Raw genomic sequence first — 53,989 nt, forward strand, 5'->3', positions numbered from 1 at the left:
GCGGGATCATCCACAGCAACAGCAGCGCCGGCACGCAGGATACCGACAGCGCGCCGGTGCTGGCCGGCCTCGTCATGCGCTGCGTGGCGGCGGCAATGCCGTCGAAGGCGGTCGACACCGCCGGCAGCAATTCGGCGCCGTGCGGCGTCAGCTTCACCCGCTGGCCGGCACGCTCGAACAGCTTGACGCCCAACGATTGCTCGAGCGCCTTGATCTGATGGCTGATGGCACCGTGGGTGACGTTGAGCTCGGCCGCCGCCTTGGTCAGCGAGGCATGGCGCGCCGTCGCCTCGAAGGCGCGCAGCGGGTTGAGCGGTGGCAAACGCTTGGCCATTTGGAACCTAAGCTCTGTGAGATTTTCTCACAGCGAACACCCTAACAATATCAATTGATTTTTCAATGCAGCTACAGGACACTTTGCCCAAGCATTGCATCAAGACGTGAAATCTGCAGGCAGCCAACGGCTGCGGCTATCGAGGCCGCCGTCCGCGCTGCACCAGCCATGGAGGACCGACATGGGTTATGACCGCGGCAAGCTCGAAGCGCTGCGCCGCAAATACGGCGAGAGCCATGGCGGCGAAATGTTCGACCCGAAATTCCAGCGTGTCGCCGACAAGATCTTCTCCAAGACCGGCACGCGGCTGGCGCCCTATTCCGGCATCCCGACCTTCCTCGCGGCGCCCTATCGTGAAATCGCCGCCGACAATCCGGATTTCGGCGATCTTCAGGTGGCGATGATCGGTGTGCCGATGGATCTGGGCGTCACCAACCGGCCGGGCGCCCGTTTCGGGCCAAGGGCGCTGCGCGCCATCGAGCGCATCGGCCCCTACAATCATGTGCTGGAATGCGCACCGACGCATGAGCTGAAAGTCGCCGACATTGGCGACGTGCCGTTCCAGAGCCGCTACCGGCTGGAGACCAGCCATGACGACATCGAACGCCGCACCAACCAGATCGTCGACGCCGGCGTCCTGCCCTTGTCTGTCGGCGGCGATCATTCGATCAGCCACCCGATCCTGAAAGCTGTCGGCAAGAAGGCGCCGGTGGGCATGATCCATATCGACGCCCATTGCGACACCAGCGGCCTGTTCGACATGACCAAGTTCCACCATGGCGGGCCGTTCCGCAACGCGGTGCTGGACGGCGTGCTCGACCCGAGCCGCACCATCCAGATCGGCATTCGCGGCTCGGCCGAGTACCTTTGGGAGTTCACCTACGAGTCCGGTATGACCGTGGTGCATGTCGAAGAGGTGACCGGCCTCGGCATCCCCGCCATTATCGAGAAGGCGCGCAGGATAGTCGGCGACGGCCCGACCTATGTCTCCTTCGATATCGACAGCATCGATCCCGCCTTCGCGCCGGGCACCGGCACGCCGGAGGTCGGCGGGCTGACGACGCGCGAAGTGCTCGAGCTGCTGCGCGGCCTGAAGGGCCTCAATATCGTCGGCGGCGACGTCGTCGAGGTGGCGCCGCAATATGACGCGACCACCAACACGGCGCATGCCGGCGCGCAGGTGCTGTTCGAGATCCTCAGCCTGATGGTCTTCAGCCCGGCAATCACCAGCAAGGCGGGCTGACACGCTCGACCATGATCCCGAAAAGTGGGAACCGGTTTTCGGAGACGATCATGGTCCACTAGAAAATCCCAAAGGCGACCGCCGCGCTGGAGCCGGCGGTTGCACTCACATAAACAAGCTTCCAGCAGGGGAACGACAATGACATTTCACATGAAACTCAAATCATCCATCGCCGCCGTGCTGATGCTCGGCGCAACCGGCTTTGGTTTCACGACCCAGGCCGCCAATGCCGACGCTATCGACGACATCACCAAGGCCGGCGCCATCAATGTCGGTATCTTTTCCGATTTCCCACCCTTCTCCTCGGCCAGCGCCGACATGAGCATCAAGGGCTACGACATCGACGTGGCGCAATCCATCGCCGAGCAGCTCAAGGTCAAGCTCAATCTGGTCAGCGTGACCGGCCAGAACCGCATCCCATATCTTACCGACAAGCGCGTCGACCTGCTGATGAGCGTCGGCTATTCCAAGGAGCGTGAGCAGGTGATCGATTTCGCCGCCGCCTACGCGCCTTACTACATCGCCGTCATCGGCCCGGCAGCACTTTCGGTCAAAGGCAAGGAAGACCTTGCCGACAAGTCGATCGCCGTCAATCGCGGCACGCTGGAGGACACCTCGCTGACCGAGGCAGCACCCGCCTCGGCCGACATCCGCCGCTTCGACAACTATAATTCCGTCATCCAGGCCTTCATCTCGGGTCAGACCCAGCTGATGGTGGTCGGCAACGATGTCGGCGCCCAGGTGCTCGCCCGTCAGGAGGCGCTGAAGCCGGAGCAAAAGTTCCAGCTTCTCACCTCGCCCTCGCATATCGGCCTCAACAAGAAGGAAGACCGCCTCAAGCAAGCGGTCAACGATGCAGTTGCCAAGATGCTGGCCGACGGGAGACTGGACGAAAGCTCGAAGGCCTGGCTGAAGACACCGCTCGATCCCGCCAATCTCAAGGATTGACGGCCGGTGACCTATAGCCTCGACTTCGGCTGGCTTGCCGGGGCGACAGGGGCGATCGCGCGCGGCGCGGCCACGACGATCCTGTTGATCGCCGTGACCACGCTGGCGGGAACGTTGCTCAGCATCCTCGGCGCGGCAGGGCGGCGAAACGGCCCGCTGCTGCTCAAGCGGGCGATCGGCGTCTATGTCGAGGTGATCCGCAACACGCCGTTCCTGGTGCAGCTGTTCTTCATCTTCTTCGGGCTGCCAAGCATCGGCGTGAGGCTCGATCCCGTGCTGGCAGCCATGCTGGCGATGACGCTCAACATGGCGGCCTACACGATCGAGATCGTTGGCGCCGGACTCGACGCGGTGCCGCCCGGGCAGACGGAAGCGGCAATGGCGCTTGGGCTCAGGCCGCGCCAGGTCTTCATCAAAATCGTGCTGCCGCAGGCGCTCAAGGTGATCTATCCGGCGCTGACCAGCCAGATCGTCATCATGATGCTGGAATCCGCCGTGGTGTCGCAGATCGCGGTGCGCGAGCTGACCTATGAAGCCGACATGCTGCAGGCGCGCACGTTCCGGGCTTTCGAGACCTATTTCGTGGTGACGATGGTCTATCTCATCCTGTCGATTGGGCTGCGCCGGCTGCTGGTCGGCGGCGGTCGCCGGCTTCTTGGAGCCGGCGTGTCATGATCGAATTCACCTTCTGGGACATTCTGCGCAACCTGCTGCTGGCGGCGCGCTGGACGGTGCTGTTGTCGTTGGCTGCCTTTGTCGGCGGCGCCGTGGTCGGCATGATCGTGCTGTTCTTCCGGATCGCCAAGAATAAATGGGCGCGCCGGTTTGCCTCCGGCTACATCGCGCTTTTCCAGGGCACGCCGCTGCTGATGCAGCTCTTCCTGATGTTCTTCGGCTTGCCGATGCTGGGCCTGCGCATCGAGCCGTGGACCGCGGCGGTGCTTGGCCTGACCTTCTTTGCCAGCGCCTATCTCGCCGAGATCTGGCGCGGCGGCGTCGATGCATTGCCACGCGGCCAGTGGGACGCCGGCGCCAGCCTCGGCCTGCACTATCTGCAGGAACTCCGGCTGATCATCCTGCCGCAGGCGTTTTCGATCACCCGCGCGCCGACCGTCGGCTTCCTGGTGCAGCTGATCAAGTCGACCGCGCTGACCTCGATCATCGGTTTCGAGGAGCTGGTGAGGACATCCAACGCAATCAACAATGCGACCTTCGAACCGTTCAAAGTCTACGGGCTGGTAGCGCTGATCTTCTTCGTCATGTGCTTTCCGCTGACGCAATATGCGCGCTCGCTGGAACAGCGGGCGGCGGCCCGCTGAGCGGGCGACCAGCAATTCAACGCCCGAACACCAGCGGCGGCGCGATCCTGTCCCGCCGCAGCCAGCGTCCCAGCAGGAGTGCAGCAACCACCGCCAGTCCCGACGATAGGCCGATCCAGATGCCGACGCCGTTGAAACCGAAATGGAAGGCGAGCAGCACGCCGAGCGGCAGGCCGATGCCCCAATAGCCGATCGCGGCATAGATCATCGGCACCTTGGTGTCGTGCAGGCCGCGCAGCATGCCGCTGGCTACCGCCTGCGCACCGTCAAAAACCTGGAACAGCGCGGCAAAAGCGAGGAACGACACGGCCAGCGCGACCACCTCGGCATTAGCCGGATTGCCCAGATCGATGAAGGCCCCGATCAAGAGGTGCGGCCACAGGATCATCACCAGCCCCATCAGCGCCATGAAGGAGACACCGACGACATAGGCGGTCCAGCCAGCCCGGCTGACACCTTCCGGATTGCCGGCGCCGTGGGCAAGTCCGACGCGCACCGTCACCGCCTGGTTGAGGCCGAGCGGCACCATGAAGGTGATCGAGGCGATCTGGATGGCGATCGCATGGGCGGCAAGCGAAGCCGCATCGATCAGGCCCATGAGAAAGGCCGCCGCGTTGAAAATCGTCACCTCAAACGCCAGCAGGCCGGCGATCGGCAGGCCGAGCCGCAGCAGGCCCTTGAAGCGCGGCCAATCGGCCCGCCAGAAGCGTCCGAACAGACGATAGCGCCGGAATTTCTTCTCAAGCATCACCACCGCCGCCATGCCGGCGAACATTAACGTGCTGGACAGCGTGGTGGCGAGGCCGGAGCCGGCGATGCCCATCGATTGGATGCCGAGATTGCCGAACATGAACAGCCAGTTGAAAAAGGCGTTGCAGGCGACGGCAACGAAAACGATGATCAGTGCCCAGCCCGGCCGCTCCCAGCGCCGAAATAAACGAGCGCAGGACGATGTAGCCGAAAAAGGGCAGCACCGCCCATTCGAGCCAGCGCAGATAGATGCCGGCCTGATGCGCCAGTGCCGGTTCCTGACCCATGGCCAGCAACACGGCCTCGCCGTGCCAGAGAAAGACCCAGATCGGAATGCAAATGAGGATCGCCAGCCACAGACCCTGGCGCACGGTGCGGCGCAGGTCGCGCACCGAGTGGCGGCGACGGCCGAGCTCGGTCGCCATCATCGGCGAGGTCGCCAGCATCAGGCCAAGTCCAAAGATCAGCGGCATGAAGTAAAGGTTGGCACCAAGCGCACCGCTGGCCAGCGTGTCCGGCCCCAGCCGCCCCATCATCATGACGTCGGTAGCGGTCATCGCGGTCTGACCGAGATTGGTCAGCACCATCGGCCAGGCGAGCGCCAGCATCGCCCTGATTTCCCGACGCCAAAGGTTTTCCGGCGCGCGAGCGTCGGCTTCGATCGCAGACATTTTTTCCGCCTATCCGATTGCGGCACGTCGGCAAGAGCCGGAAGCCGCGTCTCAGCGCGGAAAATGGCCAAGATCGGCCGGATTCCGCATTACGACGGGTTTGTCTATGAAATGGGCACCGGTGGCAAGAGGCTGACTTGCGGAAGGGTTAAGCCAGTCGGCTCAATGCAGGCTATTGGAGAGGCCATGGAAGCCGCTATGGTCACGGTGGATTCCTTTGAAAGGCAGCCTGATGAGCGCGTTTCCCGAAATCTATCTGGTTCGGCATGGCGAGACGGAATGGAGTGCGTCCGGAAAACATACCGGCCGGACCGACATACCGCTGACGCCGGCCGGCGAGGATGGGGCAAGGCGGGTCACTGAGCGGCTAAAGGGTCTATCCTTCTCGGCGGTGTGGTCGAGCCCGTCGCAGCGCGCCCTCAACACCTGTGCGCTGGCCGGCTTCGGCTCGTCAGGCGTGAAGAAGGACGATCTGGCGGAGTGGGATTATGGTGCCTATGAGGGATTGACCACCAAGCAAATCCTCGCCGAGCGTCCCGGTTGGCGGCTCTTTCGCGACGGCTGCCCGCGCGGCGAGTCCGCCACGGATGTAGGCTCGAGGGCGGACCGGATCGTCAGCCAGTTGCTCGAGGCCAGCGGCAATGTCCTGGTCTTCTCAAGTTCGCATTTCCTGAGGGTGCTAGCCGCACGCTGGCTCGGCCTGCCACCGCAAGACGGCGCGCTTTTCGTGCTGGATACCGCCAGCGTAAGCGTGATCGGTTATGAGCACGGCCTTGACGAACCGGTCGTCCGGCGCTGGAACCAGAGATAGCCGCCGATCCCGATCTATCGGATCGCGTCCAGCGCCTGCCTTTGCCGATGCATCTCGAGAAACACGCGGTAGTCGCGATCGAACCGGCCGGCGGCAGCCGGATTGGGCTCGCGCGTCCTGCCGCCTTGCTGCATGGCGACGCAAGCGGCGTTCAAATCGGGAAAAAGCCTGGCAGCGGTGGCGGCAATCATGCCGGTGCCGAGCAGCACCGCCTCGTCCGCCAGCGGCTCGACCACCGTGCATCCGGTGGCGTCGGCATAGAGCTCCATCAGCAAGGGGTTCTTGGTGTGGCCGCCGGTGACGTGCAGCGTGTCGATCAGATAGCCGTTCTCGTTCAGCGCCTCCAGCACATGGCGGACGCCAAGCGCGATGCTGACGGCGGTGCGCCAATAGAGCTTGCACAGACTGTCGAAGGACGAATCCAGCGTCAGCCCGCTGATGACGCCTACGGCATGCGGGTCGGCGAGCGGCGAGCGGTTACCGTGAAAATCGGGCAGCACATGCAGCCTGGCGGCGAGGTTGTCTCCTTCAGCGGCGCGCAGCTCGGCGACGCGGCGGGCGATCCTGGCATGCATGGCGGCATCCGGCTCGCCGCCGGCGCCATGCCAGCGGATGATGTGATCGAGCAGCGCGCCGGTGGCTGACTGGCCACCTTCCGACAGCCACAGGCCGGGAAGGGCGGCGCCATAGTAAGGACCCCAAACACCGGCGAAAGGCTGCGGATCGGGCGACATCGCCATGACGCAACTCGACGTCCCGGCGATCAGGGCCAGATGGCGGCCGATATCCTTCGCGTTGCCGGCGAAGCCTCCGAGCACGCCAAGCGCGCCGGCATACGCATCGATGACGCCTGCACCGACCCGGCATTTTTCGGTGAGGCCAAGCTCCGCCGCGGCTTGCGCGTTAAGCGCACCGATATCGGCACCGACCGGGCTTGCCTTTTCCGGCAGATTGCCGTGCTCGAAAAGGTCGCCGAGCCCGACGGCTTCGAAGAAGTCGCGCCGCCAGCCGGTCGCTTCATGGGCAAGATAGGTCCATTTGGCGGTCAGCGTGCATTGTGAACGGGCGAGCGAGCCGGTTGCCTTCCAGGTCAGGAAGTCGGTGAGGTCGAATAGGTAGCCGGCTTCGTTCCATGTTCCGGGCAGGTTGCGCTTCAGCCACATCAGCTTCGGCGTCTCCATTTCCGGCGACATGACGCCGCCGATATAGTCGAGCACGGCATGGCCGCTTTCGGTGCATTCGTCGGCCTCGGCAATGGCGCGATGATCGAGCCATACGATGGTGTCCCAGCGTCTTTCGCCTGATACCGACACGCTGAGCTGGCCGCCATGCCGGTCTCGCACCACCAGCGAGCAGGTGGCGTCAAAGGAGATGCCGACGATATCCTCAGCCTTCACGCGCGCCTTTTCGCGGGCAGCGCGGACGGCCATGCACACCGCCGACCATATATCCTGCGAATCGTGCTCGGCGTGGTCGGCTTTCGGCTGTTGCATGGCGATCGGGTGCTCGGCGCGGCCGAGCAAGGCGCCACCGGTGTCGAGAATGCCGGCACGGGCGCTTCCGGTGCCGACATCGACCGCGCAAACGAAACTGTTGGTCAAGGTGTTCTTGCTCTCGCTCCCAGGCCTGCAATCAGATCGGGCAATTGCAGCATGTCAGCGAATATAAAGTCCGGCTCACTCGACGCAAGCCGCGCTTTCAGTGCCGGGTTGCCGGTGTGCGAGCCCCCGGTGAAGGCAAGGACGCGCATGCCTGCCACCCGCGCCGCTTGGATGCCGGCCGGGCTGTCCTCGACGACGAGGCAGTTTCGCGGGTCCGCTCCCATTTTAGCAGCCGCATGGAGAAAAAGATCGGGCGCCGGTTTGCCCCGCGCCACCATGGCAGCGCTGAACAAATGCGGCTCCAGCAGCCCAAGCAACCCCGTAACCTTGAGCGCATAGCGGATCCGCTCCAGCGTGCCGGAGGAGGCGACGCAGCACGGCACGCCGAGCTTCGGCAGGACCTGTGCCATGCCTGGCATCGGTTTCAGCTCCTGGCGAAACTTGCGCATCAGTTCGGAGCGCATCTCGGTCAGATGCTGGTCGGTGAGATCGAGCCCGAAGTCGCTTGCGAGGATTTCGCGGACGCTCTTCATGCTCTTGCCGAGGAAGTGCTCGTAGGCAACGTCCTCGCTGACGTTGCCGCCGGCAAGCGCGATCATCTCCAGCAATGCCGAGACGGACAGCATCTCGCTATCCACCAGCACGCCGTCACAGTCGAAAATGACCAGTTCAGGCGTCATCGCGCTGGATCGGCTTCAGAGGTCGCCGGCGAGATAGCGCGTCAGTGTCGCGCGCGCGCCGTCCGCCCACAGCGATTTGAGCGCATGGGCGAACGCTTCGGCGAACGGCGGCGAGCGGCCGACATCGCCATAGATGTCCTCCATGGCAAGCCAGGCGGCAGGCATGTCCCTGGCCGCCTTGGCCGTCCCCTGCAACCGGCCCCAGTTCGGGTCGTTGGGCTCGGTGACGGCACCGGAATCCGTGGTGCCGAAGCAGTAGCGACACCAGAGCGCAGATTCCAGCGCCAGGCCGGTGACACTTTTGCCAGCCTTCAGCCGGTCAGCGATGGTCGGAATGATGAATTTCGGCTGGCGGTTAGAGCCGTCGAGGCAAAGCCGGCGTATGGTGTCGCCGATCTTCGGATTGGAGAAGCGGTGCTCGATGAGCTGGTAGTAATCTTCGAGGTCGGTGTCCGGAACCGGCGGCACGGTCGGGATGATTTCGTCATGCTCGAGCTTGTCGAGGAAGCCGCGTACCAGCGGCTCCTGCATCGCCTCATGGACGAAATGGATGTCCATCAGCCCGGCCGGATAAGCGATGGTCGCATGGCCGCCATTGAGGATGCGGATCTTCATCAGCTCATATGGCGCGACATCGCTGACGAACTGCACGCCGACCTGTTCCAGCGGCGGGCGGCCGTCGATGAAACGATCCTCCAGCACCCACTGCTTGAACGGCTCGCAAAACACCGGCCAATTGTCGTCGAGGCCGAACTCGCTGGAGAGAATGCCGCGCTCGCGGTCGGTGGTGGCCGGCGTGATGCGGTCGACCATGCCGTTGGGAAAGGCGACGTTTTCGCTCACCCAGTTTGCCAAACCTTCGTCGATCAGCCGCGCCAGGCCGACGACGCCATCCGAGGTGACGTGGCCGTTATGGGGGATGTTGTCGCAGGACATGACGGTGAAGGGCACGATGCCGTCGGCGCGGCGGCGCAGCAGCCCGGCGAGGATGAGGCCGAAGACGGTCTTCGGCGTCGCCCCCGGGTCAGCGTCGGCAACGATGTCGGGATGTGTCGGATTGAAGACGCCGGAAGCCGGATCGATGAAATAGCCACCCTCGGTAATGGTCAGGGAAACGATCTTGATCGCCGGATCGGCAAGCCGCTCGACGATTGCGGGCGCGTCGCCCGGCATCAGGAAATCGATCATAACGCCGGTGACGCGCGCGCTCATATGGCCGCTGTCCTGCTCGACCACGGTGGTCAGCCAGTCCTGTTCCTGCAGCTTGCCGCGGCCGACCTTCTCGCCCTCGAAGACGCCGGCGCCAACGATGGCCCAGTCGTGGCCGACGCCCGAATTGAAGAGGTCGTCGAGATAGACGGCCTGATGCGAGCGATGGAAATTGCCGACGCCGAAATGCACGATGCCGGCCTTGAGCGCGGCGCGATCATATTTCGGGCCGGCGACCTTGGGCGGCAGCTTGGCGAGTATGGAAGAAGAGAGTTTCACGGACATCTGCTTTACCCTTTAGCGGGACGACTCTTCCCCCCGTGGAGGAGACGGGGAGAAGAGCGCCTTCGCCCCCTCAACTCATCCACTGGCCGCCATCGACATTGTAGGTCTGGGCAACGATGTATTCGGCCTCATCGCTGGCCAGGAACACCGCCATGCCGGTGAGGTCTTGCGCCGTGCCCATGCGGCCATAAGGCACGGCTTCGCCGACCAGCCTCTTCTTTTCGCCTTTCGGCCGGTTCTCGAACTTGGCGAACAGGGCATCGACGTGATCCCAATGCTCGCCGTCGACGACCCCCGGTGCTATCGCGTTGACATTGATGCCGTGCTTGATCAGGTCTAGCCCTGCCGACTGGGTGAGCGAGATGACCGCCGCCTTGGTGGCGCAGTAGACGGCGACCAGCGCCTCGCCGCGGCGCCCGGCCTGGCTTGCCATGTTAATGATCTTGCCGCCCTTGCCGCGGGCAATCATCGAACGGGCCGCAGCCTGAACCGTAAACAGTGTGCCGGCGACGTTGACCGAGAACAATTTGTCGTAGCTCGCCTTGCTGATCTCGACGACCGGCGCCAGGTCGAACAGCGCAGCGTTGTTGATCACGATATCGAGGCCGCCGGCCCTTGTCTCGACCGCCTTGACGGCCGCATCGATCGACGCGAGATCGGTGACGTCCAGCTTCACCGCGTAGGCGTTGCCGCCGATTTCCGAAGCCGTCTTCTCGGCAGCCTCGAGATTGATGTCGCCGATGGCGACGGTCGCGCCCTCCCGCATGTAGGCTTCGGCAAACGCCCTGCCGATGCCGCGCGCCGATCCGGTGATCAGCGCCGATTTACCTCCGAGCCTCATTGCAGCATCGCCTTCCCATCGGCGCCAAAACGATGCAGCTTGGTCTTGTCCGGTGTCAGATAGATTGTGTCGCCGTGATGGGCGGCAAGTTCGCCGTCGGCACGCACCGTCAGCTGCCCGACACCATCCGCCTGGACGTGCAAAAACGTGTCGGAGCCGAGATGTTCGGCAACGCCGACGGTCGCCTTCCAGTCGCCTGACGTCTTCGAAATGTTCATATGCTCCGGGCGGATGCCGACTGTCCTGGCGCCATATTTGGCGGCCGGCTCGCCTTCGATCAGGTTCATCTTCGGCGAGCCGATGAAACCGGCGACGAACAGGTTCTTCGGTGTCTTGTAGAGCTCCATCGGCGAGCCGACCTGCTCGATATTGCCGGCGTTGAGCACGACGATTTTGTCGGCCATGGTCATGGCCTCGATCTGGTCGTGGGTGACGTAGACCATGGTGGTCTTGAGCTGGTGATGCAGCTCGCTGATCTCCAGCCGCATGGTGCCGCGCAGCGCCGCGTCGAGATTGGACAAAGGCTCGTCGAACAGGAAGGCGGAAGGCTGGCGCACGATGGCGCGGCCGATGGCGACGCGCTGCCGCTGGCCGCCGGAGAGCTGGCCGGGGCGGCGATCTAGGTAGTTGGTGAGGTTCAAGATGCGGGCGGCGTCCTTCACCTTCTTGTCGATGGTCGCCTGGTCCTCGCCCGCCATCTTCAGGGGGAAAGCGATGTTCTTGGCCACCGTCATATGCGGGTAAAGCGCATAGGACTGGAACACCATGGCCAGCTTGCGCTTGGCCGGCGCCTCGCCGGTGACGTCGCGGCCATCGATGATGATGGTGCCGCCGCTGGTGTCCTCCAGGCCGGCAATCAGACGCAACAGCGTGGACTTGCCGCAGCCCGACGGGCCGACGAAGACGACGAACTCGCCGTTCTCGATGACCAGGTCGAGGCCGGGGATGATGGACGTCGCCCCGAAGGATTTGGAGACGTTCTTGAGCGTGATGTTTCCCATGATTTCCTCCCCCGAAGGGCTGTTTTTCGTTTTGCGTCAGGCGATGCCCGTTACTTTACCGCCCCAAACGTCAGGCCGCGGACCAGCTGCTTCTGGCTGAACCAGCCCATGATCAGGATCGGCGCGATCGCCAGTGTCGAGGCGGCCGAAAGCTTGGCCCAGAACAGCCCCTGCGGACTGGAGAAGGAGCTGATGAAAGCGGTGAGCGGCGCTGCCTCAGTGGTGGTCAGCCGGATCGTCCAGAACGCCTCGTTCCAGGCGAGAATGATGTTGAGCAGCATGGTCGAGGCGATGCCCGGCACCGCCATCGGCGTCAGCACGTAGATGATCTCGTTCCAGAGCGATGCGCCGTCCATGCGCGCCGCTTCCAGGATCTCTCCCGGGATCTCGCGGAAGTAGGTGTAGAGCATCCAGACCACGATCGGCAGGTTGATCAGCATCAGCATGACCATCAGGCCGATGCGGCTGTCGAGCAGTCCGGTGTCGCGGAAGATCAGATAGATCGGGAACAGCACGGCGACGGCCGGCATCATCTTGGTGGAAAGCATCCACATCAGGATGTCCTTGGTGCGTTTGCTTGGCGAAAACGCCATCGACCATGCCGCCGGTACGGCGACAAGCAGAGCCAGGACGGTCGAGCCGACCGACAGGAACACCGAGTTCAGGAAGAATTTGAAATAACCGTTCTGCGCCTGGACCTCGGAATAGCTCTCCGTGGTTCCCGACGGGAACAGGTTGAAGCCTTGGATGGCCTCCTGCTCCGATTTGAACGAAGTGATGATCGTATAGAGGATCGGGAAGAAGATCAGCAGCGCGACGATCCAGGCGGCCGCGGTCGCAATCGTCTTGTGCTGGGTGGTGACTGCACGTGCCATCGTTTCCTCCCTTATTTATCCAAATTCTTGCCGACGGCGCGCATGGCGAAGAAGGCGACGATGTTGGCGAGAATGACTGCGATGATACCGCCGGCGGACGCCTGGCCGATTTTGAACTCCAGCAATGCCTTCTGGTAGACGAGGAAGGGCAGGTTGGTGGAGGCATAACCCGGGCCGCCATTGGTGGTGACGAGGATCTCGGCATAGACCGACAGAAGGAAGATCGTCTGGATCAGGATGACCACGGTTATGGCGCGCGACATATGCGGCAGCGTCAAATAGATGAAGCGGCTGATGAAGCCGGCGCCGTCCATTTCGGCGGCTTCCTTCTGCTCGCCGTCGAGCGACTGAAGCGCGGTCAACAGGATCAGCGTCGCAAACGGCAGCCACTGCCAGGCGACGATGATGATGATCGCCAAAAGCGGGTGCTGCCCGAACCAGTCGATCGGCTGCCCGCCGAAGAAGCGCGCAATATCGGCGAAGACGCCGTATTGCGGATGCATGATCATGTTCTTCCAGACCAGTGCCGCCACCGGCGGCATGACGAAGAACGGCGAGATGACGAGGATGCGGACGATGCCCTGTCCCCACATCGGCTGATCGAGCAGAAGGGCCAGCAAGATACCGCCGATCACCGTGATCAAAAGCACGCTGACGACGATGGTGAGCGTGTTGAGGATCGACTGCAGGAATGCCGGGTTGGAATAGAACAGCGCGTAGTTCGAAAACCCGACGAAGCCGTCGCGCATCGGATTGAGCGGATTGTACTGCTGGAAGGAGAACCACAGTGTGAATGCCAGCGGTACAATCATCCAAACCAGCAGCAGCACCACGGATGGCGCCATCATGAAGCGGGCAAGCGAACGGGTCTGCTGAGTAGCCATGACGGTCACCCTTCGAGGTCAGCCAAGTTTTCAGCGGTGTGAAAGCCGGCCGCCCGAACTGGGATTCGGGCGGCCGTTGCCGGTCGCCATTGGCAACCGGCACCGGGAGGAGCCTACTTGATGTAACCGCCCTCGGTCATCGTCGCGGTGGCGGCGTCCTGCGCCTGCTTCAGGGCGTCGTCGACGCTCGACTGGCCGGCAAGTGCCGCCGAGAAGAGCTGGCCGACAGTGGTGCCGAGGCCCTGGAACTCAGGAATGGCGACGAACTGGACGCCGACATAAGGCACCGGCTTGACGGTCGGATGCGTCGGATCGGCGGAGTTGATCGAGTCCAGCGTCATCTTGGCGAAAGGTGCTGCCTTCTGGTACTCGGGATTGGCATAGAGCGAGGAGCGCGTTCCCGGCGGAACGTTGGCCCAGCCTTCCTTCGAGGCGACGAGCTCGGCATAATGCTTGCTGGTAGCCCAGGATACGAACTTTTGAGCGGCGTCGGCCTTCTGCGTGCCGGCGGGGATGGCCAGCGACCAGGCCCACAGCCAGTTGCCGCGCTTGCCGAGGCCATTGTCCGGCGCCAGCGCATAGCCAACCTTGTCGGCGACGGTGGAGTTCTTCGGATCAGAGACGAAGGAAGCAGCGACGGTGGCGTCGATCCACATGCCGCATTTGCCCTGCTGGAATAGCGCCAGGTTTTCGTTGAAGCCGTTGGATGATGCGCCCTCGGGGCCATCGGCCTTCATCAGGTCGACATAGAACTGCAGCGTGTTCTTCCACTCGGGCTGGTCGAATTGCGGCTTCCAGTTCTCGTCGAACCAGCGCGCGCCGAACGAGTTCGACATGGCGGTCAGGAAGGCCATGTTCTCGCCCCAGCCGGCCTTGCCGCGCAGGCAGACGCCGTTCACGCCGTTGGCGCGGTCGGTCATCTTGTCGGCAGCCTGCTTGATGAAGTCCCAGGTCGGTGCATCGGGCATCTTGAGCCCGGCCTTTTCCATCAGATCCTTGCGGTACATGACGAAGGAGCTTTCGCCGTAGAACGGCGCGGCGTAGAGCTTGCCGTCGACCGACAAGCCGCCGGCAATGGCCGGGATGATGTCCTTGACGTCATAGTCGTCGCCGAGCTTGTCGAGCGGCAGGAGCCAGCTCTGCTTGGCCCAGATCGGCACCTCGTAGGTGCCGATGGTCATCACGTCGTATTGGCCGCCCTTGGTGGCGATGTCGGTGGTGACGCGCTCGCGCAGGACATTTTCCTCGAGCGTGACCCACTGCAGCTGGATGTCGGGATTCGTTGCGGTGAAGTCGTCGGTCAGCTTCTGCATGCGGACCATGTCGCCATTGTTGACCGTGGCGATGGTGATGGATTCGGCATGCGCGGCGAAAGCAAGCGCGCTGGCCGGCAACAGGCCTAGGGTGAACGTGCGAAGTTTCATCAAAATTCCTCCCATGAACCAAGATGAGCATTTGCCTTGGCTGTGAGCAATTACTCACTTGCCGCAAATTATGTCAAGCCGGATTCGTTGCTGCAGCGCAGCACGCGGTCTCGTGCAGCGGCAAGCCTGGGACACTCGCGGTATATGTGGAGAAGGGTTGGGTCGGGCTCATCGCGCCGTCAAAAGCCGGAGCTTTGCTGTCCGGGTGGCCTGGATTCGGCCTACTGGCAAGCGATCTCGTTCAGGATCCAATCACGAAAGGCGCGGATCTTCGGCACGTTGCGCCGCGCTGTCGGGTAGACCAGCCAATAGGCATGGCCGTCGTCACCAACAAGATCGAAGGGCTGAATCAGGCGGCCGTCGGCAAGTTCGGTCTTGAACAGCGCCTTGGTGACGATCGCCACGCCGTGGCCGGCAATCGCGGCATTGGCCTCGTAGGCCTGCGCGCCCATGCTGGTGCCGGTGCGTTTGGCCAATTCCGCGACCGGCAGGCCGGCGGCGGCAAACCAGTCCCGCCACCAGATGTCGCCCGGGTCGAGGATCGGCAGCCGTAGCAGGTCGGCCGGTTCGTTGACGCCGCCGATGCTTGCCGCGAGCTTTGGACTAAGGACCGGCGTGAAGTCGGCCCGGAACAGCATATGGGTCTCGACGCCCGGCCAATTGCCGCCGCCGGAGCGGATGGCGATGTCGATATCCTCTCTGGCAAAGTCGACAACCCTGTTCGAGGTATCGACGCGCACCGCCAGCGACGGATGCGCGACCTGGAACGAGCCGAGATGCTGCGCCAGCCAATTGGAGGCAAAGGTCAGCAGCGTCGAAACGCAAAGCACGCCATCGGCGCCGGTGCGCGCGGCGGCATAGGCGCCGCTCAACAGCGCGAACGCTTCGCTGACCGCGGGCGCCAGGCGTTGGCCAGGTTCGGTCAGCACGATCTGTTTTGGCTGGCGCAGGAACAAGGGTGCGCCGATGCGCTCCTCCAAAAGCTTGATCTGATAGCTTGCCGCCGCCTGCGTCATGCCAAGCTCCTGGGCGGCCTTGGTGAACGAGAGATGCCGCGCCACCGCCTCGAACACCCGGATCGCCTGAAGCGGAGGAAGCTGCGAAACCAGCTGTCGTGAATTGAGCTCCGGCATAAGCCCTCCTTATGGGCAATGATCGACGTTTGATTGGCGGCACCGGCCGGTCCTACCGATATTCCGTGTTGAAGATCAATTACGCCTAGAGATAGCGAAGGCTGACGATCATGACCACATTACAGGAAAAGCTGCTTCTTGCTCCAGCCCATGGCTGGTTTTCACGGCTGGCGCGGGGATTGGCAAGGCACGCGGCGCGGAAACGGGCCTATCTCGACGTCCGGGAACTGCCGCCGCATCTCCAGCGCGACATGGGCTTCCTCGACGGCAACGATCCTTGTGGCCGGCACCAATAATGTCGCTCGTTTTATCGAGGGTTCAGCTGCGTTTCGATTTCACCTGATCGTTTCCGACCGCCAGCGGCTCTGAGATCATGCGCCGGCCAGCAAGGCGGCGGCGGTCCGCTCATCGGTGATGAGGCCGTTGACCAGCCGCCGGTTGACGGCGGCGAAGATGCCCGGCAGCTTGCGGTCGCCCATGGCAAGCGCGATCACCAGCGACTTTTCGCGCGACGGCAGCGGTGCCGACGAGACCCGGTCGTTGGTGATGCCCTCGATCATGCGGCCGTCACGATCGAATACCCAGCCGACGATCTCGGCGACGCCGCCGGCCTTCTGCAGCGCCTTCAATTCACCCTCCGAAATGAAGCCGTCCTCGTAAAGCGGCGCCTTCGGGCCAAGATCGCCGATGCCGACAAAGGTGACGTCGGCCTCGGCCGCAAGCGCCAGCGTCGGCTGGATCATCGGCTGGCTGAGCAGCATCTCGCGCTCCTCCGGCGAGGAGACGATGACCGGCAAAGGCATCGGAAACGAGCGCGCCTTGACCCTGTCGGCCATGGTGAAGATGACGTTGTAGAAGGCCGCCGAACCGTCTGGCGAGATATTGCCGGTCAGCGACACCACCTTGTGCTGCGGGCATTCCATCGGCGGCAGCTGCTCGATCGCGGCCTTCAGCGTGCGGCCGGTGCCGATCGCCATGACGATCGGTGTGGGCGACCGCAGCCGCCGTTCGATCTCCGCCGCCGCCGCCTCCGCGACCCCGATGACGGTGGAGGACGAAGAAGGGTCGCTCGGCACCACCTCGACCAGATCAAGCGCAAAGCGCGATTTCAGCCGTGCCGCAAGGTCGAGGCAATTGGCGATCGGATGGTCGACGCGCACCTTGATCAACCCTTCGGAGACTGCAAGCGACACCAGCCGCTGCGCCGTCTGCCGGGAGATGCCAAGCGTGGCGGCGATCTGGTCCTGGGTGTTGCCGGCAACGTAATAGAGCCAGCCGGCGCGCGCCGCGTCGTCCAGCCTGTTGCCGCCGCTATCCTGCCGCGAATTCAAGGTCCTGCCTCCCAGCCCGCCGAGCATAAGAGGCGGAGCACCATAGTTTCGCAGGGAATGAGGTCGTGCGCAATTGCCTATTGTACGAGCAATTGCTTAAGGTCCGGACTTGGTGGCTCGAACGAAGTGACGGGGTCGACCTAGTCTCGTCGCAACAGCAAGGCTGTCGAGGTCGCACCAATCTCGGTTCCAAAGCGCGACGTGTTCGATCGGCCTCATGCGACGCGCTTTAGATTCTTTTTTATGCATGTCGTTATCACAAAACCGCTGCACACTTTTGCGCGACATGCATTAGCGGGGACGCGGCGGTTTATCTCCCGAGCTAAACGCTTTAAGGGATTCTGGAGAATGGAGCCTCGCATGACGCCGAAAGCGGTTTTCTGGGATATGGACGGCACGCTGGTCGACAGCGAGCCGCTGCACGAGGCGGCGCTGGTTGCGGCGCTGCACAGCGTTGGCATCGCCCCGCCAACCGACCTGCATGAGCGCGTGCTCGGCATCGCCGCATGGCCGGTCTACGAGATGCTGCGCGACGAGTTCGGCCTCGACCTGCCTTTCGACGACTGGATCGTACGCAAATACGATCACTATCTGCCGATGGCGCAAACGCTGACGCCACGCAGCGGCGCGATCGAGATTTTCAACGAGCTGCGCGCGCTTGGCGTGGAGCAGGCGGTGGTGTCCAATTCCGACCGGCTGATCGTCGACGCCAATCTGCGCGCGGTCGGCCTTTTCTACCCCGGAATGAAGACCATCAGCCGCAACGACGTGCGCGAAGGCAAGCCGCATCCCGAGCCATTCCTGCGCGCCGCCTGGCTGGCCGGCGTCGATCCCGCCGAGGCCGTAGCGGTCGACGACAGCATGACCGGCGCCACGGCGGGGCTGGCGGCGGGAATGAAGACGGTCTTCTGGCCGGAGGCGCCGATGGAAGGGCCGCCGGGCGCGATTGTCATCAACAGCGCCGACGAATTGCGAGCCCATCTGGGACTTTAAGCTTGGCTGAAAAGGCCGCCTCAAGCTAGACTTCCTGCAACGCCGATGATTGGCGAAACCAGCGATGACAGCGTCCTTCTCCCCGTCATTGTACGGGGAGAAGTGCCCGGCAGGGCGATGAGGGGCGGCGCCGAGCTTGACAATTAACGCCCCTTTCCGGGCGCATTGAGATCACTGGCAGGCCGAGTTTTGAGTTCGTCGCAGGCTTTCGGGCGCTTGCGCTGCCCCTCATCCGCCTGCCGGCACCTTCTCCCCGTATAGCGACGGGGAGAAGGGCGCAGCTCAGTACCGGTAGACAGGCTCCTGCTCGTCGAGGATCGCCTTCAGTTCGGAGAGGTGGCGTTCGGCCTGGCCCGGATAATCTTCCTGTTCCCTTGCCGCTTTCTCGGCGATCTCGTCCGACAATACCCGCAGCGGCCGGCCGGTCCACAGCGCCTTGATGTAGGTTTCGGCGGCGCGCTCGAAATAGAACATGCGGTTGAAGGTGTCGGCAACGCTGTCGCCGATGACCAGCACGCCATGGTTGCCCATCACCATGACCTTGACCTTCGGGTCGACAAGAAGCTGCGAGCAGCGCTCGCCTTCTTCCTCGAAGGCCAGCCCGCCGTAATGCCCGTCGACGACATGGCGGTTGAAGAAGATCGCTGAGTTCTGGTCGACCGGCGGCAACGTCGAGTCGGCGAGCGAGGCAAGCACCGTGGCGTGGATCGAGTGGACATGCATGACGCAGCGTGCATGACGCACATTGCGATGGATGGCGCCATGCAGGCCCCATGCCGTCGGGTCAGGTGCATTCGGGCCGGAGAGCGTGTCGGGATCGTTGGCGTCGATCAGCAGCAGGTCGCTCGCTTTGATGCGCGAGAAATGCACCTGATTGGGATTCATCAGGAATTGCGAGCCATCGTCGTTGACCGCCAGCGAGAAATGATTGGCCACCGCCTCGTGCATGTTGAGCCGCGCCGTCCAGCGGAAGGCGCAAGCGAGATCGACACGTTCTTCATAGAACGGCAGGTTGGTCAGCACTTCCTTCTGCAGGCGCGTGATGCTCATCGTAGACCTCCGTGAAAGAGGCGAGGATGCCGCGCGGCGGGAAGACGCGCAACCGGTTTCGTTTGGTGCAGGCGAACGCGATTGCTATGCTGCCGTACTGGCGGCGGCGCCGACCCTTAGGCCGCCATGCTCGACGATAAAATCGATGACCTCCTGCAGCCCCTTGCCGCGCGACAGGTCGGTGAAGCCGAACGGCCGTTTGCCGCGCATGCGGGCAGCGTCGCGTTCCATGACATCGAGATTGACGTTCACATAGGGCGCAAGGTCGCTCTTGTTGATGACCAGGAAATCGGACCGGGTGATCGCCGGTCCGCCCTTGCGCGGAATCTCCTCGCCCTGGCAAACCGAGATGACATAGAGCGTCAGGTCGGCAAGGTCCGGCGAGAAGGTGGCGGCGAGGTTGTCGCCGCCCGATTCGATGAAGATGATGTCGAGATCCGGGAATTTTTTGGTCATTTCGGCAATCGCCTGCAGATTGATCGAGGCGTCCTCGCGGATGGCGGTGTGCGGGCAGCCGCCGGTCTCGACGCCGATGATGCGATCTTCGGGCAGCGCCTGGAGGCGCGCCAGCATCATGGCGTCCTCCTTGGTGTAGATGTCGTTGGTGACGACGGCGATCGAGAACTCGTCGCGCAGCGCCTTGCAGAGCTTTTCGGTGAGCGTCGTCTTGCCGGAGCCGACCGGACCGCCGATGCCGATGCGAAGAGGGCCGTTCGGGGATATCATGCGGGGAACTCCGTGAAGGCAAGGATGGCGAAGCCGAGGCCGATCAGCAGGCACAGCGGCGAATAATAACGCAGATCGAGCCGCGCGAAAGGTTGCTCGGGCGTCAGCCGGCGCCACCACGGCGTGAAGCCGGCAATGCCGCGCGCCAGGAAAACCAGCGCGATGAGCAGCGACGTGGCGGCAAGCCCGGCCTTGGGAAAGGGCGTGGCAAAGATGCCCTCGAGCGCCATCGGCCACAGTGTCGCCAGGCCGAGGCAGGCGGCAACGGCGAAGCTGGCGAAGGGTGCCGGCATTTCATCGACGCCATGAAAGCCGATGACGGCGCGGGCGCAGGAGGCAGCATCCATGCCCGGCCAGATGCCGCCAATAGCCCAATAGACATGCAGCGCGGTGATCAGCAGCAGGACCAGCGAGAGGGCGAAAGCGAGGACGATCATGAGCGGAACAGCCGCGAATACTGGGTCTCGTGCTTCATCGCCGTGATGTCTGAGATAAAAGCGCAGCCGCCGAGATCGTCGAGGGTCGAGTCGGCAGCGCGGGCTGCAGTCGCCAAGGCCAGCGGCTCGAAGCCGGCGAGCAGCGCGGTCGCTCCGGTCTGGCCAACGACACCAAGCCGGATCGCGGCCTGGACGAGGTTGGAAAAGAAGGCCTGCAGGAAGCCGGCCAGCGCATCCCGCAGCATAAATCCGTGGCCGCCGGCGACGGCACCGACGGCGACGCAATAGGCACATTCGGCCGGCAGGCGGTCCAGCACCTGGCACGGCCAGGCCGAGGCCGCCTTCAGGAAGGCGGCGCCCTGCAGCATGGTTTCGGCATGACGCTCGCGCGAGCCGGCTAGGGCCTCGGCGAGCGCAGCGACCTCGACCAGATCGCCGGCTTCGCGCGCCCGGCGCCAGCTTTCGGCAAACAGCACCGCATCGTTCCAGCCGGAACCCATCTCGACCAGCGTTTCCAGCCACGCTGCAAGGTCTTTGCTGTCGGCAACCAGCCCGGCATGCACGGCTTGTTCCAAGCCATGGCTGTAGGAAAAGCCGCCGACCGGGAAGGAAGGCGACAGCCACGCCATCAGCCGCAACAATGCAATGTTGGAAGGCTGGTCAGTCATGGTCATGGTCGTGCGAATGGCTGTGGGAATGCGATTCGCTATGGCTATGAGAATGCGCTTCGGCGTGGCTGTGCGTATGCGCCTCGGCATGAGCATGGCCGTGCCCGCCATGGCCGGAATAAGCGCCGCGCACCGGCTTGAACGGCTCGGAGACGTCGCTCACAATGGCGCCCAATCCCTCCAGCATCGCCTTGATGACATGGTCGCGCAGGATGAGGATGCGCCCAGCTTCGATTGCGGCGGCGAGATGGCGGTTGCCGATGTGCCAGGCAAGCTCGGCCAGATGGACAGGATCGCTGGCCCTGATGTCGTAGAGCGGCTCCGCGGCCGCGATGATCTCGATTTGGCGGCCATCCTCCAGCACCAGCCGGTCACCATGGTTCAACGTCACCGGTTCGGGCAGGTCGACCAGCACCTTGTCGCTACGGGCCGTTTCGATGGCGCGACGGCGCAGATGCCGCTCGTCATGAGCAAGCACTGCGCTGTCATATGGCGTAGTGGTTCCGGCTTCGCCTGCGGCCAGGACGGAGACCGCGCGCGGGAATTTGGTGAAGTCGGTGCGAATATCGAGCTTCATGTAAGACTGCCTTTCGCAAAAAGCCTAGACTATCCGGTCCGCCGCCCCAATGGGGCTCAGACGATCGTGTCGAAGAGCCGCAGGATGAACGATATCTGATAGACGAGCGCGCCGGCGACAAAGGCGATGTGAAAGCGGCGGTCGCGCAGCAGGATCGCAATGACGCAAAGCGCGACGAAAACCGGCGTGCGGATCAGATATTCGATGCCGAAATGGGCGAAATGCTCCGGCCCTTTCAGCAGCGTGTCGATCACGTCGAGCAGATAGGTCGCCGCCAGCAGGCCGAAGAACCAGGCCCGGCGCGAATAGAAGAAATCCTCATAGCTGGTGTAGTCCAGCATCGAATCCGGGAACAGCAGCGCGCAGACCAGGAACAGCGTGACGGCGTAGAAGATGATGAACAGGTATTTGCCGAAGGTCCAATTCTCGATCTGGAACAGGCCGAACTCCCACCACCAGAAATGCACCAGCATCAGAAGCACCGACGCAACCCAGGCGAGGTGCACGGGATAGAGCCGGTACTGGCCGGGATGCTGGACGATGCGGGCGAGCCCCGACAGCAGCCGTGTGACGCCAAGGCCGATCACCATGCCCAGGACAATGCGGATATGCGGGAAAATGTCGTGGGCGTAAGGGAGTTGCTGGTCCATAGGCTTGGCGCGGCATGTTCTACATCGGTCGTTCTAACGCCTATGGTTCAGAACAGGAAGTAGCGTTGCGCCATCGGCAGCACGGTGGCCGGCTCGCAGGTGAGCAACTCGCCGTCGGCGCGGACCTCGTAGGTTTCGGGGTCGACCTCGACATGCGGCGTGGCGTCGTTGAGCACCATCGAATGCTTGCCGATGCCGCCGCGGGTATTCTCGACCGCCACCATCTGCTTGTCGACGCCGAGCCTGCCGCGCAGGCCGGCGTCGAGCGCGGCTTTCGAAACGAATGTCACCGACGAATTGGTCATCGCCTTGCCATAGGCGCCGAACATCGGCCGATAGTGCATCGGCTGCGGCGTCGGGATCGAGGCGTTGGGATCGCCCATCGGGGCGGCGGCGATCATGCCGCCGATCAGCACCATGTCCGGCTTGACGCCGAAGAACGCCGGATTCCACAGCACGAGATCGGCGCGTTTTCCCACCGCCACCGAGCCAATGTCCTTCGACAGGCCATGCGCGATGGCCGGATTGATGGTGTATTTGGCGATGTAGCGGCGGACGCGGAAATTGTCGTTGTCGCCGGTCTCCTGCGGCAGCGAACCGCGCTGGCGCTTCATCTTGTCGGCGGTCTGCCAGGTGCGGATCGCGACTTCGCCGACGCGGCCCATGGCCTGGCTGTCCGACGAGATGATCGAGAAGGCGCCGATGTCGTGCAGAATGTCTTCGGCGGCGATGGTTTCCTTGCGGATGCGGCTTTCGGCAAAGGCGATATCTTCGGGGATCGACGGCGACAGATGGTGACAGACCATCAGCATGTCGAGGTGTTCGGCCAGCGTGTTGACCGTGTAGGGGCGGGTCGGATTGGTCGAGGACGGAATGACGTTGGGCAGGCCGCAGACCTTGATGATATCAGGTGCGTGGCCGCCGCCGGCGCCTTCGGTGTGGAAGGCATGGATGGTGCGGCCCTTGATCGCCGCCACCGTGTTTTCGACGAAGCCGGACTCGTTCAGCGTGTCGGTGTGGATCATAACCTGCACGTCGTAATCGTCGGCGACCGACAGGCAGCAGTCGATTGCAGCCGGTGTCGTGCCCCAGTCCTCATGCAGCTTCAGCGAGCAGGCGCCGGCGAGCACCATCTCCTCGAGCGCGGCAGGCAGCGACGCGTTGCCCTTGCCCGACAGGCCGATATTCATCGGGAAGGCATCGAAAGACTGGATCATGCGTGCCAGATGCCACGGCCCAGGCGTGCAGGTGGTGGCCAGCGTACCGTGCGCCGGGCCGGTGCCGCCGCCGAGCATGGTGGTGATGCCCGACATCAGCGCTTCCTCGATCTGCTGCGGGCAGATGAAGTGGATATGCGCGTCGAAGCCGCCGGCGGTCAGGATCTTGCCCTCGCCGGCGATGATCTCGGTGCCCGGGCCGATGATGATGGTGACGCCGCCTTGAGTATCCGGATTGCCGGCCTTGCCGATCGCGGCGATACGGCCGTCCCTGAGGCCGATATCTGCCTTGACGATACCGGCGGTGGCATCGACGACCAGCGCATTGGTGATGACGGTGTCGACCGCGCCTTGCGCGCGCGAAACCTGGCTCTGGCCCATGCCATCGCGGATGACCTTGCCGCCGCCGAATTTCACCTCCTCACCGTAAAGGGTGAGATCCTTTTCGACCTCGATGAACAGTTCGGTGTCGGCGAGCCGGACCTTGTTGCCAACGGTCGGGCCGTACATCTGCGCATAGGCGGCGCGGGTGATTTTAGCCATCAGCAATTGCTCCCGAAATACAGCCCGAAAATACCGCTTGTCGAAGCCGGGACCCACATTGCCGCCATCCTATGGTCACGCAATGACCCGCTGAGCGACACTTTCCGATCCCATTTGGCGGTTGAGGTGGGCGGGCCACCCCAAAACGACCATTTGCCAATCGATGGAAAGGAACATCCATGCGCAAAACGACCCTTCTGGCAGCCGCCGCCACGCTGGTGCTCGCAACCGCCGCCAGCGCCCAGCAACAGCCTGCGCAGCAGCCCAGTCCGGCGCCGGCCGCTCCTGCTCCTGCCGCGCCCGGGGCGCAGCGGCAGGCGCCCACCATTCAGGCGATCAATGTCGTCGATATCAAGGATCTGCCGGCGGACACTCAAGCCAAGGTCAACGAGGTGATCGCTAAGCGCAGCGATGCCGATTTGCAGAAGCTGCGCGGCTCGATCGACGCGACACCGGAGGTCAAGTCCGCGCTCGAAGCGAAAGGACTCACCTCGGCGCAGGTGATCGCCGCCAGCATGAGCACCAATGGCGCGCTGACGCTGATCACCAAGAAAGCCAGCTGACGAGGCGAGGCGGCGGGCCGGCGCCCGGTCAGCCCGCCGCATCGCAAAGGGAACCTTCACAGGGGAAGTTACGTTTCGGTCCTGTCGCCCTGACACAAGCCTCGAAAAGGAGCCTGAGAACGAGCGATGGCGATCACCACCTTCTCCGACACCAGATGGCTGCATGGGATTGCTGCGACCGCGTTTCTGGCAGCCAGCATTCCGCACGCCGCGCTGAACGCGCAGAGCCTCGATAGCGCCGAGACCGTCAACCGGATCGTCGGCTCGGAGGTCGGCCAGGAAGAGACCAAGACAAATGCGGAAGCCGGCAAGGTCAGCTCGGCGATCGACCGCACGCGTGAAAACATCGCTGTCGTGCGCAAGACGTCCAAGCTCGACAAGGTCGATATCGTGTTTCTTACCGACGCCGCGCGCACCGAAGGCGGCCCGCCGCCGGCGATCGAAAACAAGGTCAGGCAACATCGGGACGACATTGCCGAGCTGCGCAAGGAGATCGAGGCGAACGCATTGCTGTTCAACGCCATCGACTCGCGGAGAGTGCAAACCGAGGACGTTCTGGCGGTGGAATTCGACGATCCGGGAAAGGTCGTCATCTATGCGGCGGCCAAGCCGCCCGGCTGAGCCGAAACTGCTCGACGCCTTCGATCTCACAGCTTGCCCATGATCTTCTGCTGAAATCCGTAGACCTCGCGCTTGCCGCCGAACGGCACCAGGGTAACGTCACGCTCCTGCCCCGGCTCGAAGCGCATGGCGGTGCCGGCAGCGATGTCGAGGCGCATGCCGCGGGCCTGGTCGCGATCGAATCTCAGCCCTTCATTGGTCTCGAAGAAATGATAATGGCTGCCGACCTGGATCGGCCGATCGCCGCTGTTTGCTACCTTCAAGGTGACGGTCGCCAGACCCTTGTTCAGCTCTATCTCGCCGCTTGCCGTGATGATTTCACCTGGGATCATTGCGGCCCTCACAGGACGCCGAAAGCAAGGCCGGCGCCAATCGTGGCACAGGCGGCCCCGGCGACGCGGGCAAGTCCGCGGAAGCGCCAGCCGAGGTTGAAACCGGCAGTGATGCCGACGGCGTGGAGCAGCGCGGTGGCGGCGGCAAAGCCCGCCATGTAGCCGAGCCCACCCGCATTTTCGGGCACCTCGGTGCCGTGGGCATAGCCGTGGAACAACGCGAACAGGCCGATGACGGCGACGCCGGCCGAGACCGGAAGGTCGACGGCGAGCGCAACCAGCAGCCCGAGCACCACGACGGACGCCAATATGGCCGGCTCGACGAAAGCCATCGGCACATGCAGGATGCCGAGCGCGCCGCCGGCCAGCATGATGCCGACGAAAGCCAGCGGCCATGCCCAGATCGCTTTGCCGCCCTTGAGCGCTGCCCACAGGCCGACGGCAATCATCACCGTCATGTGATCGAGGCCGGAGAGCGGGTGAGTGAAGCCGGCGGTGAAGGACGAAACCGTGCCGTCGCCGACATGGGCATAGGCTGGCCCAGCTGCCGCCAGCAGCAGGACCGCCGACAGCGTTGTGCGTTTCATCGTAGCGGGGATCATCGGCGTACCTTCCATCTTCGAGATCATCATGCCTCTCACGCGGCCTTGCGGGCCGGGCCGCAGCCCTCTGCCTTGAGAATGCGCTGGGTCGAGGCCGGATATTTCTTCAGCATCGCTGCCGGACGGATCGGGCGGGCCGAGAAGTTGCCGCCACAATTCGGACAGGCGCCGCCGAGCACGTTTTGGGCGCAGTCCGCGCAGAAGGTGCATTCGAAGGTGCAGATCACCGCATCTGTCGCATCGGGCGGCAGATCCTTGTCGCAGCATTCGCAGTTGGGACGCAGCTCAAGCATTTTCCTCTCCTCGCCTTTGGTGATTATCTGACCGGTTCGTGCACGGTCACCAGCTTGGTGCCGTCGGGAAACGTCGCCTCGACCTGCACATCGTGGATCATTTCGGCAATGCCTTCCATCACCTGCGCCCGGGTCACGACATGGGCGCCGGCCTCCATCAGCTCGGCGACCGCGCGCCCGTCGCGGGCACCCTCGACGACGAAATCGGTGATCAGCGCGATCGCTTCCGGGTGGTTGAGCTTGACGCCGCGTTCGAGCCGCTTGCGGGCCACGATCGCCGCCATGGCGATCAGCAGCTTGTCTTTCTCCCTCGGCGTCAGATTCATGCTTTTTCCTGCAGTGGCATAATCGAAATCAGAGTGACCATAATTTGGGCAGGCCCGCCCGCCCGTTGAGCAATTCGACAAGCGGCACCAGCCGCTTGCGGAGCTGGTAGCCGTCCTCGGCGAACAGCCTCGCAAGAAGCTTGCCAGATTTCCGCACACTCCAGAAACTGACGCCGCCCTGGCCGCCGACCATGCCCCGGGCCGGCTCGAGCAAAGCCTCTGCCCGCGGCGACACCATCAGCAGCGTCGCCACGGCGATGCCGCCACCGGCCACAGCCGTACGGTTCAAGGTGGCCGCAATGTCGGGCCCGATGCGGAACTCCTCGGCATGGACCAGCGCTCCGTCCTGGCGAACGCGCCAGCGGTCGTGGAAATAGCCTTGCGCTGCCCGTTCGCCCATGGCCAGGCGGCCGAAGACAGTAGCCTCCAGGATCAGCGCCTCGGCTCCGGCGGCAAGCTCCACGTCAAGCGTGCGGGCAAAGACCGAGCGGTCGAAGACGATGGTTTCCTGCGGCAGCCAGGCAATGTGGCCGCCTTCGCCGACGGTCAGTTGCACCCGCACTTCGGCGCGATCGGATGCGGCGCGGTAGATTTTCTCGCAGGCCTGCGTTGTTATGGTTGCGGAGGCGCCGGCACCGACATCGACCTGCCAGGCGAGACGGTCGCCACCGGTCAGGCCACCGGCAGTGTTGATCAGGACAGCTTCGAGCGGATCGGCCGAGACTGCCGGCATGCGGATCTTGGCCGAGCCGTCCTGGTACAGGCGCCGAAGACGCGTGCGGCCTCCGTTCCAGTCGCAGCCAAGCCGCGCGACGCCGGCAACGCGCTGGGCCGGCGGCACCGAGCTCAAGCTATATGCGATCGTATCCACGACACCAACGTTAAGCACTGCGGCGGCTTTGTCGATATATAGCTTGTTGCTTGACAGCGTTTCGGTTTCTATAGAGGGAGCCACCTTGGTACGGTCATCGGCGCCTGGCGGGGGTAAAAGGCGACGATGACGACGTAATCGAGGACAAAAGGGGCGCTGATCAGTTGGCGTCGGGAAACGACAGAGTTGGGGAAGAAACCGAATGGCTGACCAGCTGGCAAACGATATCATCGCCAAGATCAAGGCTCATGCCGAGCCGGGCGGCGAGGAAATCACCACCAGTACCGAACTGACCGCCCTTGGCATCCATTCGCTGGAACTGACGGAAATCATCTTCGATCTCGAGGAAGAGTATGGCATCGAAATCGAGATGAACACGGTCGATGCCTGGAGCAATCTGAAGAATGTCGGCGACATGGTCGAGGCGGTTCGCGCGCTGATCGCGAAAAAAGCCTGACTGAATGCACAAGCGCATCGTCATCACGGGCATCGGCGGATTATGCGGCCTCGGCACCAACGCACCAGCAATCTGGAACGAGATGCGCACCGGCCGTTCGGCAATCGGTGCGATCGTCAATTCCGAGCTGTATGACCTCAAGGTCAGGGTCGGCTGCGAAATCAAAACGCTTCCCGATCACGGCATCGACCGCAAGCAGGTCGTGTCGATGGACCGCTTCAGCCTTCTGGCGACGATCGCCGCGCGGGAGGCGGCACAGCAGGCGGGATTGAACCTGCACGCGGCCAACACCTATCGGATGGGCACCATCGTCGGCGTCGGCGTCTGCGGCTGGGAGGCAATCGAAGAGAGCTATCGCGCCATCCTGCTCGAAGGCAAGAACCGCGCCGGCATCTTCACCGTGCCGAAAGTAATGCCGGGCGCGGCCGCCGGCCACGTCAGCATGAATCTTGGTCTGCGCGGGCCGGTATTCGGCATCACCTCTGCCTGTTCGTCATCCAACCACGCCATTGCCTCGGCGGTCGACCAGATCAGGCTCGGCCGCGCCGACGTCATGGTCGCCGGCGGCACCGATGCGCCGCTGGTCTGGGGCATCCTCAAGGGCTGGGAGGCCCTGCGGGTCTTGTCGCCGGACACCTGCCGGCCGTTTTCGGCCGATCGCCAAGGGCTTGTGCTCGGCGAGGGCGCGGGCATGGTGGTGCTGGAAACCTACGAGCATGCCATGGCGCGCGGCGCCGCCATCCTTGCCGAAATCGCCGGCGTCGGCCTTTCCGCCGACGCCTCCGACATCGTTGCGCCGACCATCGAAGGGCCGGAGGCGGCGATGCGCTTCTGCCTCGTCGATGCCGGGCTCAATCCGGAGGACGTCGACTATCTCAACGCGCATGGCACTGGCACCAAGGCCAACGACCAGATCGAGACGGCGGCGATCAAGCGTGTCTTCGGCGGCCATGCCTACAAGCTTTCCATCTCCTCGACCAAATCGATGCACGCCCACTGTCTCGGCGCGTCCGGCGCGCTGGAAATGATCGCCTGCGTGATGGCGATCCGCGACGGCATCGTGCCGCCGACCGCCAACTACCGGGAAGCCGACGCCGACTGCGATCTCGACATCACGCCGAACGTGGCGCGTGAGCGCGCGGTGCGCACCGCGATCAGCAACAGCTTCGCCTTCGGCGGCACCAATGCGGTGCTGGCGGTCAAAGCCGTCTGAACCGCACCCCTTGCCGGGTTTCGTCGGGGCCGGTGAAACTTTCCATGCGCATATTGATCGCGCCAGGCGTCGCGCCTAACTCTCTGCGACCCGCCGTGACCGCGCCGTTCGGGGCGCCCCCCGACCAGGAGTTTCGATGACCGATCTGTCCGCGTTTCCGATTGCCACGCGCTGGCCGGCAAACCATCCCGACCGCATCCAGCTTTATTCGTTTCCGACGCCGAACGGGGTGAAGATATCGATCGCGCTGGAGGAACTTGGCCTGCAGTACGAGCCGCATGCTGTCGACATCGGCAAGAACGAAAGTTGGACACCGGAATTCCTGTCTTTGAACCCGAACGGCAAGATACCGGCGATGATCGATCCGGACGGCCCGGGCGGCAAACCGATCGGCCTGTTCGAATCCGGCGCCATCCTGCTCTACCTCAGCGACAAGACCGGCAAGCTGGTCCCGGCAGACGCAACGCTGCGTTACGAGACGATCCAGTGGGTGTTCTTCCAGATGGCTTCGATCGGGCCGATGTTCGGCCAAGTCGGTTTCTTCCACAAATTCGCCGGGCGCGAAATCGCCGACAAGCGCCCCCTGGAACGTTATCGCGACGAGTCGCGACGGCTGATCGGCGTCCTCGAAACGAGGCTCAAGTGCCGCAGCTGGATCATGGGCGACGATTACACCATCGCCGACATTTCGATGCTTGGATGGGTGCGCAATCTGATCGGCTTTTATGAGGCACGGGAACTCGTCGGTTTCGACGATTTCCCCAGCGTCGGCGCATGGCTGGAGCGCGGCCTTGCCCGGCCGGCGGTGCAGAGGGGCCTCACCATTCCGGCCAGAGCCTGATCGAAAGCCAGACTGGCCCGGCTATTTTGCCTTGGTCCGGGGTTTCGAGCCCTTGCCGACTACGGAAGCGGCAAGCGAGGCCGCACCTTTGGCGGTCGCAAGCACGGCACCGGCGGCGACGTTGGCCGTCGTTTTGACGGTGCGCATTGCGCTGCCTGCGATCGATCCTCTGCTGCTTGCCGGCTTTTTGGGCTTGGGTGCAGCGGCTTTGGCCGCGGCAGGCACCACCTTCTTCGGCGCCGCCTTGCCAAAGCTGGGCTTTGCCGCGTCCTTGGAGCGGGCCGCCACTGCCGGGCCGGCGCTGGTTTTCGCTCGCGTTGCTTTTGATCGTGTTGCCCTGCCCTTGGCGGGCGCAGGCTTTCTTGCCATGGTTTCCATCGAACTGTTCCCTCATGCGGCACGATTGCCGTGTCCGGGATAACGGCCTGAAAGTGTTAAGGTTCCGGCCGAACAGTCCTTACAGATCAGGCGTGTTCACCAACCACCAGGTCGGCGGGCCGCCGACGGGCAAGCACGCGATCGATGTTCGGCATGTCGTTGGAAGCAATCCAGGCGCGCGCGTCCTCGTCGGACCGGCCGTGCTCGTGCCATCGCTCCAGCAGTCGGCGCTCGAGGTCGGCGCGCGGCACATCGACAAAGATCGAGAAGTCGAACAGCGGCGCCAGCCGCGTCCATGGCTCTTCGTCGAGCAGCAGATAATTGCCTTCGACCAGGATGAATTTGGTGTCGGCGGCGATGATCGCAGCGGCGGCGCGCGACAGCTCCATGCTGCGGTCGAAGACCGGGATCGCGATATCCGGCTCGCCGGCGCGGATGCGCTTGAGCAGCGTTTCGAAGCCGGCAAAATCAAAGGTTTCCGGGGCACCTTTTCGTTGGCGAAGGCCGCGTCGCTCGAGCACGACATCATCGTAATGGAAGCCATCCATCGGCACGACTTCCGCCGTGCCTTCCGGCAGCAGGTCGTGCAAGCCTGCCGACAATGTCGATTTGCCGGCGCCGGGCGGACCGGCAATGGCAACGATGAAGCGCGGCGCCTTGCCGGCGCGCTTGAAGATGGCAGCAGCAATATGGGCGATCTCGGACATTGGAGCCTTTCTGGCTGAGTGTTTTCGATCTTGGCGACAATTCGCGGGAATTTCAAACCCGAGATTAGTTTCCTCGCTCAGGGATTTTGACCGTCCGTCGGCAAATCGCAAAGCTTTGAGATTGCCCGAAACGATCGTCCCTTTCGTCATCCTGGGGCGGAGGAAGGAGCGAAGCGACGCAGCGCAGACCCCGGGATCCATGCCGTGACATCAGGGCGCCTCAGCGGCGCAGAATTCTGTTCCGCCGCATTCCTCGACGACGGTCGCGGCATGGATCCCAGGGTCTCCGCGACGTCGCTTCGCTCCTGCTCCGCCCTGGGATGACGAAGGTGGGGAGGCGAGCTCTCAAGCTGGGGCCGACCTGCCGATCCGCAGGAAGTCGCTGTCGAAGCCAATGTCGCGCACGGCGCCGTCGGCGGCCAGGATGCGCATGCGGCCCGGTAAGCTCGCGACGTCGCGCGGCGGCTCGCCGGACGGCCACGGCAGTGCGCCGATGACATGGCGGAACGAAAAGCTGCGCCCTTCAGAAAGCGCAAAGGCGGTCGCCACGCCTTCGCGCTTCAGCCAGTTGTCGCCGAGCGATGCGGCGTGGCCGACAGCGGTGCGGCCATCCTCGATGCCGAGCACGCCGCGATGGCGGCCGCTCCATGGCGCATAATCGCGCCCGCCATTGCTGACCCACAGCATGGTCACCGGCAGTTCGGCTGGGTTCTTCAGCACCAGCACCAGATCGGCTTCCGCCTGGCGCGCCAGCGCGGTCCAGCCCGGCCCGCCATGATCGGCCTCGACCAGCGTCACGAAGTCCTCACGCTGCTGGTCCATGCGATAGCCGGTCAGGTCGATCGTGCCGCCGCCGGCGGCGGGAAAGCGCGTCAGGTCGGCGGTCCGCGCCGGGTAGGCGAGCAAAGAGCGGCCGCGGGCGGGATCGGGCTCCGGCGCCTCATTAGGCGTCGCGGCAAAGCGCTTCGGCGAGAAGGCCAGCCTGCCGCCGGTCGTCATCACCGTCATCGGGTGGTGGGCGACGGGAATGGCGCCGGCGCCGCCGGAAAAGACGTGCTCCTGATAGAGAAACGGATGATCGTCGCGCAAGGTCAGGATCTTGTCGACGGTCGCGCCCATGACCGGGCGCTGCAGACGGAAGACGGCGCGCCAGCCATCGGCCGTTGCTGCGCTGTCGACGACGTCCCAGCGACTATTGGCCGGCCAGCCATGCAAAGGTGCCGCTTCGACGTCGCTGGTCGAGAACGGCGCGCAGAGGAAATCGCCGGACAGGTGGACCGTCCCTTCAGGCAGATCTTTCGGCAGCGTCTCGCGCGGCTCTTCGACCCAGGGTGCGCGATGCAGCGGCTTCAGCCGACGGCCGTCGATCTCGATCGCCATGTCGGCGAGATGGCCGACGGCAAGATCAACCGATACCGAAATCCCCTTTGCCGTAATCGTGACCGTATCCATGTGCGCACCTACCGATTCTGCCAGCCCGATTCTGGCGGCCCGATTCTGCCGGCGCCAGCAAAGCCCACTCGCCGCCCCTTGCGCAAGCGCGGCGGCCGGCAATTCGCATCGGACGGCTTGGCACAGCCGCCACGTCGGCCTGTGGACAGGGCACCATTCCAGGGCCCGACGATATTAACCAAATGGACTGTGCCTTTGCGTTAAGATAGCTTCGCCTCGTCTCAGAAACAGCCTGCCTTCGGAACCGACTTGTCCGCCTTCCGCTTCTTTTCGCTCATCCACAATTACGTCGCGGTGCTGATGCTGCTGCTGTTTGCGGCCGGCTGTACGACGGTGACGCCCCCTGACAGCGTGCTGGCGGTGCCGGCGCCGCCGCAGAAATATGCCGCGATGGTCATCGATGGCGGCACCGGCAAGACGCTGTTCGAGGTCAATTCGACGGCGCCGCGTTATCCGGCGTCGCTGACCAAGATGATGACGCTGTACCTTCTGTTCGAGGCGCTGGACCAGGGCCGCATCAGCAAGGAGACGCAAATTCCGGTGTCGGACAACGCCGCCCGGCAGCCGCCGACCAAGCTGCGGTTCAGGCGCGGCGAGACCATCGACGTCGATTCGGCGATCCGCGCCATCGTCGTCAAATCGGCCAATGACGTGGCGGTCGCCGTTGCCGAATATCTCGGCGGCAGCGAAGAGGCGTTCGCCGGCATGATGACCGCCAAGGCGCGCCAGATCGGCATGAGGAGCACCGTGTTCCGCAATGCCTCGGGGCTGCCGGACGGCGACCAGCACACGAGCGCGCGCGACATGGCGGTGCTCGGCATGGCGCTGCACGCCCGCTTCCCGCAGCATTTCCACTATTTCTCCGAAAGCGACTTCATGTTCCGCGGCAGGCTGGTGCGCGGCCACAACGACATGCTCGGCCGGGTGCGCGGCGTCGACGGCATCAAGACCGGCTACATCAGGGCTTCCGGCTTCAACATCGTTACTTCCTATGATGCGGACGGGCACCGGCTGATCATCGTGGTGATGGGCGCCGACAGCGCGCGCCAGCGCAACGACCATGTCGAGGCGCTGATCCAGCGCAGCCTGTCGACGGCATCGGCGGCAAAGACGCGGCTGCTGTACGCCGAGGAGCAGTGACGGCTGACGTCCGGCGGGCGGCGGATCAGGGCGCTCATCGGGCGACAAACGCAGAACCGCCGTTTTGAGCGACACTGCTGAGATACTTCGCAGGCGGCTTGCCAAGCGCTTTCTTGAACATGGTGATGAAGGCAGTGACCGATTCGTAGCCGAGATCGGCCGAAACCTGCTGCACGCTCGCCCCGGAGGCGAGCGCGCGCATTGCGACGATCAAGTGCAATTGCTGGCGCCAGCGCCCGAAGGTCAGCCCTGTCTCCTTGACCACGAGGCGGGCGAGACTGCTTTCGCTGAGCGCGACGCGATTGGCCCATTCCGCCAGGGTGCTGCGATCGGCAGGATCTTGCGCCAACGCCACCGCGATGCGCCTCAAGCGCGGCTCGGACGAGATCGGCAAATGCAGCTGCTGGACAGGCATGCGCGGCAGTTCGGTGAGCAGAGCCCTGGTCAGGAGCTCGCCCCTCGCGTCATCGTCCTCACCGCGATCCGCCAGCTCGATGATCAGCTCGCGCAGCAACGGCGAGATCGAAAGCGTGCAGCACCGGTCCGGCAGGTCGGCAGCTTCGGGCTCGATATAGACGAAAAAAATCCGGGCATTGGCGGTCGCGATATTGCTGTGCTCCATGCGGCCCGGAATCCACACCGCGCAATGCGGCGGCACCATCCACAGGCCGCTGGGGACGCGACATGTGACGCCGCCGCCGAGCGCGAAGACGAGTTGCCCTTTGCGGTGGCGGTGGTCCGGCACCTCCGCCCTGGTTTCGGTAACGTCAACGCGCACGGCGATTGCCGAGGCGAGGACATCATCCGGATCGAAAGGCCAAGGGTAGCGGAGAGGCTGCCTCATATTGACTGATTTTAGCGATGAAATGCAAAGATATCTAAATTACTCAAACAGGAAAGTCGATAGTTTAGGGCCTTGAGTAACTCAGAAGCCGGCAGGCGGGCTTTCAGTGCCCTGCTTGCGTTCTGAACGTCGGATCAACAAGCCCGGCGCACGAAAACAGGCTGGCGTCCCCCATGCAGCAAGAAGGTACGATAGCAATGCTCGCCTTGGTCACATCTTCCGATAGCGCCACCGGGCTGAAACTCGCCGAGCTTGGCGAGCCCGAGCCCGCCCCGGACGAGGCGCTGGTCTCGGTCCGGGCAGTCTCGCTGAACCGCGGCGAACTGCGCCTGCTCAAGATCCGTCCGAACGGCTGGGTGCCTGGCCAGGACGTCGCCGGAATTATCGAGCGCCCCGCGGCCGACGGCTCCGGGCCGGCCGCCGGCGCCCGGGTAGCGGCTCTGGTCGACGAGGCCGGGTGGGCCGAACGCGTCGCCGTTCCAACCGACCATCTCGCCGTGCTGCCGGACGATGCCAGCTTCGTCGCCGCCGCCACTGTTCCGGTTGCGGGCACGACCGCGCTGCGGACCCTGCGCCTCGGCGGCGACCTGGCCGGCCAGCGGGTCCTGATTACCGGCGCAAGCGGCGCGGTCGGCCGTTTCCAGATCCAGATCGCCCGCCAGCAGGGCGCGTCGGTGGTCGCGGTCGCCGCCGCCCGGCATGCCGCGGATCTCCGCGGCCTCGGAGCCGAGCAGGTCGTTGAAACGATCGAGCTCGCCGAAGGACTGTTCTCGCTGATTACCGAATCGGTCGGCGGCGATAGCCTCGCCCACGCGATCGAACGGGTGGCGCCCGGCGGGACCATCGTCATGTTCGGTTCGAGCAGCGGCGAACTCACGCCGATCGGCTTCCGCCAGTTCGTTCCGGGTCACGAAGGCGCGCGGCTGCAGACCTTCGCCTACTACGCTTCCGGTCCGGAGGTTGGCGCCGACATCGGCTCGCTGCTCGCGCTGATCGCAGCCGGCCGGCTCGAAACGCGCGTGGTCCTGACCGTGCCGTGGCGGGACGTCGGCCAAGCCCTGGACGCGCTGCGGCAGCGCAGCATCAGCGGCAAGGCAGTGCTTACCATGATGCAATGAGCAGGCGGCGACCGCCGGACGGGACACCGTCTGGGCTGCTACGGCAATCTGAGCCCGTCCGCGATTGCCCGTTGAAGCCGGCGCCTGCTTCCGCTAAGAAGCCGTGGCTGGCCGGTTACCCGGCTGGTTCGTTTTCCGGATCACCGATCCTGAAAGCACCCGTAGCTCAGCTGGATAGAGCGCTGCCCTCCGAAGGCAGAGGTCACAGGTTCGAATCCTGTCGGGTGCGCCAAAGAATTGCCTCGCCCTCTTTTTCTAGCCTACTGGAACCATAGTCCAGACGATGGTCGATAGCGTTTCCTCAGAAGTTCGCTCGCGGATAATGAGCCTGATTCGAGGCAGGAACACGCGTCCGGAGATTTATGTCCGGCGGATCCTCCACGCTGCCGGCTATCGATTCCGCCTTCATCGTAAGGATTTGCCGGGCCGACCGGATATCGTGCTGCCGAAATATTGGACTGCGGTGTTCATAAACGGCTGCTTCTGGCACGGTCACGATTGCAGGCGAGGTAAGCGCCCGTCTTCGAACACGGCATTCTGGGCAGAGAAGATCGACAGAACCAAGGGCCGCGACCGATGCAACTCGGAAGCCCTGACGGCGGCCGGCTGGCGCGTAGTGACCATTTGGGAATGCCGCCTCGAAGCCGACACCGATGCCCTGCTGGCAGACTTGGCAGATGTCAGCGGACGCGCGACGGTTCTATCGAGTTGACAAGGTACCCGGCAAAATAGCGAGCCAGCTTGGGAGGGACGGCATTTCCGATCATCCGAGCAACAGGCTCGATCTGCTCCGTCGGATAGAAAATGTACTCATCCGGAAAGGATTGCAGGATGGCTGCCTCCCGAAGAGAAATCCCGCGAACTTGGTTGGTGTCGAAATGCCCAAATCGCCCATTTGAAATGCTGTGGCACTTCGTCGTGATAGTCGGCGACGGCCGATCTGGATGCATTCGGGTGTAGACATCGCTGAAGCAGCGGTCGTTGAGACGCTCGTTGACCTTCCGGTGGCAGTCGAGCGTCAGGTCACCATATTGGGTGTTTGCCATGTAGGCGTTCGACTCTCCGGGCTTGGCCGAAGACAGACGCATGAGGTTCAGCTCGCTCAGCGAACGGGCCTTGTGGTTGGGGATTTCCGGATGGACTTCGCCCGCGGCCACAGGGGGCAAGTGTCCGATCGCACGGGACACCGAAACCAGAGTTTCGTTCGGATCGGAATCCGGCACCAACAGCTCGGTTCCCATGAGATCGGCGAAACGCTCCTCGCGAACAAGGTCGCGTCGAACCGCGATTAGGATCGACCGTTTGCGGAATTGAGGGATGCCGAAGTTCGAAGTGCACACCACCTTCGAGCCGGTCACGTAACCCAGCTGATTGAGTCGCACTCTGAAATCTTCCCAGATGCCTCCGTACTTGGCATCCTTGATACCTGCAACATTCTCGGACAACACCATTTCAGGCTTGTAGCGGTCGACGTATTCGGCAGCTTCCGTCAGCAGGCTACGGTCCTTCTCCCTTCCCAATCGACGCTTTTCGCTCAGTTTCTTGCGGGAAAGACGGGTACGATCCCCCGGCCAGATCTTCAACCTACTCCCTTCCATCACGGGCATTCGCCTGGCGATTGGGGAACGGCCGTGGCGGGGAAACCCCGAAACCTCCAGTACTCGATGGTCCGCTGCCAATCGCCAACGGGATCGAGCTGGCAAACACCACCTTTGGTCGAGAATTTGTTCGAGCGAGTGACCGATGCCGATTGACCTATGACGCGGTTGATATTTGTCGCCGTTTTACGGCGCACCACTTTGATTCAGCGCTTTATGCTTCTCCGTCAAGCTATTTCCGGAATTCCCCCTAGACTAGTTCAGCCGTATCTCGTGCCCGTCGAATCAGTCCTGCCGGCCCCTGTCAGCTTCCACCTCAGCGATCGCCTGGAACTCAATCGGTCCCGAATGATTTGTCTGTGAGGTAAACTTAAGGAGCGCCCCCGTGCCTGCACCACCTGAAATGGATGTCGTCCTCGAAAAGCTGCCTTTGAGGATCGGCGCCTATATCCCCGACGACTTGCTGGAGGACTGGTTTGCGCCGGGGACGGGCATGAATCCGGTCAGCAAGGAGGCGCTTGCCGCCGCGAAGAATTACGGTTGGCTTTTCGAATGCGAGTTCAAGCACTACCCCGACCGCAAGGAGGGCGTGTTCTGGAAGTGGGTGCCGGCGATCTGACCGGCGCTTCTCAGCCTATCGGCGTCATCACCTTGCCGGTTCCGCCGCATTCGGGGCAGGTCCGGCCGTCAGATCATGCCTGACCCTGCACAGCGGCGGCAAATGTTCTCGCCAGCGCCGGGGATGCCTGCCGGAACCTCGTCCATGTTGGTTTGAGCGGCTTGCCGCGGCTTGCCCTGCAGCTTGTTTCTCAACCGGGCGACCCAGCCTTCGTCGACCTCGAGCGGCCTGCTGCTGTCGTCCGGCAGGCCTTCGCCGGATTGGCCGATGGTTTCATTGCTCGGCCGGTCGTTCATGCCTGTCGTGATCTTCTGAGCCATTGCCGTTGCCTTTACGCCTTGCAATTTTTCGAACGCCTCAGCTCCGCGGAGGTTCCGGTTGCGGCCAGCCGCCTTCAGCCGGGTTTTGCCCGCGCCGGCCGGCGGCCGCGGCTGGCGAGGATGGTGGGAAGCGTGACCGGACGAAAATCCCAGCTGTCAACGCCGACGTCATACTGGCGCATGACCGGGGTGAGCCGGCCGTGGGAATGGCCATGCAGGTCGATCGATTTCCTGCCGATCTGGTTCCAGGTACGAAAAGGATAGTGGCAAAGGATCAGCAGACTGCCGTCCAGCGTCAGCTCCTTGTAGTGTTGCGTGCTCGCCCAACCCCTGGCGTCGATGGTGGCCGCAGCATCGTTGTTGCCGATGATCAAATGCTTGCGGCCATGAAGAGAGGCCAGAAGCGACGACACGAATGCGGCCGATCCCCTGGCAAAATCGCCGAGATGCCAGATGTCGTCGTCCGGGCCGACAGTCTCGTTCCAGAACGCAATGAGCGCCCGATCATGCTCCGCCAGCGAGCCGAACGGGCGGCGGTCGATGCGCAGAATGCGCGGGTCGCTGAAATGCGTGTCGGCGGTGAAGTAGATCATGCGCGCTCGTTGGGGCCTGTTGTCGAACTGCCGCGCATGTAGGCGCGTGGCGCACCAAGTCCATCTTGCTCTCCCCAATGCTTGCTCAACCCGCTCGATCGTCGGTTGTTCCTGTAAACAGGCCTGGGCGGCTTCCGCTCGTTGGAACATTAAGAAGGGGGAACTTTAAGAAGGGGGAACTTTGAAACGTGGGAACTTTGAAATGAGACGCAGGTTAGAATGCTTGAGGCCGATGCTCTGAAAGGACCTCGACGATGACCGACGCAGCACCTGTTGGGCGAAGCCCGGCTCAAGCGCGGGGCGATATCGACGCCGGGCGCGGAGGGGATAAGACACCGGGGATCGACCCAGCCGCGGCTCCCATGGAGACGGACGCGGAATCGGCCGGCAGCGTTCCGGCAAAGGATCGGTCTGCGCCTCATGAAAAGCCGGAGTTCACCAACCAGGCGAGCTATGCCAATGCGATGCGTCCGCTGAAGGATGAGCCCGACGTCCAACCGAGTAGATATGGGCCAGTCATGGTGATTGCCGCCATCGTCGTGCTGGCCGCGGCGGTTTTCATCGGCGCAGCCCTGCTGCGCTGAATATCGCATATCCGAGAGCAGTGGCTGGACATTTCGTGTCCGGTCCAGGAACTTGCTGCCGCGCCAGGTTGAGGCGCGATCCGTCCGGTGCACTTTGACCACGAACCATCAATTCTTTGCCCGAGACGCCACCATCGTGGCGCGTGACATGATTGGCGCCACGCTGCTCTTGCATGGCGTTGGCGGCATCATCGTCGAGACCGAGGCCTATCGCCCGGATGACCCGGCTTCGCACGTTTTCGGTGGCAGGACGGCGCGCAACGGCGCAATGTTCGGCGCCCCCGGCAGCGCCTATGTCTATCGCTCCTATGGCCTGCATTGGTGCCTCAATGCCGTCTGCCTGCCCGGCAGTGCCGTTCTTGTCCGCGCAATCGAACCGCAATCCGGGCTGGACGTGATGCGGGCCAATCGCGGCCTTGACGATCCCCGGCTGCTTTGTTCGGGACCAGGTCGCCTTTGCCAGGCGCTGGCAATCGACAAATCCCATGACGGGCTGCCGCTGGACGTGCCGCCATTCGAATTCAGGCAGCCGGGCGACGCCAGCGCCGTTCTAACAGGCCGCCGGATCGGCATTTCCAAGGCTGTCGATGCGGAGTGGCGGTTCGGCCTTCGCGGTTCGGATTATTTGAGCCGCAAGTTCTGACGCCGCGGCAGCGGCAGAGTAGCTGCCACGCATCACTCCTTGTCGAGATGCATGGGCGTTGTCTGTTGGCGGGCTTCCCTGGTCACCTCGTCGGCTCCGGCAGGTGAAATCCCTCGCAACGCCTTCGCGGCTTCGGTCAGGCGCCCGCGATCATTGCCGAAGCTCTTGATCAGCCGGCGGACCTGGTCGGCGGTGATGCCGTTCTGTTGGGCAAAATACTCGACTTCACGTTCATCTTCCGCGGAAACGCGATCGCGGTCGCGGAAATCTCGCTTGCTCTTATCGTCAGCCATTTTTTCCTCCTGGTGGAGCTTCGCATCAATGGCAACGTGGGCAAGCCGCTTTCGTTGCCGCGATCGGGCGGACTTTTGTGCGGCCGTGCCGACTGCCCAGGAACCATGAGGCGAGCAGCCGGTTTGGCTTGGATGCAGACCACGTTCGGCCACCAATTCATACCGATGGAGGTTACGATGACGCTCGCAAGCAAAACCACTGTAATTGCAGCCGCGCTGGCCATATTGACCGCGCCGGCATTCGGCCAGACGAGCCCGCCCGCGGCGCCGGCGCCGGATCGTGGCGCCGAACCGTCGCCCGCAGTGAACGGGCAGGATGCCATGCGCGATATGATGCGCCAGATGATGACTGAGATGCTGGAGGAGAGAATGCAAGAGGATCGCGCGCCCCGGACAGAACGGCGAGGTCGCGACCACTGGCATCGTGACTACAGGATGGGCCCGCCTGACCGAGGTTGGGAGATGGGAGGCCGCGGTGGTATTGCACGCGGGATGCATGGCGCGAGGATGCGCATGATGTTCGCCATAGTGGATGCGGATGGCGATGGCGCGCTTTCTCAGAGCGAAGTCCAGGATTTCGTCGGGCGGATATTCAACGCCGTCGATGAGGACGGTGACGGCAGCGTCGACATGCAGGAAATCCGGTCCTTCTTCCACGGAGCAGGCGCCGAGGATCAGGAGTAAGTCTCCTACCGGTCGGCAAGGCGGCCCTAGCTGAGGCGGCGCCCCCTATGACGACCGGGGAGGGCGAAAACCGTCGCTGGCAGATGCATCGCTTGGCTGGCCTTGCCAAGCCGAATGCCGGGTCGGAACGATTCGAGACAGCAGGATTCAATGGCCATGACAGAGAAAACTCCAACCATCGCTCGTATCTGGCGCGGCAGAACCTTGCCTGAGAAGGCAGACGCCTATGAAAGCTACAATTACGAGGCCGGCATCAAGCCGCTGGTCGAGAAGGCGCTGGGCGTACAGACCTTTCGCGAGGACACGCCGACCCATTCGGAATTCGTGACGATTTCCTATTGGGACAATGTCGAGGCGATGGCGGCGTTCACCGGCGGCGATCCGACAAAAATCCACCATCTCGAGCGGGACGAAGAGTTCCTGATCGAGCTGCCGTCGCGGGTGCAGGTGTTGCGCATCCGCTCCAGTCACGGCCGCCTGCAATAGCCCTGAGGAGCCGCCCGGTTCGGCCCGATCTAATAAATCGCCGTCAAGTCGATCTCGGTAATGTGCCAGCGGCCGAGATTTGAGGTGTAGAGCCTGTCGCCCTTGAAGGCGATGTTGGTGGGATGGGCGAGCGTCGTTGCCGCCGGATCCTCGATCAGCACCTCGAGCCCGCTGTCTTTTCGCCAGCGATAGATACGGCTGGGCTCGTAGCACGAGATGAACAGCGAACCGTCCGGCGCCAAGGCGACGCCATCGGGGACGTTGTTCACGCCCTCCACAACGAGTTGGCGGAACCCTGCAGTGCCGTCGGCAAGGATCGGCACATAGCTGACGCAGGCCGCATGGCTTTCCACGACGTAAAGCCCATTCCCACCCGGCGCCATCGCCATGCCGTTGGCGAAGGCCATGGTCTCGCTACACCACAGGCGGCCTTCGCCGGTCTTCAACTCGTAGCGAAAAATGCCGGAGCGGCTGTCTTCGCCGAGGCTGTCGGAAACGTAGAGCCAGCCTCGTGCCTCGTCAACGATCGGATAGTTCGGCACGCGGATGCCAGCCGAGGCGAAGCGCTCCATATGACCCGTTCCGGCATTCCAGCGAAAGATCGCCGAATGCCTGAGATCGCAAGCGAAGCAGTTGTCCGCGCTATCGAAGGCGATGCCGAGCAGAAAGCCCTCCGTGCCGCCCATGTGCTCGACCGAGCTGCCATCGGCGGCGAGGCGCAGCAGGTCGCCGGTTTCGGTGCCGCACCAGATCGAGCCGTCGCGATGGATGGCCACGCCTTCCGGATGGGCGACGCGCGGGCTGGTGAAGATGCCGTCGAAGAAGACCTTCGCGGCCGACATTTCGAGCAACGGCTTTGCCATGCGCCACCCCTCTTCAGCCTGTTGCGGTATGCGACCGCTGCACGGCAATACAGCGCTCGACCATCAGCCGGTCGGCCGCCAGGATCTCGGCGATAAGCGCGCCACGCTCCCTGGCGCTGACGAATTCGAGACGCCGCAGGCCAAGCGGGTCGATCCGGTTTCGCAGGATGTCGAGCGTCTCGTTCGAGGGCAGCGGAACCTCGCGGCAATCGGCATCGAATGTCAGGGCGAAGCCGGTGGCATCCTGGACCTGCTGGCGCGTCACGCCCGGCATGGTCTCGACGATGACCAATTGCCGGCTCTCCCGGTCGAGCCGAAAGATGCAAAGATCGGTGAACACCAGCGCCGCGCCGGTCCGATAGCCCATCGGCTCGCGTTGGGCCTCTGTCAGCAAGCCGCGCGCCGAGCTGGCGATCTCGACGGTGTCGACCAGCGACTGCGGGGAGTGGCGCGGGACGTAGAGCAGATAATCGCGATGCATGTTGGCGACATCAGCCATGCCGCCCTGCCCGGGCAGCCGGATGAGGCTGCCGTCGCGCTTGCGCAGCGCAATGGTGTTGACGCGCCCGCGTCGGTCGACCTGGGCGGCACCGACGATCTCATGCGTCACGGCGCCGGCCTGGTAATAGGTCGAATAGGTGTCGTCGCCGCCGGCATGGGCCACCGCTGTCCCGCAATCGAGGCTCTCGATCAACGACAGGATCATCGGGCTCGGCGCTATGTCGAGATGACCGCAACTCATCGTCGCGATGATCATGTCCGGCGCGTGCGTCGCCTTGGCCAGCCGGTAGGCGACATTGGCGAGCGGCGACACCGCGCCGGCGCTGGCAAAGCTGTCATTGTCGAGCTCGGCGGCGATGCGGGCAGCAATGATCTGGTCGATGGATGCTTTCTTTTCGCCGTGCACGAGCCCGGGCATTGCGAGGACTGTTTCAGCGCGGACTTTCGCAGCGTCTTGAACCCGCTCCGGCACACCCTCCGAAGGCACGCTCAGGCTGTCCGCCAAAGGTATCTCCTTGGCCGCCGCTGCCGCCAAGGCTTGATAATCCGTCACATAGAATGGCAGGCAGGAGGCGGGATAGGCGCCGCCTGGCGCCAGCGCTATGGCCGACACCTGGTTGCGGGTCAAAATGCTTTGGCGGCCGTCATGGCGCAGCGCTCCGACAGGGACGATCTCCTCGACCGTGACCAGCACCTGGCGCGCCGCGCCGGCCATGGCGAAGTCCAGCGCCCGTGGTCCGATGATCTGGACATTGCCGCTCTGGTCGGCACGCTGAGCATGGACGACGAACGTATCGAGCCGCAAGGCCGGGATGACCCCGGTCGTGATTCCGTCGACCGGATCGGGCGCGGCGATCGCGCCGGGCACGCGAGCCAGCATATCCGAACCCTGCGGAAGCTGAAACGGCATTGACGGCAGGTTCTGCTGCGCTGCCCGCAACGCCTGGATCATGGCCAGCGCGGTCCAGTCGCGAACCGGCACGGCATTCGTCTCGGCAGCCGCGCGGAAGCGGGGCGGCAGGCCGAAAATATCGAGGCTGGAAAAGCAGAGGTCGATTTCCGCCACGGCATTCGCTTCGAGAAGCAGCTCGAGCGGCAGGCCGCCGGCCCAGCAGACGTAGCGCAAATCCCGTACGCCCAACCGCGCGATGGCGCGCAGCAGGGCGATCGGCAGCCGGGCAAAATGATGGCCGCCGACGCCGAAGACGTCGCCGCCGCCGACCATCGCGGCCAGCCCCTCGACATCGGTGAAGCGCGGCCGGTTCGGCTTGACCAGAGACGTCATTTCGCAGCCTTGGCCCGTGCCGCGCTCTTTTCAGCGAACGCCTTGACGCGGCGCTGGCCGATCTCGCTGCGGTAGAGACCACCCAGGACATCGCGTTCCATGGCAAGACCGTCGGCCAGATCGCCCGACACGGCATGCGCTGTCAGCCCTTTCAGCCCGTCGATCGCTGCGGCCGGTTCGGCGGCGATCATCTCGGCGAGTTCCAGCGCCCGCGGCATCAGCCTTTCGGCATCGACGATCTCGTTGACCAGACCGGCGCCGACGAACTCGGAAGCCGGCACGATGGCGCCGGTCATCAGCAGAAAATTGGCGCGGTTGCGGCCGAGCTTCTGGACGCTGCGCTGCGTGCCGCCGCCGCCGGGGACCAGCCCGAGCTTGATCTCGGGCAGGCCGAGCTTCGCGAACTGGTTGGCGATGACGAGGTCGCAGCACAGCACCAGCTCCATGCCGCCGCCGAGCGCAAAACCGTTGACCGCGGCGATGACCGGCTTGCGGTTGTTCTCGATCGCCGCATACATGCGTGTGCCGGCGGCCTGGAAGGCGTCGAACTCTGCAGCTGTCTGGGCAGCATATTCTTTGATGTCGGCGCCGGCCATAAAGCCGCGCCCCTCGCCGGTCACCACGATCGCGCCGACGCCGTCATTCTTCGACAACGCCTCGAAAACTTCGGTGATCTCGCTTTGCATCAGCCGGTTCATCGCGTTGAGCTGATCGGCGCGCCGGAAGGTGACGACCGCGACGCGCCCGGATATTTCCAAACTGAGTGTCTGGTAAACGCTCATCGTCAGGCAGCATCCACGGTCATGTCGCCGGACGCCTCAAGTGCTGCAATCTCGCCGCTGGAGAGGCCGAACTCGGCCAGTATCTCGCGGCCATGCTGGCCGACCAGCGGCGCCGGCCGCTCTATGGTAGCCGGCGTCTCGCTCATCTTGACGGCCGGTGCGACCACCCTGACCTTGCCACCGCGCGGATGATCGTAGCTGGTGATCATGCCCAGGTGCTTGACCTGCGGGTCCTCGGCCGCGCGCCTTATGTCCTTCACCTCGGCACACCAGATGTCGGCTGCCAGCAGCCGCGCCAGCAGATCCTGCGTCGCAAACTTCCTGGTCTCGGCGTTGACCTTGTCGAACACTTCGTCGCGTTTGTCGAACAAGATCTTGAGATCGTCGTAGACGGCCAGCTGCGGCGCCTCCAGCACTTCATACAGCGTCTTGAACGGGCTCATGGCGATCGACACGTAGCCGCCGTCCTTTGCTTCGTAGATGCCGAACGGCGCCTGCATGCCGGGATGGCCGATGCCGGAATTCGGGCGCACGAAATCCTCGCCGAGATTGAGCACGGCGACATATTCCTGGTTGAGATGCGCCAGCATGCCGGCCAGCAGATTGACCTCGATCTTCTGGCCCTTGCCGGTCTTCTCGCGATAGTAGAGCGCCGACAGGATCCCGTAGACCATGTTCATCGCGCCGATCTGGTCGGCGAGCCCGGCACCCGCCGGGACCGGAGCCTGGTCGCCGCGGCCTGTGTTGGAGATCAGCCCAGACAGCCCCTGGATCAGCATGTCCTGGCCGGGACGCTCGACATAGGGGCCTTCCTCGCCATAGCCGGAGCCCGAGCAATAGATAATGGCGGGATTGACCGCCCTGAAATCCTCGTAGCCATAGCCGAGCCTGGCGAGCACCCCGGGGCGGAAATTCTGCACCACCACATCCGCCTTCTTCGCCATATCCATGATGATGGCATGTACCTTGCGGCTCTTCAGGTTGAGCGCGATGGAGCGCTTGTTGCGGTTCCAGGCGAGAAAGTTCGGGCTTTCGGAGCCGCCGACCCATTTGGCGAAGAAGGTCATGCCGCGGAACATGTCGCCGGCGCCGGCACGCTCGATCTTGATGACGTCGGCGCCCATGTCGCCGAGCAGCTGCGTGGCGAACGGCCCTTGCAGCAGATGGCTGAAATCGAGAATGCGGACGCCTTCGAGGGCCTTGTTCATTTTTGTCTCGTTGGTTGTCAAAGCAGGTCGGGTACGTAGCGGGGTGCTGCGGTGAGGCCGCCGTCGACGCGCAGGTCGGTGCCGGTGGTGAAGCCGGCGGCGTCGGAGGCCAGATAGACAGCGGCTTCGGCCACTTCGGACGGTTTGCCGATGCGGCCGAGCGGGTGCATCTTGACCCAGGCCTTGGCGAGATTGCCGCCGATCTCCTTGACCAACTTGTCGTTCATCGGCGTGTTGATGGTTCCGGGCGAGATCGAGTTGACGCGGATGTTGAGCGGGCCGAACTCGACCGCCATCTGGCGCGTCATCGCCATCACCGCACCCTTGGCGCCGGCATAGGCGGTCCAGCCGTCGAGCCCGATATGACCTTGCGCCGAGGCCATGTTGATGATCGAGCCGGATTTCTGCGCGATCATGTGCGGCAGCGCATATTTGCAGCCGCGGAACACGCTGGTCAGGTTGACCGCGATCAGCCGGTGCCACTGCTCGTCGGTCATTTCGTGAACCGGCATGCCGCCGATGGCGATAGCGGCATTGTTGACCAGAATATCGAGATGGCCGGTCTTGGCGACGGCTGCGGCGATGAGGGCGGCGATATCGGCCTCCTCCGCCACGTCGCAATGGACGTAGTCGGCGCGGTGGCCGGCGGCGCGCAGTTCCGCCGCGAATTTTTCACCCTTCTCGTCGGCGATGTCGCCGAGGACGACGTGCGCGCCCTCACGCGCCATCGCCTCGCTGATCGCGTGGCCGATGCCGTCGGCGGCGCCGGTGACGATTGCGGTTTTCCCTTTGAGACGATCCATATCAGCCTCCAATGGCGCGCCGGCGCTTTGCTTCGTCGAAGGCGACGGCGGCAATGATGATCATGCCGGTGATGACCAGTTGCCACTCGGTCGGCAGGCCGAGACCGCGCAGCCCGTTGGACAGGAATTGCAGGATCAGCACGCCAAGCGCCATGCCGGTCAGGCTGCCGATGCCGCCGGCAAGGCTCACGCCGCCGAGCACGGTGGCAGCGACGACCTGGAACTCGAAATTCAGCCCGGCCGTATGCTGGGCAGAGCCGACGCGGGCGGCCAGGATGATGCCGGCAACCGTTGCCAGCAGTGCGCTGATGATGAAGCAGATGAACTTGACGCGGCGCACGTCGTAGCCTGCCAGCCGTGCCACTTCCGGATTGCCGCCGACGGCATAGATCTGCCGTCCGAACGGCCGGTGCTGCATGATGTAGGCGAAGACGGCGAGCAGGACGATGGCGATGACCGCCGAATAGGGAATGACATTGAACAGGCGGCCGTCCGACAGCGCAATGAAGCTGTCGAGCGCGGCATCGTCGGGGATGGCGCGCTGGCCGGTGTAGAGATAGACGCCGCCGCGCATGATGAACATCGTGCCCAGCGTCACGATCAGCGAGTTGATGCCGGCATAGGCCGTCAGATAGCCGTTCACCACGCCGATGATCAGCCCGAACAGCAGCGCACCACTGATGCCGAGCAGCAGCGAGTTGGTTTCGTTCATGATGATGATCAGCGGCAGGGCGATGGTCGCCAGCAGCGACCCTATCGAGATGTCGACCTCGCCGGACATGAAGACGATGGCGCAGCCGATGCCGGCGGTGAGCGCCAGCGACGCCTGTCCGAGCACATTGGTGATGTTGCGCACCGAGAAGAAGTTCTCTGCCGTCAGGGAAAAGAACGCAATCACCAGGATCAGGCAAAGCAGCAGGGCGAGCTCCTGCCGCGCCAGGAATCGTGCCAGCATGGATGGCCCGGCTTTGATGGACTGGGTGCCTGCAAGACTCATCGCTTGCTCCCTTTGCGAAGCGTCATCATCTTATCCGATCGCCGCATTGAGGATTTTCTCCTGCGTGGCCTCGTCGCGAGGCATGATCGCGGTGAGGCGGCCTTCGCACATCACCGCGATGCGGTCTGCAAGGCCCAGCAGTTCGGGCATTTCGGACGTCATCATGACGACCGCCAAGCCTTCGCCGGCGAGCCGGTCGATGAGCGCGAAAATCTCCGACTTGGCGCCGACGTCGATGCCGCGGGTCGGTTCGTCGACGACGATCACCTTGAGACCGCGCATCAGCCAGCGCGAGATCAGCACTTTCTGCTGATTGCCGCCGGACAGGTTCTTGACCTGCTGGAACAGGCTGGGCGTCCTGATGCGAAAACGGTCGACATAGTCCTGCACCGCCTTGCGTTCCCTGGCCTTGTCGACGAAGCCCATTCTGGCGAAGGCACCGAGCGAGGCGAGGCTGGCATTCTGGTAGACCGGCAGCTCGCCCATCAGCCCTTCGCTCTTGCGATCCTCGGTGAGCAGTCCGATGCCGAGCCGGACGCCGGTGTGGGTGTCGTGCGGCAGCAGCCGGCTGCCATCGACCGAAATGGCGCCGGAAGTGATCGGGTCGTAACCGACGATGGCCTTGGCGAGCTCCGTCCGGCCGGCCCCCATGAGGCCGAAGAAGCCGAGGACCTCGCCGGCATGCGCCTCGAACGATACGTCCTTCAGCTTCCTGGCGGTGCTGAGCCCTTCAACGGAAAGCGCGACCTTGCTGCCCGGCGCGCCGCGTTTGCGCGGGAACAGGTTTTCGATGCGCCGGCCGATCATGTCCTGGATCAGCGTATCGTTGGTGTGCTCGCCGATCGGCCTGGTCGAGACGTGACGGCCATCGCGCAGCACGGTCACGGTGTCGGCGATCTCGAAGACCTCGTCGAGCTTGTGGCTGACATAGAGCACCGCGATGCCGAGAGCGGCCAACCGGCGGATGACGGTGAACAGCAGCGAGACCTCGTTCGGCGTCAGCGAGGAGGTAGGCTCGTCCATCACCACGACGCGGGCTTCATGGGCGAGCGCGCGGGCGATCTCGACCATCTGCTGCTGGCTGACCGGCAGCGATCCCGTGCGCGCCGCCGGGTCGACGTTGAAGCCGATGCGCTTGAACAGAGCGGCCGCATCGGCACGGATCTTCTTCCAGTCGATCGAGCCGCCCTTGCCGGTCGGATAGCCCTCGAGGAAGATGTTTTCGGCGACGCTGAACTCGGCGATCAGCGCGATCTCCTGGAACACCACCTTGATGCCGTCTTTCAGGCTGTCGCGCGGCGACTTGATGTCGGCCTCACGGCCGCGCAGGCGGATGGTGCCGGCATCCTTGCCGTAGACCCCGGCCATGATCTTGATCAGCGTCGACTTGCCGGCGCCGTTCTCGCCCATCAGGGCGTGGATCTTGCCGGGTTCCAGGGTGAGGTCGACATTGTCCAGCGCCACCACGCCGGGAAAGCGCTTGCCGATGCCGCGCATCTCGAGCGCCGGCACGCTTTTATCGACGGCCGCGGTTTTGCCGGGGTGGAGGAAATCAACCGACATTGGCTCTGTTCCGGACGATGTCGAGATAGGTCGCCAGGATGATGACGATGCCAGGCACCACCATCTGCAGGTCCTGGTTCCAGCCGAGGATGATGATGCCGTTGTCGATGACCTTCAGCACCAGCACGCCCAGCAATGTGCCGAGCAGCGAGCCGCGGCCGCCAAGCAGGCTGGTGCCGCCGAGGATGACGGCGGCAATCACAGTCAGCTCGAAGCCGCGGCCGGCGGTCGGCTGGCCGGCATTCATCAGCGACGACAGGATCATGCCGGCAATGCCGACGCAAAGGCCGGTGACGACGAAGGCGAACAGTTTCAGGCGTTGCGAGCGCACGCCGGAGAGGCGAACCGCCCGCTCATTGGCGCCGACCGCGTAAAGATAGCGGCCGAGCGTGGTGATGCGCAGCGTTGCCGCGGCCAGCGCGAAAATCAGCGCGGCAATCACCACCGGCAGCGGGATCGCGCCGATATAGCCGGCGCCGAGATCGGTGAAGCTTGCAAGCCGGTGGTGGTTCTGCACCGCTTCGCGGGTGAACAGATAGACGCCGCCCTGCAGCATCATCATGGTGCCGATGGTGGCGATCAGCGAGTTCACCTTGAGCCTGGTGACAACCAGCCCGTTGAACAGGCCGACCGCACCGGAAAAGGCGAGCGCCGCCAGCAGGCCGAGCGTCAGGCTGTGCGTTGAATTGAGTACGGCCATGCCGATGCAGCCGACAAAGGCCAGCGACGCACCGACCGACAGGTCGACTTCAGCGGTGATGATCAGCATCGTCATGCCGGAGGCGACGATCAGCACCAGCGCGCATTGGCGCAGGATGGCGATGATGTTGGCCTCGGAATAGAATTGCGGCGCCGCAATCGAAATGGCGATGCAGAGCACGGCCAGGATCACGCCGAGCACCAGCTGGCTGCTGCCCAGCAGCTGGCCGCCGATGAAACGCCTTGGCGCGGAGGATTGCGTAAGCTCGCTCATGTCCATTTCATTTTCGGGCAGCGTCGCCGTTTGGAACTTGCCGGCCAAAACAGGGCGGTTGACCTGTTTTCCCGTCTGCATCCGGTCCGATGCCCTTCCCGCCGCGCGGGAAGGGCTACCCGGAATCCTTACTTCTTCAGGTCAGCGGAAGTTTTCATGCATTTTTCCGGTGGCTGGAGCGCATTGACGGCATCCCATTTGATCGTTCGTGTGGTGCCATCGTAGTCGTAGAACGTCTTCCAGTCGTCGCCGTTCATCGGCGCGGTCGGGCTGACGATGTGTTCCGGCACCTCTTCGCCGTTGAAGAGCTTAACCGCTGCATCGATGGCGGTGTAGCCTTCCTTTTCCGGGAACATCGCGGCCTCGATGCGATAGGACGGCTCGTTCTGCATCGCATTGATGAAGGCAAGGCCTTCGCCGCCGGTGCCGACCGTCAACAGGCCATCCTGCGACTTGCCGGCCGCTTTCCAGGCCTGGAGGCCGCCGAGCGACGAGGAATCGTTGATGCCGTAGATGATGTTGATGTCGGCGTTCTTGGCAAGTGCCGCCGAAGAGACTTCGAGCGCGCGGTCCGGATTGCCGCCGCCGTCGAGGTCGTGGACCATGACCGCGTCGGGGACGATGGTCTTGAGGCCGTCCATGAAACCCTGCGAACGCAGCACCGTGGCGGACAGCAGCGGCAGGCCGACATTCATCACCTTGGCTTTGCCTTCGAGCTTTTCCTTGGCGTATTTGCCGGCTTCAACGCCGGCGGTGTAGCCGGTGTCGTAGTCGCAGATCGCGACCATGGTGGTCATGCCCTTGACCGGATTGCCTTCGAGCACGACCGGAACGTTGTTGGATTTCGCCTGGCGCAGCAGCGGCACGACGCCTTCCTCGTTGACGGGCGTGATGATCAGGACGTCAACGCCCTTGGCCATGAAATCTTCGGCGGCGGAGACCTCCTTGGCAACGTCCAGATTGGCGTCCTGCACCTCGAGCTCGATACCGAGTTCCTTGGCGCGGGACTGCATGCCCTTGATAACGTTCTGATACCATTCATGCGTGGCGTAGTTGGTGACGTAGCCGATGCGCTTCGGCATGTTTTCGGCGTGTGCCGCGGCGGCGCTCAGAGCCAGCGCGGCCGCCGAGGCAAACAGCATTGATTTGGACCAGTTCATGTTTCTTCTCCCTGTATTTCTTGTCAGTTGCTGAACGGATAGTCCCGCCGTTCCGGGTCGGCACGTGAAGGGTAGGCAGCTTCACCCGCGCCCAGCGCCGCCGATATCGTCTCGGCGGCCGCCTTAGTCCGTTCAAAGACGGTCTTGCGATCGAAGCGGGCGGCCTTTTGCGGCAGGAACGGGACTGTGAGCGCGGCAATGACCGCGCCGGTATGGTCGCGCACCGGCATCGAGATGTTGGTGCAGCCCTCGACAGCCAGCGAGGCGCGCATTTCATAGCCGAGCCTTGCGACGTCGTTCAGCCGCGCTTCGATTTCCGCCCGGCTGCCTTGGCCTTCGCCCGCAGCGACGATCCGTTCGACGATGCGGTCGCGCTCGGCGCGGCTCGAATGCGCCAGCAGCACCGCGCCGGAGCTCGTTTCGAGGATCGGGAAATGTGAGCCGAGGGCAACCGAATAACGCATCGGCAAAGGCGAATCGATCTGCAGCACGACCAGCGCGCTCTCGCCTTCGCGCACGACCAGATGGCAGCTCTGATCGGCATTGGCGGCGAGGCCACGCATTACCGGCAGCGCGCATTCAACCAGGCGGTTTACCGGCGGATGCATATGCGCCAGCTCGAATAGCTTCAGCGACAGGCGGAAGCGGTCCGATTGCGTCCGGAAAATGTAGCCGCGCTTCTCCAGCAGCAGCAGGATGCGGTAGATCTCGTGAATGGAGCGCCCCATTCCGGTGGCGATCTCGGTCTGGGTCAGCGGCTCGCCGCTGGCAGCCATGAATTCCAGGATATCGAGCGCCTTCTCCACCGCCGGCACGCGATAGCCGTTGCGGCCGCTTTCGCCTTCGTCGACGATCTGGGCAATATCGGTGGCCATTACGCGACGCTCCGTTGCGGCTGGCCATGCCTGGTCTCGCGATAGAGCCGGTTCAGCCGATCCGCGAGCTCGGCCGCCGGCAATTCGCCGGCGATGGCCGCGGCAGCATGAGGGGCGCATTGGCGGAAGAAGCTGATGAAGCCCGTATGGGTCGGGCGCAGATAGGAGGCTTCGATCGTCGCCAGCGTCGAGGCGAAGAAGCCGCCCGAGAGCGCGTTGACCTCGGCATCCTGCCACGCCGCCAGCGATCCCGGCTGTCCGCCGGATTTCACATAGTCGCCGCGCTGATAGCCGGGCGAGCACAGAAACAGCGCGTAATCGATGGCTGCCTGCTTGTGTTTCGATTGGGCGCTGACGCCGATGCCGGCGCCGCCGAGCAAGGCGCCGGCGGATCGCGGCGTCGGCACATCGGCGAAGCGCAGATACGGCCTGTCTGCCTTGAAGGCATAGTTCACATAGCCGAAGGCGAACGGCACGTAGACCACATCGTCATGCGCGATCATATGATCGTAGCAGCGGATCGGGTTCCATTTCGGCGAGTCCGGATGCGACAGCGCCGCAAGCTGGCGCAATTGCCCAACGGCCTGCTCGATTTTTTCCCTGGCAATGAACTCGTCGCCGTCTTCCCGCGGTTCGCCCAGCGTCAAAAGCAGGCACATGGCGTCAGTCGGCACCAACGGCAGCCCAAGCCATTTGCCGTCCTTCAAGGCGCGCCGGCCGAGCTCCAGCACCTCGTCATGGCTGCGCGGCAGCGGCCCGTAGCGCTCCAAGAGATCGGGGCGATACGAGGCAACCTGGCAGGCAGCATCGATCGGCAACGCCCATTGGCGCCCGTCCCTTGCGTAGGATTGCCAGGATGCGCCGACCGAATCCCGTTCGAAGCCGCGGCGCTGCTCAGCCGACAAATCGAACGGCACCATCAGCCCGCCTTCGGCAATATCGCCGATGAACGGATGGTCGAACACGACAAGATCATAGGCGCCGAGCACCGGACCAAGCGCGCCCTCGCCGAACTCGTAGAGGCTGCGGCGGTCCCATTCGATCTCAAGACCGGGATTGGCGGCACAATACGGCCCGATGCTGGCGTCGAGCGGACCCCAGCAGCGTCGGTGATCCCACGCGAGACCGCGCAGTCTTGTCATGCCCGAAATTCCTCCCTGAACCACCCAGCCGATTAGTAGCAACTATTTTCACCTAGAC

At 63.6% G+C, this 53,989-nt stretch carries 62 protein-coding genes, 1 tRNA gene and 1 pseudogene (1 of these 64 running past the window's edge); 21 read left to right on the plus strand and 43 right to left on the minus strand.

The annotated features are described in order from the left end of the window. Positions 1-334: the 5' portion of a transcriptional regulator GcvA gene (gcvA, locus tag NKH29_RS06675; protein WP_023722516.1), read on the minus strand. 641 nt of this gene lie to the left of the window's left edge; only the first 334 of its 975 coding nucleotides appear in the window; it begins with the start codon at positions 332-334; the stop codon falls past the left edge of the window. Positions 335-515: 181 nt separating this feature from the next. Between gcvA (NKH29_RS06675) and speB the strand changes: the two genes are divergently transcribed. From speB to NKH29_RS06695, 4 genes are all read left to right on the plus strand, one after another. Further along, the gene (gene speB / locus NKH29_RS06680) at positions 516-1,577 is read left to right on the plus strand and encodes an agmatinase (protein WP_352999238.1); all 1,062 of its coding nucleotides are present in this window, start codon (positions 516-518) and stop codon (positions 1,575-1,577) included. A gap of 138 nt (positions 1,578-1,715) precedes the next feature. Continuing rightward, a complete protein-coding gene (locus NKH29_RS06685) occupies positions 1,716-2,525 on the plus strand; it encodes a transporter substrate-binding domain-containing protein (protein WP_352548066.1) in 810 nt (269 codons plus the stop codon). A 6-nt stretch (positions 2,526-2,531) separates the two neighbouring features. Then, a complete protein-coding gene (locus NKH29_RS06690; protein WP_352548064.1) occupies positions 2,532-3,200 on the plus strand; it encodes an amino acid ABC transporter permease in 669 nt (222 codons plus the stop codon). Beyond that, on the plus strand, positions 3,197-3,844 hold the full coding sequence (locus tag NKH29_RS06695; RefSeq protein ID WP_023722520.1) for an amino acid ABC transporter permease: 648 nt from the start codon (positions 3,197-3,199) through the stop codon (positions 3,842-3,844). The genes NKH29_RS06690 and NKH29_RS06695 overlap by 4 nt, the downstream gene beginning before the upstream one ends. A gap of 16 nt (positions 3,845-3,860) precedes the next feature. On the opposite strand, the pseudogene NKH29_RS06700 reads toward NKH29_RS06695, so the two are convergent. Beyond that, positions 3,861-5,265: pseudogene (locus NKH29_RS06700) on the minus strand (MATE family efflux transporter). 229 nt (positions 5,266-5,494) lie between these two features. On the opposite strand from NKH29_RS06700, the gene NKH29_RS06705 reads away from it, so the two are divergent. After that, on the plus strand, positions 5,495-6,076 hold the full coding sequence (locus tag NKH29_RS06705) for a histidine phosphatase family protein (RefSeq protein WP_352963302.1): 582 nt from the start codon (positions 5,495-5,497) through the stop codon (positions 6,074-6,076). 14 nt (positions 6,077-6,090) lie between these two features. Here NKH29_RS06705 and NKH29_RS06710 read toward each other — a convergent pair whose 3' ends face one another. The 9 genes from NKH29_RS06710 to gcvA (NKH29_RS06750) all read right to left on the minus strand — a co-directional run bounded on the left by NKH29_RS06710 (position 6,091) and on the right by gcvA (NKH29_RS06750) (position 16,009). Continuing rightward, positions 6,091-7,677: an FGGY-family carbohydrate kinase gene (locus NKH29_RS06710; RefSeq protein ID WP_352495050.1), complete on the minus strand. Its 1,587-nt coding sequence runs from the start codon at positions 7,675-7,677 to the stop codon at positions 6,091-6,093. Next, positions 7,674-8,357 carry an HAD family hydrolase gene (locus tag NKH29_RS06715; protein ID WP_352484350.1) on the minus strand — a complete coding sequence of 228 codons (684 nt, stop codon included), beginning with the start codon at positions 8,355-8,357 and terminating at the stop codon, positions 7,674-7,676. The genes NKH29_RS06710 and NKH29_RS06715 overlap by 4 nt, the downstream gene beginning before the upstream one ends. Before the next feature lie 15 nt (positions 8,358-8,372). Then, entirely contained in the window at positions 8,373-9,851 is a 1,479-nt protein-coding gene (locus tag NKH29_RS06720) for a mannitol dehydrogenase family protein (RefSeq protein ID WP_352495051.1), read from the minus strand. A 70-nt stretch (positions 9,852-9,921) separates the two neighbouring features. Further along, positions 9,922-10,692 carry an L-iditol 2-dehydrogenase gene (locus NKH29_RS06725; protein WP_352495052.1) on the minus strand — a complete coding sequence of 257 codons (771 nt, stop codon included), beginning with the start codon at positions 10,690-10,692 and terminating at the stop codon, positions 9,922-9,924. Next, positions 10,689-11,693 carry an ABC transporter ATP-binding protein gene (locus tag NKH29_RS06730; RefSeq protein WP_023722527.1) on the minus strand — a complete coding sequence of 335 codons (1,005 nt, stop codon included), beginning with the start codon at positions 11,691-11,693 and terminating at the stop codon, positions 10,689-10,691. The genes NKH29_RS06725 and NKH29_RS06730 overlap by 4 nt, the downstream gene beginning before the upstream one ends. Before the next feature lie 50 nt (positions 11,694-11,743). After that, positions 11,744-12,568, minus strand: coding sequence for a carbohydrate ABC transporter permease (locus NKH29_RS06735; protein ID WP_352484354.1), 825 nt, complete (start codon positions 12,566-12,568; stop codon positions 11,744-11,746). A gap of 11 nt (positions 12,569-12,579) precedes the next feature. Then, on the minus strand, positions 12,580-13,452 hold the full coding sequence (locus tag NKH29_RS06740) for a carbohydrate ABC transporter permease (protein ID WP_031195183.1): 873 nt from the start codon (positions 13,450-13,452) through the stop codon (positions 12,580-12,582). A 113-nt stretch (positions 13,453-13,565) separates the two neighbouring features. After that, entirely contained in the window at positions 13,566-14,876 is a 1,311-nt protein-coding gene (locus NKH29_RS06745; RefSeq protein ID WP_352495053.1) for an ABC transporter substrate-binding protein, read from the minus strand. 221 nt (positions 14,877-15,097) lie between these two features. Then, entirely contained in the window at positions 15,098-16,009 is a 912-nt protein-coding gene (gene gcvA / locus NKH29_RS06750) for a transcriptional regulator GcvA (protein ID WP_023722531.1), read from the minus strand. Between the two features lie 110 nt (positions 16,010-16,119). Between gcvA (NKH29_RS06750) and NKH29_RS06755 the strand changes: the two genes are divergently transcribed. Further along, positions 16,120-16,305, plus strand: coding sequence for a hypothetical protein (locus NKH29_RS06755; RefSeq protein WP_352495054.1), 186 nt, complete (start codon positions 16,120-16,122; stop codon positions 16,303-16,305). Positions 16,306-16,380: 75 nt separating this feature from the next. Here the strand turns inward: NKH29_RS06755 and NKH29_RS06760 are convergent, their stop codons facing one another. Continuing rightward, positions 16,381-17,340 (minus strand): sugar-binding transcriptional regulator, encoded by a 960-nt coding sequence (locus NKH29_RS06760; RefSeq protein ID WP_352999241.1) that lies wholly within the window; start codon positions 17,338-17,340, stop codon positions 16,381-16,383. A gap of 360 nt (positions 17,341-17,700) precedes the next feature. Here NKH29_RS06760 and NKH29_RS06765 point away from each other — a divergent pair, with 360 nt between their 5' ends. After that, positions 17,701-18,333 carry an HAD family hydrolase gene (locus tag NKH29_RS06765; RefSeq protein ID WP_352481508.1) on the plus strand — a complete coding sequence of 211 codons (633 nt, stop codon included), beginning with the start codon at positions 17,701-17,703 and terminating at the stop codon, positions 18,331-18,333. 282 nt (positions 18,334-18,615) lie between these two features. Here the strand turns inward: NKH29_RS06765 and NKH29_RS06770 are convergent, their stop codons facing one another. From NKH29_RS06770 to ureC, 7 genes are all read right to left on the minus strand, one after another. Continuing rightward, positions 18,616-19,383, minus strand: coding sequence for a class II aldolase and adducin N-terminal domain-containing protein (locus tag NKH29_RS06770; RefSeq protein WP_352918186.1), 768 nt, complete (start codon positions 19,381-19,383; stop codon positions 18,616-18,618). Positions 19,384-19,467: 84 nt separating this feature from the next. Beyond that, entirely contained in the window at positions 19,468-20,109 is a 642-nt protein-coding gene (gene ureG, locus NKH29_RS06775) for an urease accessory protein UreG (RefSeq protein WP_352481506.1), read from the minus strand. Continuing rightward, positions 20,106-20,546: a DUF3995 domain-containing protein gene (locus NKH29_RS06780; protein ID WP_352481505.1), complete on the minus strand. Its 441-nt coding sequence runs from the start codon at positions 20,544-20,546 to the stop codon at positions 20,106-20,108. The genes ureG and NKH29_RS06780 overlap by 4 nt, the downstream gene beginning before the upstream one ends. Beyond that, positions 20,543-21,214 (minus strand): urease accessory protein UreF, encoded by a 672-nt coding sequence (locus NKH29_RS06785; RefSeq protein WP_352481504.1) that lies wholly within the window; start codon positions 21,212-21,214, stop codon positions 20,543-20,545. Before NKH29_RS06785 ends, NKH29_RS06780 begins: the two co-directional genes overlap by 4 nt. Next, the gene (gene ureE, locus NKH29_RS06790) at positions 21,207-21,791 is read right to left on the minus strand and encodes an urease accessory protein UreE (protein WP_352481503.1); all 585 of its coding nucleotides are present in this window, start codon (positions 21,789-21,791) and stop codon (positions 21,207-21,209) included. Before ureE ends, NKH29_RS06785 begins: the two co-directional genes overlap by 8 nt. 56 nt (positions 21,792-21,847) lie before the next feature. Further along, complete coding sequence (locus NKH29_RS06795) at positions 21,848-22,441, minus strand: hypothetical protein (RefSeq protein WP_352791969.1); 594 nt, start codon at positions 22,439-22,441, stop codon at positions 21,848-21,850. Positions 22,442-22,488: 47 nt separating this feature from the next. Continuing rightward, entirely contained in the window at positions 22,489-24,201 is a 1,713-nt protein-coding gene (ureC, locus tag NKH29_RS06800; protein WP_502911217.1) for an urease subunit alpha, read from the minus strand. A 179-nt stretch (positions 24,202-24,380) separates the two neighbouring features. Here ureC and NKH29_RS06805 point away from each other — a divergent pair, with 179 nt between their 5' ends. Beyond that, entirely contained in the window at positions 24,381-24,764 is a 384-nt protein-coding gene (locus NKH29_RS06805) for a hypothetical protein (protein WP_352999243.1), read from the plus strand. A gap of 126 nt (positions 24,765-24,890) precedes the next feature. Beyond that, positions 24,891-25,385 (plus strand): hypothetical protein, encoded by a 495-nt coding sequence (locus tag NKH29_RS06810; RefSeq protein WP_023722544.1) that lies wholly within the window; start codon positions 24,891-24,893, stop codon positions 25,383-25,385. A gap of 26 nt (positions 25,386-25,411) precedes the next feature. Here the strand turns inward: NKH29_RS06810 and NKH29_RS06815 are convergent, their stop codons facing one another. The 5 genes from NKH29_RS06815 to NKH29_RS06835 are packed head-to-tail and all read right to left on the minus strand — an operon-like array spanning position 25,412 to position 27,809. Beyond that, positions 25,412-25,717: an urease subunit beta gene (locus tag NKH29_RS06815; RefSeq protein ID WP_023722545.1), complete on the minus strand. Its 306-nt coding sequence runs from the start codon at positions 25,715-25,717 to the stop codon at positions 25,412-25,414. An 8-nt stretch (positions 25,718-25,725) separates the two neighbouring features. Continuing rightward, positions 25,726-26,319, minus strand: a complete 594-nt coding sequence (locus tag NKH29_RS06820) for a HupE/UreJ family protein (protein WP_352999300.1) — start codon at positions 26,317-26,319, stop codon at positions 25,726-25,728. A 35-nt stretch (positions 26,320-26,354) separates the two neighbouring features. Further along, a complete protein-coding gene (locus tag NKH29_RS06825; protein ID WP_023722547.1) occupies positions 26,355-26,612 on the minus strand; it encodes a DUF1272 domain-containing protein in 258 nt (85 codons plus the stop codon). A gap of 23 nt (positions 26,613-26,635) precedes the next feature. Then, positions 26,636-26,938, minus strand: coding sequence for an urease subunit gamma (locus NKH29_RS06830; RefSeq protein ID WP_352999244.1), 303 nt, complete (start codon positions 26,936-26,938; stop codon positions 26,636-26,638). A 28-nt stretch (positions 26,939-26,966) separates the two neighbouring features. After that, the gene (locus tag NKH29_RS06835; RefSeq protein WP_502897820.1) at positions 26,967-27,809 is read right to left on the minus strand and encodes an urease accessory protein UreD; all 843 of its coding nucleotides are present in this window, start codon (positions 27,807-27,809) and stop codon (positions 26,967-26,969) included. 202 nt (positions 27,810-28,011) lie between these two features. Between NKH29_RS06835 and NKH29_RS06840 the strand changes: the two genes are divergently transcribed. From NKH29_RS06840 to NKH29_RS06850, 3 genes are all read left to right on the plus strand, one after another. Then, on the plus strand, positions 28,012-28,266 hold the full coding sequence (locus NKH29_RS06840) for an acyl carrier protein (protein WP_023677013.1): 255 nt from the start codon (positions 28,012-28,014) through the stop codon (positions 28,264-28,266). Between the two features lie 4 nt (positions 28,267-28,270). Then, a complete protein-coding gene (locus tag NKH29_RS06845) occupies positions 28,271-29,479 on the plus strand; it encodes a beta-ketoacyl-[acyl-carrier-protein] synthase family protein (protein ID WP_352481500.1) in 1,209 nt (402 codons plus the stop codon). A 136-nt stretch (positions 29,480-29,615) separates the two neighbouring features. Then, positions 29,616-30,320 (plus strand): glutathione S-transferase family protein, encoded by a 705-nt coding sequence (locus NKH29_RS06850; RefSeq protein ID WP_352999245.1) that lies wholly within the window; start codon positions 29,616-29,618, stop codon positions 30,318-30,320. Positions 30,321-30,341: 21 nt separating this feature from the next. Here the strand turns inward: NKH29_RS06850 and NKH29_RS06855 are convergent, their stop codons facing one another. The 3 genes from NKH29_RS06855 to NKH29_RS06865 all read right to left on the minus strand — a co-directional run bounded on the left by NKH29_RS06855 (position 30,342) and on the right by NKH29_RS06865 (position 32,857). Next, positions 30,342-30,698, minus strand: a complete 357-nt coding sequence (locus NKH29_RS06855) for a hypothetical protein (protein ID WP_352816696.1) — start codon at positions 30,696-30,698, stop codon at positions 30,342-30,344. 86 nt (positions 30,699-30,784) lie between these two features. Continuing rightward, positions 30,785-31,405 carry a nucleoside triphosphate hydrolase gene (locus NKH29_RS06860; protein ID WP_352481496.1) on the minus strand — a complete coding sequence of 207 codons (621 nt, stop codon included), beginning with the start codon at positions 31,403-31,405 and terminating at the stop codon, positions 30,785-30,787. A gap of 345 nt (positions 31,406-31,750) precedes the next feature. Further along, positions 31,751-32,857 (minus strand): hypothetical protein, encoded by a 1,107-nt coding sequence (locus NKH29_RS06865; protein WP_352999248.1) that lies wholly within the window; start codon positions 32,855-32,857, stop codon positions 31,751-31,753. A gap of 249 nt (positions 32,858-33,106) precedes the next feature. On the opposite strand from NKH29_RS06865, the gene NKH29_RS06870 reads away from it, so the two are divergent. Next, positions 33,107-33,997, plus strand: coding sequence for a D-alanyl-D-alanine carboxypeptidase family protein (locus NKH29_RS06870; protein WP_502911218.1), 891 nt, complete (start codon positions 33,107-33,109; stop codon positions 33,995-33,997). Positions 33,998-34,031: 34 nt separating this feature from the next. Here the strand turns inward: NKH29_RS06870 and NKH29_RS06875 are convergent, their stop codons facing one another. Then, positions 34,032-34,841, minus strand: a complete 810-nt coding sequence (locus NKH29_RS06875; RefSeq protein ID WP_352999250.1) for an AraC family transcriptional regulator — start codon at positions 34,839-34,841, stop codon at positions 34,032-34,034. Between the two features lie 197 nt (positions 34,842-35,038). Between NKH29_RS06875 and NKH29_RS06880 the strand changes: the two genes are divergently transcribed. The 3 genes from NKH29_RS06880 to NKH29_RS06890 all read left to right on the plus strand — a co-directional run bounded on the left by NKH29_RS06880 (position 35,039) and on the right by NKH29_RS06890 (position 36,671). Next, positions 35,039-35,959, plus strand: a complete 921-nt coding sequence (locus NKH29_RS06880; protein WP_352999252.1) for a zinc-binding dehydrogenase — start codon at positions 35,039-35,041, stop codon at positions 35,957-35,959. Positions 35,960-36,114: 155 nt separating this feature from the next. After that, positions 36,115-36,191 (plus strand) — tRNA-Arg (locus NKH29_RS06885). Positions 36,192-36,242: 51 nt separating this feature from the next. Further along, positions 36,243-36,671, plus strand: a complete 429-nt coding sequence (locus NKH29_RS06890; RefSeq protein WP_352999254.1) for a very short patch repair endonuclease — start codon at positions 36,243-36,245, stop codon at positions 36,669-36,671. Here NKH29_RS06890 and NKH29_RS06895 read toward each other — a convergent pair. After that, a complete protein-coding gene (locus NKH29_RS06895; protein WP_352999256.1) occupies positions 36,640-37,542 on the minus strand; it encodes a DNA cytosine methyltransferase in 903 nt (300 codons plus the stop codon). The genes NKH29_RS06890 and NKH29_RS06895 overlap by 32 nt on opposite strands. 400 nt (positions 37,543-37,942) lie before the next feature. Here NKH29_RS06895 and NKH29_RS06900 point away from each other — a divergent pair, with 400 nt between their 5' ends. After that, entirely contained in the window at positions 37,943-38,176 is a 234-nt protein-coding gene (locus NKH29_RS06900) for a hypothetical protein (protein ID WP_352846835.1), read from the plus strand. Between the two features lie 68 nt (positions 38,177-38,244). Here NKH29_RS06900 and NKH29_RS06905 read toward each other — a convergent pair whose 3' ends face one another. Both NKH29_RS06905 and NKH29_RS06910 read right to left on the minus strand, forming a co-directional pair. Then, positions 38,245-38,496, minus strand: coding sequence for a hypothetical protein (locus NKH29_RS06905; RefSeq protein ID WP_352999257.1), 252 nt, complete (start codon positions 38,494-38,496; stop codon positions 38,245-38,247). 74 nt (positions 38,497-38,570) lie between these two features. Next, the gene (locus tag NKH29_RS06910) at positions 38,571-39,089 is read right to left on the minus strand and encodes a metallophosphoesterase (RefSeq protein WP_352999258.1); all 519 of its coding nucleotides are present in this window, start codon (positions 39,087-39,089) and stop codon (positions 38,571-38,573) included. A 254-nt stretch (positions 39,090-39,343) separates the two neighbouring features. Here NKH29_RS06910 and NKH29_RS06915 point away from each other — a divergent pair, with 254 nt between their 5' ends. Continuing rightward, complete coding sequence (locus NKH29_RS06915; protein WP_023720476.1) at positions 39,344-39,673, plus strand: hypothetical protein; 330 nt, start codon at positions 39,344-39,346, stop codon at positions 39,671-39,673. 94 nt (positions 39,674-39,767) lie between these two features. Further along, a complete protein-coding gene (locus tag NKH29_RS06920; RefSeq protein ID WP_352859092.1) occupies positions 39,768-40,316 on the plus strand; it encodes a DNA-3-methyladenine glycosylase in 549 nt (182 codons plus the stop codon). Positions 40,317-40,348: 32 nt separating this feature from the next. On the opposite strand, the gene NKH29_RS06925 is transcribed toward NKH29_RS06920, so the two are convergent. Beyond that, positions 40,349-41,107 carry a DUF3606 domain-containing protein gene (locus NKH29_RS06925; RefSeq protein WP_352640316.1) on the minus strand — a complete coding sequence of 253 codons (759 nt, stop codon included), beginning with the start codon at positions 41,105-41,107 and terminating at the stop codon, positions 40,349-40,351. Positions 41,108-41,125: 18 nt separating this feature from the next. Here NKH29_RS06925 and NKH29_RS06930 point away from each other — a divergent pair, with 18 nt between their 5' ends. Both NKH29_RS06930 and NKH29_RS06935 read left to right on the plus strand, forming a co-directional pair. Next, positions 41,126-41,293 (plus strand): EF-hand domain-containing protein, encoded by a 168-nt coding sequence (locus NKH29_RS06930; protein ID WP_352640317.1) that lies wholly within the window; start codon positions 41,126-41,128, stop codon positions 41,291-41,293. Between the two features lie 156 nt (positions 41,294-41,449). Then, entirely contained in the window at positions 41,450-41,779 is a 330-nt protein-coding gene (locus NKH29_RS06935; protein WP_352999260.1) for an antibiotic biosynthesis monooxygenase family protein, read from the plus strand. 29 nt (positions 41,780-41,808) lie between these two features. Here the strand turns inward: NKH29_RS06935 and NKH29_RS06940 are convergent, their stop codons facing one another. The 11 genes from NKH29_RS06940 to NKH29_RS06990 form a co-directional block, all read right to left on the minus strand. Beyond that, entirely contained in the window at positions 41,809-42,642 is an 834-nt protein-coding gene (locus NKH29_RS06940) for an SMP-30/gluconolactonase/LRE family protein (protein WP_352999262.1), read from the minus strand. A 13-nt stretch (positions 42,643-42,655) separates the two neighbouring features. Further along, a complete protein-coding gene (locus NKH29_RS06945) occupies positions 42,656-44,428 on the minus strand; it encodes a CoA-transferase (RefSeq protein ID WP_352999264.1) in 1,773 nt (590 codons plus the stop codon). Further along, complete coding sequence (locus tag NKH29_RS06950; RefSeq protein ID WP_352999266.1) at positions 44,425-45,210, minus strand: enoyl-CoA hydratase/isomerase family protein; 786 nt, start codon at positions 45,208-45,210, stop codon at positions 44,425-44,427. The genes NKH29_RS06945 and NKH29_RS06950 overlap by 4 nt, the downstream gene beginning before the upstream one ends. A 2-nt stretch (positions 45,211-45,212) precedes the next feature. Next, complete coding sequence (locus tag NKH29_RS06955; RefSeq protein WP_352717481.1) at positions 45,213-46,418, minus strand: CaiB/BaiF CoA transferase family protein; 1,206 nt, start codon at positions 46,416-46,418, stop codon at positions 45,213-45,215. A 17-nt stretch (positions 46,419-46,435) separates the two neighbouring features. Next, positions 46,436-47,221 (minus strand): SDR family NAD(P)-dependent oxidoreductase, encoded by a 786-nt coding sequence (locus NKH29_RS06960; protein ID WP_352852189.1) that lies wholly within the window; start codon positions 47,219-47,221, stop codon positions 46,436-46,438. A gap of 1 nt (position 47,222) precedes the next feature. Beyond that, positions 47,223-48,218 (minus strand): ABC transporter permease, encoded by a 996-nt coding sequence (locus NKH29_RS06965; RefSeq protein ID WP_352791047.1) that lies wholly within the window; start codon positions 48,216-48,218, stop codon positions 47,223-47,225. Between the two features lie 30 nt (positions 48,219-48,248). Further along, positions 48,249-49,781 carry a sugar ABC transporter ATP-binding protein gene (locus NKH29_RS06970; RefSeq protein WP_352791045.1) on the minus strand — a complete coding sequence of 511 codons (1,533 nt, stop codon included), beginning with the start codon at positions 49,779-49,781 and terminating at the stop codon, positions 48,249-48,251. Next, positions 49,771-50,754, minus strand: coding sequence for an ABC transporter permease (locus NKH29_RS06975; RefSeq protein WP_352791043.1), 984 nt, complete (start codon positions 50,752-50,754; stop codon positions 49,771-49,773). The genes NKH29_RS06970 and NKH29_RS06975 overlap by 11 nt, the downstream gene beginning before the upstream one ends. Before the next feature lie 128 nt (positions 50,755-50,882). Next, the gene (locus tag NKH29_RS06980; RefSeq protein WP_352999268.1) at positions 50,883-51,914 is read right to left on the minus strand and encodes a sugar ABC transporter substrate-binding protein; all 1,032 of its coding nucleotides are present in this window, start codon (positions 51,912-51,914) and stop codon (positions 50,883-50,885) included. Between the two features lie 23 nt (positions 51,915-51,937). Then, positions 51,938-52,789 (minus strand): IclR family transcriptional regulator, encoded by an 852-nt coding sequence (locus NKH29_RS06985; protein WP_352999269.1) that lies wholly within the window; start codon positions 52,787-52,789, stop codon positions 51,938-51,940. Next, the gene (locus NKH29_RS06990) at positions 52,789-53,931 is read right to left on the minus strand and encodes an extracellular solute-binding protein (protein ID WP_352495079.1); all 1,143 of its coding nucleotides are present in this window, start codon (positions 53,929-53,931) and stop codon (positions 52,789-52,791) included. Before NKH29_RS06990 ends, NKH29_RS06985 begins: the two co-directional genes overlap by 1 nt. Positions 53,932-53,989: the final 58 nt, after the last annotated feature.

This window comes from Mesorhizobium sp. M1295 (assembly GCF_040318135.1).
Lineage (GTDB): Bacteria > Pseudomonadota > Alphaproteobacteria > Rhizobiales > Rhizobiaceae > Mesorhizobium.

What these genes read in the sequence shown, in the direction of transcription:
- ureG (WP_352481506.1), bottom strand. Translation starts at nt 20,109, where the DNA reads ATGATATCCCCGAACGGCCCTCTTCGCATCGGCATCGGCGGTCCGGTC.
- NKH29_RS06740 (WP_031195183.1), bottom strand. Translation starts at nt 13,452, where the DNA reads ATGGCTACTCAGCAGACCCGTTCGCTTGCCCGCTTCATGATGGCGCCA.
- NKH29_RS06850 (WP_352999245.1), top strand. Translation starts at nt 29,616, where the DNA reads ATGACCGATCTGTCCGCGTTTCCGATTGCCACGCGCTGGCCGGCAAAC.
- NKH29_RS06865 (WP_352999248.1), bottom strand. Translation starts at nt 32,857, where the DNA reads ATGGATACGGTCACGATTACGGCAAAGGGGATTTCGGTATCGGTTGAT.
- NKH29_RS06980 (WP_352999268.1), bottom strand. Translation starts at nt 51,914, where the DNA reads ATGAACTGGTCCAAATCAATGCTGTTTGCCTCGGCGGCCGCGCTGGCT.
- NKH29_RS06985 (WP_352999269.1), bottom strand. Translation starts at nt 52,789, where the DNA reads ATGGCCACCGATATTGCCCAGATCGTCGACGAAGGCGAAAGCGGCCGC.
- NKH29_RS06830 (WP_352999244.1), bottom strand. Translation starts at nt 26,938, where the DNA reads ATGAATCTGACGCCGAGGGAGAAAGACAAGCTGCTGATCGCCATGGCG.
- gcvA (WP_023722531.1), bottom strand. Translation starts at nt 16,009, where the DNA reads ATGCCGGAGCTCAATTCACGACAGCTGGTTTCGCAGCTTCCTCCGCTT.
- NKH29_RS06685 (WP_352548066.1), top strand. Translation starts at nt 1,716, where the DNA reads ATGACATTTCACATGAAACTCAAATCATCCATCGCCGCCGTGCTGATG.
- NKH29_RS06735 (WP_352484354.1), bottom strand. Translation starts at nt 12,568, where the DNA reads ATGGCACGTGCAGTCACCACCCAGCACAAGACGATTGCGACCGCGGCC.
- NKH29_RS06725 (WP_352495052.1), bottom strand. Translation starts at nt 10,692, where the DNA reads ATGAGGCTCGGAGGTAAATCGGCGCTGATCACCGGATCGGCGCGCGGC.
- NKH29_RS06765 (WP_352481508.1), top strand. Translation starts at nt 17,701, where the DNA reads ATGACGCCGAAAGCGGTTTTCTGGGATATGGACGGCACGCTGGTCGAC.
- NKH29_RS06950 (WP_352999266.1), bottom strand. Translation starts at nt 45,210, where the DNA reads ATGAGCGTTTACCAGACACTCAGTTTGGAAATATCCGGGCGCGTCGCG.
- NKH29_RS06970 (WP_352791045.1), bottom strand. Translation starts at nt 49,781, where the DNA reads ATGTCGGTTGATTTCCTCCACCCCGGCAAAACCGCGGCCGTCGATAAA.
- NKH29_RS06805 (WP_352999243.1), top strand. Translation starts at nt 24,381, where the DNA reads ATGCGCAAAACGACCCTTCTGGCAGCCGCCGCCACGCTGGTGCTCGCA.
- NKH29_RS06785 (WP_352481504.1), bottom strand. Translation starts at nt 21,214, where the DNA reads ATGACTGACCAGCCTTCCAACATTGCATTGTTGCGGCTGATGGCGTGG.
- NKH29_RS06820 (WP_352999300.1), bottom strand. Translation starts at nt 26,319, where the DNA reads ATGATCCCCGCTACGATGAAACGCACAACGCTGTCGGCGGTCCTGCTG.
- NKH29_RS06960 (WP_352852189.1), bottom strand. Translation starts at nt 47,221, where the DNA reads ATGGATCGTCTCAAAGGGAAAACCGCAATCGTCACCGGCGCCGCCGAC.
- NKH29_RS06815 (WP_023722545.1), bottom strand. Translation starts at nt 25,717, where the DNA reads ATGATCCCAGGTGAAATCATCACGGCAAGCGGCGAGATAGAGCTGAAC.
- speB (WP_352999238.1), top strand. Translation starts at nt 516, where the DNA reads ATGGGTTATGACCGCGGCAAGCTCGAAGCGCTGCGCCGCAAATACGGC.
- NKH29_RS06975 (WP_352791043.1), bottom strand. Translation starts at nt 50,754, where the DNA reads ATGAGCGAGCTTACGCAATCCTCCGCGCCAAGGCGTTTCATCGGCGGC.
- NKH29_RS06940 (WP_352999262.1), bottom strand. Translation starts at nt 42,642, where the DNA reads ATGGCAAAGCCGTTGCTCGAAATGTCGGCCGCGAAGGTCTTCTTCGAC.
- NKH29_RS06770 (WP_352918186.1), bottom strand. Translation starts at nt 19,383, where the DNA reads ATGAGCATCACGCGCCTGCAGAAGGAAGTGCTGACCAACCTGCCGTTC.
- NKH29_RS06890 (WP_352999254.1), top strand. Translation starts at nt 36,243, where the DNA reads ATGGTCGATAGCGTTTCCTCAGAAGTTCGCTCGCGGATAATGAGCCTG.
- NKH29_RS06845 (WP_352481500.1), top strand. Translation starts at nt 28,271, where the DNA reads ATGCACAAGCGCATCGTCATCACGGGCATCGGCGGATTATGCGGCCTC.
- NKH29_RS06795 (WP_352791969.1), bottom strand. Translation starts at nt 22,441, where the DNA reads ATGGACCAGCAACTCCCTTACGCCCACGACATTTTCCCGCATATCCGC.
- NKH29_RS06695 (WP_023722520.1), top strand. Translation starts at nt 3,197, where the DNA reads ATGATCGAATTCACCTTCTGGGACATTCTGCGCAACCTGCTGCTGGCG.
- NKH29_RS06910 (WP_352999258.1), bottom strand. Translation starts at nt 39,089, where the DNA reads ATGATCTACTTCACCGCCGACACGCATTTCAGCGACCCGCGCATTCTG.
- NKH29_RS06730 (WP_023722527.1), bottom strand. Translation starts at nt 11,693, where the DNA reads ATGGGAAACATCACGCTCAAGAACGTCTCCAAATCCTTCGGGGCGACG.
- NKH29_RS06955 (WP_352717481.1), bottom strand. Translation starts at nt 46,418, where the DNA reads ATGAACAAGGCCCTCGAAGGCGTCCGCATTCTCGATTTCAGCCATCTG.
- NKH29_RS06965 (WP_352791047.1), bottom strand. Translation starts at nt 48,218, where the DNA reads ATGAGTCTTGCAGGCACCCAGTCCATCAAAGCCGGGCCATCCATGCTG.
- NKH29_RS06810 (WP_023722544.1), top strand. Translation starts at nt 24,891, where the DNA reads ATGGCGATCACCACCTTCTCCGACACCAGATGGCTGCATGGGATTGCT.
- NKH29_RS06840 (WP_023677013.1), top strand. Translation starts at nt 28,012, where the DNA reads ATGGCTGACCAGCTGGCAAACGATATCATCGCCAAGATCAAGGCTCAT.
- NKH29_RS06715 (WP_352484350.1), bottom strand. Translation starts at nt 8,357, where the DNA reads ATGACGCCTGAACTGGTCATTTTCGACTGTGACGGCGTGCTGGTGGAT.
- NKH29_RS06875 (WP_352999250.1), bottom strand. Translation starts at nt 34,841, where the DNA reads ATGAGGCAGCCTCTCCGCTACCCTTGGCCTTTCGATCCGGATGATGTC.
- NKH29_RS06755 (WP_352495054.1), top strand. Translation starts at nt 16,120, where the DNA reads ATGACCACATTACAGGAAAAGCTGCTTCTTGCTCCAGCCCATGGCTGG.
- NKH29_RS06780 (WP_352481505.1), bottom strand. Translation starts at nt 20,546, where the DNA reads ATGATCGTCCTCGCTTTCGCCCTCTCGCTGGTCCTGCTGCTGATCACC.
- NKH29_RS06925 (WP_352640316.1), bottom strand. Translation starts at nt 41,107, where the DNA reads ATGCATCCCGCGTGCAATACCACCGCGGCCTCCCATCTCCCAACCTCG.
- NKH29_RS06935 (WP_352999260.1), top strand. Translation starts at nt 41,450, where the DNA reads ATGACAGAGAAAACTCCAACCATCGCTCGTATCTGGCGCGGCAGAACC.
- NKH29_RS06905 (WP_352999257.1), bottom strand. Translation starts at nt 38,496, where the DNA reads ATGGCTCAGAAGATCACGACAGGCATGAACGACCGGCCGAGCAATGAA.
- NKH29_RS06990 (WP_352495079.1), bottom strand. Translation starts at nt 53,931, where the DNA reads ATGACAAGACTGCGCGGTCTCGCGTGGGATCACCGACGCTGCTGGGGT.
- NKH29_RS06855 (WP_352816696.1), bottom strand. Translation starts at nt 30,698, where the DNA reads ATGGAAACCATGGCAAGAAAGCCTGCGCCCGCCAAGGGCAGGGCAACA.
- NKH29_RS06945 (WP_352999264.1), bottom strand. Translation starts at nt 44,428, where the DNA reads ATGACGTCTCTGGTCAAGCCGAACCGGCCGCGCTTCACCGATGTCGAG.
- NKH29_RS06825 (WP_023722547.1), bottom strand. Translation starts at nt 26,612, where the DNA reads ATGCTTGAGCTGCGTCCCAACTGCGAATGCTGCGACAAGGATCTGCCG.
- NKH29_RS06860 (WP_352481496.1), bottom strand. Translation starts at nt 31,405, where the DNA reads ATGTCCGAGATCGCCCATATTGCTGCTGCCATCTTCAAGCGCGCCGGC.
- NKH29_RS06880 (WP_352999252.1), top strand. Translation starts at nt 35,039, where the DNA reads ATGCTCGCCTTGGTCACATCTTCCGATAGCGCCACCGGGCTGAAACTC.
- ureE (WP_352481503.1), bottom strand. Translation starts at nt 21,791, where the DNA reads ATGAAGCTCGATATTCGCACCGACTTCACCAAATTCCCGCGCGCGGTC.
- NKH29_RS06720 (WP_352495051.1), bottom strand. Translation starts at nt 9,851, where the DNA reads ATGTCCGTGAAACTCTCTTCTTCCATACTCGCCAAGCTGCCGCCCAAG.
- ureC (WP_502911217.1), bottom strand. Translation starts at nt 24,201, where the DNA reads ATGGCTAAAATCACCCGCGCCGCCTATGCGCAGATGTACGGCCCGACC.
- NKH29_RS06930 (WP_352640317.1), top strand. Translation starts at nt 41,126, where the DNA reads ATGTTCGCCATAGTGGATGCGGATGGCGATGGCGCGCTTTCTCAGAGC.
- NKH29_RS06745 (WP_352495053.1), bottom strand. Translation starts at nt 14,876, where the DNA reads ATGAAACTTCGCACGTTCACCCTAGGCCTGTTGCCGGCCAGCGCGCTT.
- NKH29_RS06915 (WP_023720476.1), top strand. Translation starts at nt 39,344, where the DNA reads ATGACCGACGCAGCACCTGTTGGGCGAAGCCCGGCTCAAGCGCGGGGC.